Origin of the sequence: Rhizobium mongolense subsp. loessense, assembly GCF_900099775.1 — a bacterium.
In the GTDB taxonomy this organism is placed as follows: domain Bacteria; phylum Pseudomonadota; class Alphaproteobacteria; order Rhizobiales; family Rhizobiaceae; genus Rhizobium; species Rhizobium loessense.
In genome coordinates this window covers 328,059-385,729 of the sequence record NZ_FMTM01000003.1, presented here as the reverse complement: position 1 = coordinate 385,729, position 57,671 = coordinate 328,059, and the positions used below count along the sequence as shown (strand labels likewise).

The following is a 57,671-nucleotide window of genomic DNA, read 5'->3' as shown; positions in this document are numbered from 1 at the left end:
CGCGGCTTCCATTGGAAACGCCGGCAAGCGTCAGCGCAAGCCCATCGCCCTCGTCGCCGCCAAGCGTCAGCGCACCGCGCAGCGCCGTGTTGGTATACCAGGCGGCATTGCGCACCAGTCGGTCCATCACCGGATGCTGGGGCAGATGCTCCTTCAGCATCGTGAAGAAAGGTCCCGGATCGGCGGACTTCAAGGTGATCTCCCCCGAGCCCTTGTAATCGAGCAAGGAGCCTTCGGCCCGGCCAGTGGCGGTGATTTCGGCGCCCGCCAGATTTTTGGCGACCAGCTTGTCGACCGCAAGCGCCCCGTCAGCGATCGTAAAGCTGGTCTCGACATTCTCTGCCTCGACGCCGAAGGCGCTGAACTTATCCGCCTTCAGCTGCGCCGTAATCTTGTGGTCGAGCACATTTTCGCCTGCGTCCTGCCCCGTGAACAGACCCGTCAGCGCCCTCAGCGCATCGAGGTCGATCGCATCGCCGGTCAGGTCGACGTTCAGCAGGGGCGGCTGGTTCTCCAGCGCCTGCCGTTCCAGTTTGCCCTTCAGCGTAGCGGGGCCGATGGCAATCTCCAGATTGTTGAAGAGCTGCTGCTGATGCGTCAGGCTGACATCGGCAGAAAAGCCCGCCTGCTTCAATTGACGGATCGCGGGGTCGACCGAACCCGCAAGCCAGGAGGCAAGCCCCGAGGGCTGATTGGAGGCAACGGTAATCTGCCCGTTGAAGGAAGGGTCGCCCCTTAGCGTCAGCTGGCCCTGGCCTTCCACCTGGGTGCGGCCCGGCAGCGTCCCGACGGCATTGTCGATCGTCCAGCCGTTGCCGGCCGGCTGCAGATCGAGCTGAACGTCGCGGATGGTCGTGTCCCCGGCAACGATCGCCGGCAGCTTGACGCTCGCCTTGCCCTGCACCTGTGGCACAGGAATCTGGGCGATGATGTCGATCAGTGAATTGAGCCGCTGCCGCGCGGACAGGCCGGGATCGCGCGCGGTCTTGCCGCCTGCGCCCTGATTGCCGATCCTGTTCACATCGATCTGCTGGCCATCGGCGATCAGCAGGAACTCGGGCGCGTTGCCTGTATCGAGCGTCGCCTCGCCGGTGATCACATAAGGATCGTCCACTGAGCCGATTTCCATCCGGTACTCGGAAAGCCGGATGCGCTCGTTGGTCAGTTCGAAGCGGCCTTTGACGCGCGGCGGCAGTGCATTCTTGTCGTCGGATTTGGCCGCGCCGCGGTTCTCGACCGCAGCCGACATGAGGCCCTGATAATTCGGTTTTCTGTCTGCCAGCTTCAGCTGACCATCGAGATCGATTTTGACCGGACGCTGATCGGGTATCAGCTGCGTCCTGACCTGCAGCGCGCCGGTTTCGTCGGGCTGTCCGCTGGAAATCAAAAAGCTGCCATGCTCGCCGTCGAGCGCCGCATCGCCTTCGATCCGCCAGGGGCCTGCCAGCGACCGGGCCGACATTTCCGCGTTCAGCCCCGTAATACTGCGGGCGCGGCCGGACTGATCGTCGATGAACTGCACGTCGCCGCCGGTGACATGCACACTTTCCAGAACGACGGTCTTTGCAGGAATCTCTGGCCGGCTGCCGCGCATCCAATCGAGCGTGCCGTCCTTCAACAGGCGCAGGCGCAGCTTCGGATTGACGACGCGCATATCGAAAATCAGCGCTTCGCCGGAAAGGAACGGCGCAAGTTCGGCATCCATGGCGAATTGCTCGATCTGCACGATCGGCTGGCCGTTGGTTTCCTGCCCGACACGCACGTCATGCATCGTTACCGACGGAAAAGGCAAAAGGCGCGCATCGACCGTGCCGTGCACCGTCACCTTCTTGCCGATGATGCGGCTTGCCTGATCTTCGAAATTCCTGCGAAAGTCAGTCCAGTCGATGAAAAGCGGCGCGAGCAGTGCCACAAAGAGCACTACGACGATCACTCCCCCCAAAAAGACGAGGAACCGGCCTATCAAATCAAGCATTCTCCATTCGGGATTCCGTTGCCGACACTACTGTCATTCATGCCGGGAGCAAAGCCGAAGATCATGGGATTGTTCCGTTTTCAGACAAGATGAAAAATCTTGCCCGGATTGAAGATATTGTCAGGATCGAGCGCCTGCTTCACCTGCCGCATAAGATCGACGGCACCGCCGAGTTCCTGCTCGAGAAACGCCATCTTTCCCTGTCCTATTCCATGCTCTCCGGTGCACGTTCCATCCATCGCGAGGGCCCGCTGGTTGAGCCGCACCACGAAATTCTCCGCAACTGCGACACCTTCCGCCGTCTTGTCGTCGAACAGGAGAAGCACGTGAAAATTGCCATCTCCCGCATGGCCAACAATCGGCGCCAGCAAACCATGTTCCTGGATATCGGCCTGCGTCTCGGCAACGCAATCGGCAAGCCGCGATATCGGAACACAAACATCGGTCGAAAGTGCGGCAAGTCCGGGCGCCAGCGCGCGGCAGGCCCAATAAGCATCGTGCCGTGCCTTCCAGAGCTTGTTACGCTCCTCGGCGTTTGCCGTCCAAAGGAATTCGCCGCCACCGCATTCGGCCGCGATCTCGGCGAACTGCGCCGATTGAAGCTCGACGGTCTCGTCGCTTCCGTGGAATTCCAGGAAGAGCGTCGGGCTCTCGGCGTAAGTCAGGCCCGAATAGGCGTTGCATGCCCGCATCTGCACGTCATCGAGCAATTCGATGCGAGCGACTGGAATGCCCATCTGGATTGTCATGATGACCGCGTCGCAGGCGGCTTTGATTGTCGGGAAGGAGCAAGCCCCGCCTGCGATTTTCTGGGGAATTCCCTGCAGCCGCAGCGTCACCGAGGTCAAAATCCCGAGCGTGCCTTCGGCGCCGACGAAAAGGCGCGTCAGGTCGTAACCCGCAGAGGATTTGCGCGCCCGGCGCGCGGTGCGGATTTCCTTGCCATTCGCAGTCACGGCCGTGACCGAGAGCACATTGTCCTTCATCGTGCCATAGCGCACGGCGTTGGTTCCGGACGCCCGCGTCGAAGCCATGCCGCCGATCGAGGCATTCGCGCCGGGGTCGATGGGAAAAAAGAGGCCAGTATCGCGGAGATAAACATTCAGTTCCTCGCGTGTGATACCCGGCTCGACGGTACAATCGAGGTCTTCGGCATTCACTTCGAGAACCCGGTTCATCCGGCTGAAATCGATCGAAATCCCGCCGTTCGGGGCATTCACCTGCCCCTCCAGCGAAGAACCGGTGCCAAAGCCGATTACCGGCACCTGGTGTTCGGCGCAGACCTTAACGGCCGCCTTCACGTCATCGGCCGTCTCGGCAAACAGCACACCGTCGGGCAATTGCGCCGGAATGTAGGTGGTCGTATGCGCATGCTGGGCGCGGAAGGATTCGCCGGTCTGGAAGCGCTCGCCGAAGCGCTGTTTCAAGATGCCGACGACCGCCGAAATGCCCTCCTCGTTGCGTTTTCCAGCCTTTGCATCGCTGAGCGCCATCCTGTTGATCTCCCATACTATCCGCCGTCACGGGCAGGTTGGTATGGGACAACGAATGGCGCCTGTCCAGTCAAGAGTCTCGTGAGATGGCTCAAACGAGCGGAGGATTGAGCCGAGCGAAGCCTTCCTGCCGCCTGTACGGGAAATACGGATAAGGCGCCGACACCGCACTGACCTTTTCAAGCCTTTCGACCTGCTCCTTCGTCAGCGACCAACCGACGGCACCGAGGTTCTGGCGCAGCTGCTCTTCGTTGCGCGCCCCGATGATGACACTGGACACGGTTGGCCTCGCGGTCAGCCAGTTGATGGCGATCTGCGGCACGGTCTTGCCCGTCTCCGCGGCAATCTCATCGAGAATGTCGACAATGTTGAAGAGCATTTCGTCATCGACCGGCGGGCCATACTCCGCCGTCTGGTGCAGCCGGCTTCCTTCCGGGAGTGGCTGGCCGCGGCGGATCCGGCCGGTCAACCTTCCCCAGGCAAGTGGACTCCAGACAAGCGCACCCACGCCTTGGTCGGCAGCGAGCGGCATTAGTTCCCATTCGTAGTCCCGGCCCGCCAGCGAATAATAGACCTGATGGGCCACGTATCGCGCGTAGCCATGCCGCTCCGAGACGGCGAGCGATTTCATCAGCTCCCAGCCGGCGAAATTCGACGCGCCGATATAGCGGAGCTTTCCGGCAGCAATGAGTCGATCGAGCGTCGAAAGCACCTCCTCGACGGGCGTCGAGGCATCAAAGGCATGCAGTTGCAGCAAATCGATATAGTCTGTGCCGAGGCGGCGAAGCGCGTCGTCGACGGATTTGATCAGCCGCAAGCGCGAGGTTCCCCAATCTGCCGGCCCCTCACCCATCGGCAAGGCCATCTTCGTGGAGATGAGCACAGCGTCGCGCTTGCCGCTGATCGCCTGCCCCAGAACCTTCTCCGATGCGCCCGCCGAATAGACGTCGGCGGTATCGAAGAGATTGACGCCTGCCTCAAGGCAAATATCGACCAGACGCCGCGCCTGCGCCGCGTCGGTATTGCCCCATGCGCCGAACAATGGACCGCTGCCGCCGAAGGTGCCCGCGCCGAAACTCAAGACCGGCACCCTGAGGCCGGATACACCGAGACTTCTGTATTCCATGGACTGTCTCCTGTTGTCTTGAGGAGAGATAGACACTCACTAAGGCGCGATATAGATTGCCAGCGAGAAAGTCATTTGTGATTTGAATTCATCATGAGCCGTCAGGACATCAATCGCTCCGGCGAAATGGACGTCTTCGTGCGCGCCGTCGAACTCGGCGGCTTTACCGCCGCGGCGACCGCCTGCCGGATGACGCCGTCGGCCGTCAGCAAGCTCATCGCCCGCCTCGAAGCCCGGCTTGGCACACGTCTCATCAACCGCTCGACGCGGCGCCTGCAACTGACGCCGGAAGGCTGCGCATTCTACGAAAGAAGCGTCTCCATCCTCGCCGATATCGCCGAGGCCGAGCGCTATGCTTCAGCAGGCGAACAGGCGGCCGGGCCGATCCGTATCAATACAAGCGCGTCCTTCGGCAATCATGTGCTCGCCCCGCTCATACCATCCTTCATGGCGCTTCATCCGGCCGTGACGCTCGACATTTCCTACACGGACAAGATCGTCGATCTCATGGAGGAGCGCGCCGACGTCGCAATCCGCGCCGGACCGCTGAAGAATTCCAGCCTGATCGCCCGCAAGCTCGGCGCGGTCCGCAAGTTCATTGTCGCCTCGCCGGACTATCTTCGCCGCCATGGTGAACCGAAGTCGATTGCCGATCTCCAACGGCACTGCCGCGTCGGCTTTTCTTATTCCCGCGCCATCGGCGGCTGGCCGCTACTTGATCAAGACGACACGGTGCTTGTGCCGCTGACGCCGGGCATTCAGGTCGGCGACGGCGAAGGGATGCGCCACCTGGCACTTTCCGGCGCCGGCCTCGCGCGCCTTGCCGTCTTCACTGTTCGAGCCGATATCGCCGCAGGAAGACTGGTATCTGTCCTTGAAGATCTGAACCCCGGCGACCTTGAGGAATTCTATGCCGTCTATATCGGCCAAGGCGGTCCGCTGCCCGCCCGCGTCCGCGTACTGCTCGATTTTCTCGCAGCCAACGTTCGCCTCTAGGCCGAGCCTTGCGCCTGCCGCAATGCTGCTATTCGGCTGGCGCGCGCCAGGCGGAATTTTCGCCAAGCAAGACATATTTCGCAATTGCGGCCGGCTGAACCTGCCCATATACCGGCAATAGATTTCCGGCTGCTCCCGCCGGTCCTTATGTTGTTGCCGATGAATTTCTCTGCCGTTCACCGCGGCCCATCGGTCGGAAAAGACAGGCGTTCGATGCCGTTTGAAGCCGCAAGCCGAGCCATACGAGAAGCCTGCCTGCCGAGATGGGTTCTGCTGCTTAGCCTCTCCACCGCTCTCGTTGTCGTTCTTGAACTTTTCGCCCTTCCGGCATCGCTGCTCGTTGGGCCGATGATCGCAGCGATCTTTCTCGCCTTGGTGATCGGCAAGGGCCAGATGCGCGTACCCTACTGGCCCTTGCAATGCGGGCAGGCTCTGGTCGGCCTGATGATGGCTCGCGCCATCACGCCGGACATTCTCGCCACGATGGCCAAGGATGCACCACTCTTCATGCTGGTCATCGTCTCGGTGATCGCCATCGCCGGCGTGCTCGGCTATCTCTTGACCCGGCTGCAGGTGCTGCCCGGCACCACCGCCGTCTGGGGCTCCTCCCCCGGCGGCGCCTCGGCCATGGTCATCATGTCGGAGGCCTATGGCGCTGATGCCCGCCTTGTCGCCTTCATGCAGTATCTGCGCGTCGTCCTCGTCTGCGTTGCCGCTTCCGGCGTCTCGCGTCTCTGGGTCGGCGCCGACGGCGAGCTGCCACCGCTCGTTCTCTTCCCGCCGATCGACTGGTCGGCATTTGCCGCTACTGTGCTGCTTGCCTGTTGTTGCGTCTATGCTACCTTCCGTTTCCGCATCCAGGGTGGCACCATCATCCTGCCGCTTCTCGCAGGCTCTCTGTTGCAGGGTTTCGACCTCCTGACGATCGAGCTGCCGATGTGGCTGCTCGCGATCAGCTATGCCCTGATCGGCTGGAGCATCGGACTGCGCTTCACCCGTTCGATCCTGAAGCATGCCGCCCGCGCTTTGCCGCGCGTCTCCGCCTCCATCCTGCTTTTGATGTCGATCTGCGGGCTGATGGCCGTGGCCTTGCACATATTCGCGGGCATCGACCCGCTGACAGCCTATCTCGCGACCAGTCCTGGCGGTGCGGATTCGGTTGCCATCATCGCCGCCTCTAGCGATGTCGACTTGCCCTTCGTCATGGCGATGCAGGTGGGGCGGTTTGTGGTGATCCTGTTTACCGGGCCGATGCTCGCGCGCTTCATCGCGCGAAGGAGCGGCCTGGCTGAAAGCCCCGCCTGAGCGCAGCCCACTGGCCAGGCGTCATGCCGTAGGCTTTCTTGAAATGCCGGTTCAGGTGGCTCTGATCCGCAAAGCCGGTGGCAAAGGCGACGTCCGATAGCTCGCCGCCCTCGCCGATCATGGTCCGTGCCTGCTGCAGCCGCCGCATCAGAAGATAGCGATGCGGACTGGTCGCGAATGCGGCCCGGAAATGCCGCGACAATGTAAAGCGGTCGAGTCCTGTTACCGATTCAAGCTCGCCGGAACGCACCGTTCGCGTCGCATGTGCTTCAAGGTAGTCGCGGGCGCAACGGGCCTGATTCCAGGCTAGGCTGGCGGGCAGCCTGCGCAATGCCTTCGCGTGCCTTACAAGCCCGTCGGCTATGCGTATCAGGAAATCGTCGACGAAAAGCTCGTCGAGCTCTCCATCGAGATCGGTCAGTGCGCCAAGCAGGACGTCGGCAAGAACCGCATCGCTGATGACAGGCTGATCGACAAAAGGCAGCCCGAGTTTCTCGGCTTCCAGGCATTCGGCAAGCAGCGAGGGCTCCAGGTAGAGAATGCGGTATCGCAGCCCGTCATCGGTGCCCGCGCCGCCGTCATGCACTTCATCTGGATGCAACACGATCACCTGACCGGGCATGCTGAAGCGCCTTTCGCCGCGATACGAGAAGGTCTGCACGCCCTTCAGCGTCACTCCGAGCGCATAGGTGTCGTGTCTGTGCGGCTCGAAGGCATTTCCGCTGAATTTCGCCTCGATGCGTTCGATGCCGGGAAAGGCTGGCGCTGCGACAATGCCGTCGCCGCCCTTTGGCACGCACAAACGTTCAAGACCTTCGAAAACCTGCGGCGTTACATCCTGGCTCAACGCGACCTCGAAACCGCACGAAAGAGACTGGAATGTTTGATACCAAAATTGCGATCGTTCTGCGAAACAATCTTGAGTCATGGCAGAAGCTGAATGTAACCGCCTTTTTGATGAGCGGCATCGCCGGGCAAAATCCGGCGCTCATCGGCGAAGCCTACAAGGACCGCGCCGGCAACACCTACAATGCCATGTCAGTTCAGCCGATCATCGTGCTATCGGCCGATGAGGCGACGATTTCAGCGATACATCGCCGCGTGCTGGAGCGCGAGATTCCATCCTCGCTGTTCATCGAGGAGATGTTTGCGACCGGCCATGACGCCGCCAATCGCGCCGTCTTTGCCGAATACGCGCCGGAAGATGCCAGGGTCGTGGGGGTCGGTCTGCGCGCCGGCAAGAAGATCGTCGACAAAATCACTAAGGGCGCGAAAATGCATGCCTGAAATGAAAAACGGCCGGCGATGACCGGCCGTTTTTGATAAATGTGGCGCAGCTCAGCTCTGCGTGATTGGCGCGATCTGGATCTCGACGCGGCGGTTCTGGGCGCGGCCAGCCTCCGTCGCGTTCGACGCGACCGGTTGCGACGGACCAAAGCCGACGGCAGAGACGCGACGCTGGTCGATACCCTGTCCGCCGAGATAACCGGCAACCGAAAGGGCGCGGCGCTGCGACAGATCCTGGTTATGCTGCAGGCTGCCGGTGGAATCCGTATGGCCGTTGACATCGATCAGTGTGCGGTTGAACTTCCTGAGCACGATCGCTACCGAGTTCAGCGTCGGATAGAAGCCCGGCTTCACGGCGTCCTGGTCGATGTCGAAGGTGATGTTCGAGGGCATGTTCAAGATGATGTTGTCGCCGTTACGCGTCACCGAAATGCCGGTGCCCTGGAGCTGGGCGCGGAGTTCCGCTTCCTGCTGGTCCATGTAGTTGCCGATCGCGCCGCCTGCGAGCGCGCCGAGGCCGGCGCCGATCAGCGCCGCATTGCGCGGGCCATGTCCGCGTCCACCAAGGGCGGCACCCGCAAGCGCTCCGCCGACAGCCCCGAGCATTGCCCCGCCTGCGGTATTCGACATTTTCTGCTCGCCCGTATAGGGGTCGGTCGTGGTGCAGGCGGTCAGGTAGCTGGCGGCCACCGCCAGAAGTACGAATTTCTTGATCATGGACAGAAAGCTCTCCGTTCGAAGCTGGCCCGAGCAAATATTATGGAATGCGGCAACAAGATGAACGCGTCCCCTCCGATAAAACAAAATCAGTGGAATGGACACGTCTCGCTTGCACAAATCACGAGGATATCGCCAATTTGCCACAGCAGTCTCGACAGGCCTATCGAGACAGGCGGAACCGGATGCGCGTTAGAAGTTCTGAAAGAGCTGCCTTACGGTGTCATAGCTGGCATTGGCGATCGAGAGCGCTTGCAGGCCAAGTTGCCGCTGCGTCTGCAACGCCGTAAGCTTGCTCGACTCCTCTTCCATATCGGCATCGACCAGACGCCCGATGCCTGAGCTGTAGGCGTCGAAAAGCGTTTTGGCGAACTCGTTCTGCAGCTCGATGCGTTTTTCCAGCGCACCAAAAGCCGAGCCCACAGTGGTCATCTGCCTGAGAATGCCGTCCACTACGCTGATCATCTCAGCGACCTGATCTTTTGTCGTCGAGGATGAAAGCCCGATCTCCACTTGTCCGGCGGTATTGCCCGCCTTGCTCAAAATCATGACGTAATTCTGCGAAGCGCCCATTTCCGTCGCGAAATAGGACGATGTCAAAGCGCCGTATTCGCCGCTCCCGCCGGAGCGGTCGTCGACGAGGTAGCGGGCATCCTTCGATGTGGTGACGCCCGTCGACGGCAGGTCGATATGATAGGTCAACGTGCCGACGGTGACAGTGCCGTCGGCATTGCGGATATAGGACGCCGGAATCTGCTTCGGTTCGGTGGGATTGTCTTCATCCGTCAGGACGACCCAGTTGTCGCTGTTGAAGGCTGCCGCTTCGGCGACGGAACGCAACTGTGCCTTCAGCTGCGTCAGCTCGTCATTGATCTTTTCCTTGTCGACGCCCTGTTCGGTCGCGGCGACAAGTTTCGCCTTGATTTCGGAAACGACGTCAACGGCGCTGGCAACGCCCGTATAGGCCGTACCCATGGTGGCGGCCGCCATACCGAGCGCATCCTGAATTGCAGCATGCGCCTTGTTGTCGGAGCGGGCCGTGGTCGCCACCGACCAGTAGGCGGCGTTGTCGCGGGCCTGTTCGACGCGAAAGCCAGACGAGACGCGGTTCTGCGTCCGCGTCAGGCTGTGGTTGATATCACGAAGCGTATGCAGCGCCGCATCGACAGATGTGCGTTGAAAAATACTCACGGGAACAGAACTCCGAACACAACTACATGCTACTTACAAACAGCGAACCGTGTCCCCGAAACGTCATGTTCGGGCGCTGAAATCAGCGGGTGGGCAAGCCTCCGAAACGCTGGAGGCATCTGATCGGTTACGGGTAGATCATTGCGATTTATGCTTAAGAAACATCTAACGTTCAGAAGAAATTTATTCTGTTTTGCAACCGTTCATTGACCACGAAAACGCCGCCACGATGGGAGGCGGCCGTTTAAAGCAGACGGAGTCTAATCTATTCCGCGGCCTGCAGATGCTTGGGATCGGGCACCGGTTTCGGCCGTGCCGCAATCGCCATCTCCTCGTGCAAACGGGCTTCCTCATGGGCATGTGGCTTGGCAAAGCGCGCCACAAGAAGATAGGCGACCGGCGTGATAAGGAGCGTGACCAGCGTTGCGAAACCCAGTCCGCCGACGATCACCCAGCCGAGCGCGATGCGCGCTTCCGCGCCTGCGCCATGCGCAAAGACCAGCGGAACGCCTCCGAGGATGGTGGCGATCATCGTCATCATGACCGGGCGCAGCCGCAGCGCACAGGCGCGTTCGATCGCCTCGCGCACTTCCACCCCGCGGTCGCGGAGCTGGTTGGCGAACTCGACGATTAAGATGCCGTTCTTCGCCATGACACCGACGAGCAGAACGAGGCCGATCTGGCTGTAGATGTTAAGGCTCGATCCCGTGATAATGAGCGCGAAGACGGCGCAGGCAAGCCCAAGCGGCACTGTCGACATGATGATCAGCGAGGACAGCACGCTTTCGAACTGCGCCGCCAGCACCAGGAAGATGATCACGATCGCAAAGCCGAAGGTAAGTGCCATGCCGCTGGAGTTCTCTTCGAGGGTTGCCGCTTCGGCAAGCGGAATTAGACGCGCCCCTGGCGGCAGGATCGGCTCGGCAAGTTCCGTCACCTGCTTGACGGCATCGCCGAGCGACATGCCCTCCTTGAGGCCCGCCGTGATCGCGACGGAAGCGAGTTGCGATTCACGGTTCAACTGCGGCGCAACCGCGCCTTCCTTCATCGAAGCGATGACGGACATGGGTACGATCTTGCCCTCGCCTGTCTTCAGGAAGACGTTTTCGAGGTCCGTCGGATCATCGATCGGCCGCATGGTCGAAGTGAGCAGAACCGGATAGGCATCACCATTGACGAAGACGTCGACGACGGAACGTCCCTCAAGCAGCGACTGCATCGCTGTCGAAAGCCCGGTGATATCGATGCCGAGATCGGAGGCCCGCTCGCGGTCGATCGTGACCGAAACCTGCGCCTGTGTCGGCTCGTTAGTGAGCCGCGGCGTATCATACTGACCGGTCGCATCCAGCGCCTGCACCAGCTTGACGGCGGCAGACGTCAGGAGGTCGTAGTCATTGCCGACGAGCGCCATCTGCAGGCCGCTGCCGGCGCCGCGAATGCGCAAGCTGTTCGAGGATATCGCATTGCCGCGAAGTGCAGGCACGCGCGATGCCGCCCGGTTGATATCCTGGACGATCTCCGCCTGCGTTCGGTCACGCTCGCCCCAGGGCGCCAGCGTCAGCACCATGAAGCCGCTATTGGCCGAGCCGCCCTGACCGGAGATCGAAAAGACGTTCCTGATGTCGCCGTTGTCGACCAGCGGCTGTAGATATTCTTCGACGAGCTGCAGCTTGTCGCGCGTATATTCGAGGCTCGATCCCTGCGGCGCGGTGAGCCGCATCATCACCATGGCGCGGTCCTCGCTGGGCGTAAGCTCGCTCTTGACCGTCGAGAAGGCGACAAGCGCCGCCCCGGCAAAGAAGACAGACGCGACAATGACGACCAAGGGCGCGTTGAGGCAACGCTGCAGGCTCCATTGATAGACACGCGCAAACGCCCCGCCGAAGTGGCCGAGCGCGCCATGATCCTCCAGCATTGGCCTCGTCAGCATGCGCGAGGCGAGCATCGGACAAAGCGTCAGGGCGACGATCGACGAGAGACCGACCGAGAAGGCCAGCACGAAGCCGAACTCCCGGAAGAGACCGCCCACCTGCCCCGGCAGGAATGACAGCGGAATGAAGACGGCGGCAAGCGTTGCCGTGGTCGCGATGACCGCGAAGAAGACCTCGCGCGTGCCGAGGACGGCCGCCGCCCGCGGACCCATGCCTTCGGCGCGCCGCCGCACGATGTTCTCGAGCACCACGATCGCATCATCGACGACGAGACCCGTCGCCAGCACGATGGCGAGCAGCGTCAGGATATTGATCGAAAAGCCCACGAGATAGATCGCAGCCAGCGTGCCGATCAATGCCACCGGCATGCTGACCGCCGGGATCAAGGTTGCCCGCCAGTCTCGCAGGAAGAGGTAGATGACGCCGGTGACGATGACGCCGGCAAGGATCAGCGCCAACACGACCTCGTGGATCGCTCCCTGGATGAACACGGCGTCGTCGCTGGTAATCGCGATCTTCGTGCCTTCCGGCAGCGTCTTCGAAAGCTGCTCGACCACCGTCTTGATGCCGCTCGAAATATTGAGCGTATTCGATTGCGCCTGGCGGATGACGCCGAGGCCGATGCCGCGCTTGCCATTGGAGCGCAGCGCTGTATCGCCGTCGCGCGGCCCGAGCGTCACCGTCGCGACGTCGCCGAGACGCACGCGGTCCTGAAGGATGACATTGGCGAAATCCTCCGGCTTCTGGAGGCTCGCCGTGGCGCGCACCACGATGTCCTGTGTCGTGCTCTTCAGCGATCCGGCAGGAACGTCGAGGGCTGAGTTGTCGAGCGCCTCCGTCAGATCGCCGACCGTCAGCCCGCGGCTTGCGAGAGCGCCCTGATCGACATCGACCCGGAAGATCTTTTCCTGGTCGCCATATTGCTCGACATCGGCAACGCCATCGACGGAGGCCAGCCGGTCGACGATCTCGTTTTCGACGAGGAGCGTCAGGTCATCCATGTTGAGCTTGGTCGAGGTGACCGCAAGACGCATGATCGGCTGTGAATCCGCGTCCGCCTTGACGATCTGCGGGGCGTCGGCATCGTCGGGAAGCTGCTCCATGATGCGCCCGATCGCATCGCGTACGTCGTTTGCGGCTACGGCGAGATCGACGGTATCGGAGAACTCCAGCGTCACGCGGCTTTGGCCGAATTGCGATTGCGAGGAGATCGATTTCAGGCCGCTGACGCGCGCAACTGCGCCTTCGATGACCTTCGTCACCTCTTGATCGATCGTCTGCGGTGCAGCGCCGTCGAACATGGTGCGCACGGTCACGACCGGGCGGTCGACATCCGGCAGTTCGCGCACTTCGACCCCGGCATAGGCAGCAAGACCCGCCACCACCATCAGCGTATTGAAAACCAGCGCCAGGATCGGTCGGCGCACGAAGAGCGCCGTAAAGGTCTGCTTGCCGGAGGCTCTCTCTGGAAGTTCGGTGACGGTCACGTTCATTGTGTCTTGGCCCCGTTGTTCGAGGCCAGTTCATTGCCGGTCCGCACCAGCCCGCCCTCGCGGACGCGCTGCAGGCCCTGCGTCACGATGGCGTCCCCATCCTTGATGCCGGCCTTTACGAGGACGAAATCCGGATTGCGTTGCACGATGCTGACGCGCACCTTGTGCGACTTGCCGTCGACCACCTGCCAGACGAAAGAGCCCTGTGAATCCCACTGAACGGAAACCGGATCGACCGCAGGATATTTGTCGCCGGCGAACTTCATGCTGACATTGAAGGACATGCCGGCGCGAAGCTCATCCGCGCGGTTGTCGATCTTGGCGCGGATGCGCAGGGTCCGGCTGGCCGCGTCGATGCGGTTGTCGACCGCCTGGACCTCTCCGGTGAACGCCTGTCCCGGCCGCGCGACCGACGTTACCTCAACCGGCTGGCCGACGGAAACCGTATTGGCGAAGCGCTCCGGCACCCAGTAGTCGACGAGGATTTCCGAGCGGTCGTCGAGCGTCACGATCGGCGTGCTGGTGGTCACGTTGTCGCCGATGTTGACTGGGACGATACCGACGATGCCGTCGATCGGCGCCACGATGTTGCGGCGGGTGAGATTGAGTTCGGCGGCCTGCAGCTGCAGCCGCGCGCCTTGCTCGGCGATCTCGGCATCGAATACGTCCATGCGCGCAACGCTGGATTTGATGTTGTGATAGAGATTGGATTTCTCGATCGCGCTCTTCAGCGCCACTTCGGCCTGCCCCTTGGCGATCACCTGCTCCTCGCTGTCGAGCTTGGCAAGCACCTGACCCTGCTTGACCTTATCGCCGGACTTGATGAGGATTTCGCGGATCGTGCCCATTGCCTGCGGCGTCACCGCCACCGAGCGGATCGCGTCGCCTGTGCCAATTGCGTTGAGCCGGTCGTTGACCACGCCCTGCACGACAGCCTGTGTCACGACCAGAACGGCGTTGTTGCGCCCGCCGCCATTGCGTCCTCCACCGCCCTGGGCGCCCTCGCCTTGCGCCGACGCACCCCCACCGGGCTCCACGGGAGGAGCCACCTTGGCGACAAGGTTTTCCGGGACCCCGGCACTTCTCAGAACATCAGCCGCACCCGGCACAAGGAAAATCCATCCGGCAAAGCCGGCTGCAATAACGATAAGAGAAAGAATAAACTGCTTCCAAAAAGCCATTCACGTCTCCGAAGGGACCCGGGGTCAGACCTGGGAGGATCGAAAGAGCGCCTTTAGACATATTCCCCACCTGACTGCGACAATATCGCCCCTTTACAAGCGGCCATCAAGCGCACGTGCCGGTCATTACAGAATTGTAATCTCCATCCTCACGAAAACAGGTCACTTTTGCTTGAGCGGAAGCGTATTTCCGGCCTGAATCACCAATCGCTACTTTAGGGGATTGGACAAGCATCTGCCGCCGCCCTCAATGCACCGCGTCGGCGACGGTCGGCTTTCGTCCTTGCAGGCGCTGGAATGAACCGAGAACATCTTTTCTGGCCTTTCCATCCCGAATCACTACATTACGCGCCATGAGCAATAGTTTCGACGATATCCCCTTCTTCGACGAAGAGCCGGGTGAAGCGCCACGCAAGCCGCAGGCGCCCGCCCCTACAGCCGGAGGGATCGCCGCCCGCGCCATGGCGGCCCGCGATGGCGGCAAGCAGCCGGACTACCTCGCAGGCCTGAACCCCGAACAGACCGAAGCGGTCGAGACGCTGGAAGGCCCGGTCCTCGTCCTGGCGGGCGCCGGCACAGGCAAGACCCGCGTGCTGACGACCCGCATCGCGCATATTTTGAGCACCGGCCGCGCCTTCCCCTCGCAGATCCTCGCCGTCACCTTCACCAACAAGGCGGCGCGCGAAATGAAGGAGCGCATCGCCCTGCTCGTCGGCGGCGCCGTCGAAGGCATGCCCTGGCTCGGCACCTTCCACTCGATCGGCGTCAGGCTGCTTCGCCGCCACGCCGAGCTCGTTAACCTGCGGTCCGATTTCACCATCCTTGATACCGACGACGTCGTGCGCCTGGTCAAGCAGCTGATCCAGGCCGAGGGCCTCGACGACAAGCGCTGGCCGGCCAAGCAATTCGCCGGCATGATCGATACGTGGAAAAACAAGGGCCTCGGCCCCGCCGACATTCCCGAAGGCGACGCCCGTGCCTTTGCCAACGGCAAGGGCCGGGAACTATACTTCGCCTATCAGGCGCGATTGATGACCTTGAACGCCTGCGACTTTGGCGATCTGCTCATGCACCCCATCGCCATCTTCCGCAAAAACCCGGACCTGCTCAAGGAATACCACCAGCGCTTCCGCTATATCCTCGTCGACGAATACCAGGATACCAACACTGCGCAGTACATGTGGCTGCGGCTGCTGGCACAGCGGCCGAGCCGCGTGGGAGAAATGCCCGGCAGGACAGAAGGGGATATCCCCTCGGGCACCGGCGCGAAATCACCCACCTCTGTCGGCTCCCCCGACATCTCCGCCACAAGGGGAGAGATCAGGGGCAGCACCATCAACATCTGCTGCGTCGGCGACGACGACCAGTCGATCTATGGCTGGCGCGGCGCGGAAGTGGACAATATCCTGCGCTTCGAGAAAGATTTCCCGGGCGCCAAGGTCATCAAGTTGGAGCGCAACTACCGCTCGACCGAACACATCCTCGGCGCCGCCGCGCATCTAATCGCGCACAACGAAGGCCGGCTCGGCAAGACGCTGTTCACCGACCGCGTCGATCCGGAAGACGTCAAGGTGCAGGTGCATGCCTCCTGGGACAGCGAAGAGGAAGCTCGCGCCATCGGCGAGGAGATTGAGGCCCTGCAGCGCAAGCAGCATAACCTCAACGACATGGCGATCCTGGTGCGCGCCTCCTTCCAGATGCGCGAATTCGAAGATCGCTTCGTGACGCTCGGCCTCAACTACCGCGTCATCGGCGGCCCGCGCTTTTACGAGCGCCTCGAAATCCGCGATGCCATGGCCTATTTCCGTCTCGTCGCACAGCCCGCCGACGACCTCGCCTTCGAGCGCATCATCAACACCCCAAAGCGCGGCCTTGGCGACACGACCGTGCGCTCGCTGCACGACTACGCCCGTGCCCGCGACATCCCGATGCTCGCCGCAGCCGCCGACATCATCGAAACAGACGAGCTGAAACCGAAGGCGCGAAAGGCGCTCTTCGACGTGGTGCATAGCTTCAGGAACTGGCAGCAAAGGCTTGAAACGACTCCGCATACCGAACTTGCCGAGCAGATCCTCGAGGAGTCCGGCTATACCGACATGTGGAAGGCCGACAAGACGGCCGAAGCGCCCGGCCGGTTGGAAAACCTCAAGGAACTCATCCGCTCGATGGAGAGCTTCGAGTCGTTACGTGGCTTTTTGGAGCACGTCGCGCTGGTCATGGATGCCGAGCAGAACGAAGACCTCGACGCCGTCTCGATCATGACGCTGCATTCGGCCAAAGGGTTGGAATTCGACACTGTCTTCCTGCCAGGCTGGGAAGAAGGCCTCTTCCCGCATCAGCGCTCGCTCGACGAAAGCGGCCGCGCCGGGCTTGAGGAGGAGCGCCGCCTCGCCTATGTCGGCATCACCCGCGCCAAGCGCCGCTGCCACATCTGGTTCGTCTCCAACCGCCGAATCCATGGCCTCTGGCAATCGACCATCCCCTCGCGCTTCCTCGACGAACTGCCGGAAACCCATGTCGAAGTCGCCGAAGTCGAGCAGAGCTACGGCGGTTACGGCCGCGGCGGCTACGGCCAGTCGCGCTTCGACAAGGCCGACCCCTTCGCCAATTCCTATTCCACCCCCGGCTGGAAACGCGCCCAAGCCAACAAGACCGACGCCACCCGCGACAATTGGGGCACCCGCTCGGGCCATGCGGTCGAACGTATAGGCTACGGCGAAAGCGGCCCCAAGGGCCGCACCATCGAAGGCGAACTCGTCGCCAAATCCACCTCCACCGAACCTTCCCGCTTCCAGATGGGCGACCGCGTCTTCCACCTGAAATTCGGAAATGGGAATATTACCGGGATCGAGGGCAACAAGCTGACGATCGATTTTGATCGGGCCGGGCAGAAGAGGGTGTTGGATGGGTTTGTGGAGCGGGTTTGACGAGCCCACCCGCGCGGCACGAGGCATCTCGTCCCAAGTCTGCCCCTGAAACATTAAGTACCGGCATTTTTCGCGTTTATGCCGCCCCATTGCTTGAAGCAAAAAGCCATCTTGGCTCCGCCGCGCGCAACCTTGATTTCATCATCCGTGCGACATTCGTTCATCGGTCAGAAATTTGCGCCGTTGAATACAAGCTCAGTCGTCGTATAGGGACTGCAATACAATGCTGGATTTAGGTTGAGTATCGGCATGAATGCCCGCTCACCCCATCATCGGCATCTTGCCCATCCCTAGAATATCGTTGACGAGCGCGATCGCGATGCCGATGGCGACGATGCCCAATCCGATCAGGAAGAGCCGCCGCGACCGGTCGTATTTGGCCGCAATCAGCGAATCCCGCGCCAAAAGGTCGGCGAAGACCTTCACCTGCAGAGCGATGCCAACGGTCAAGAGCAGCATCGGCAGGATGTCGATGCGGCTCCAGTCGTTCGGGTTGGAGACCCAGCGGCTGATGAAGCTCAGCGAAAAGCCGAGAATGATTCCCGCAGCCGTCAGCGAGCCGTTGCGGAAGGTGGCGTCGATCTTCTCTTCTGGCCCTGGCTCGGTCATGGCTTGCTCCCGGCTGCTATTATTGGCCAAGGAAGGCAGAAATAACCGGGATCGGCAAGAGAGCGCATCTGCCGATTAGGCGCTGGCCTTGGCCCTGAGCTGCGCGCCACGTTCCGCAAGAAGCCCGCGCAGCAGGCTGCGGTGGCAGCGGCTTTCGTTTTCGCAGTAGCAGCCGACGGCGAAGTTGGCGGTGTGCGAAAGCGCGGCTAGCGTGTCAATGACCCGGCTGGCGTCGGGTGCGGCCATTTCCTTGAGATAGGCGCGGGAAAAGGCCTTCCACTCGGCTTCGGTTTGCGCTGCCTTCGCCTCGGCCACCAGCTCCTGGCTCGGCGACAGCATCGGCAGCCAGACGTCGTAATAGTCGCGGCTCGCAAACTCCTCCTTCGGTACCCCGCGCGGCGGGCGGCGCACGGTGCCGATGCGCAGGCCCTCGTCCTTGCTCCGTGGCGAGCCCAGTTGCACGACGCTGATTGCCATTGTGGTCTCCTCGCCTGGCCGGACGAGATATCTAGCGCGATGGCCGAGTTTTCGCCAGCGGGCAAACACATCCCGTGGATGCATGAGCCGGTCGGCGTTCCAATCCGCTCGCGGGCCGGGCGTGCAGAGAAGTATTACAAAACCTTCATTTTAAAATCATGTTTTGTCCTTGCCAAGCCGCCGAGCGACGGTTAGACACAGGGACATATGCCGCCTCGCCTGACGCGGCACGTAGACGTTAACGTCAACCAACGCGCTGATCGACCCCGAGCCGGGTTGCGAGCGGCGCGGCATGGCCGCGTCCCGCGCCCCCGGTTCCGAACCAAGGAACCCCGATGACGGTAGATACCGCCTCCAAAACCACCGAACAACGCCACCGGATTGAGCGCGTCCGCCACGATGTCAAGCGGCGCGTGTTAGCGGTCCGCCGCGTTGCAAGACTGACGCCGCAGATGCTTCGCATCACGCTCGCCGGACCGGATCTTCACGATTTCGTCAGCCTCGGCCATGACGATCATGTCAAGATTCTCGTGCCGCGCGCCGGCGAAGAACCGGTCTTTCCGGACATGCGTTCCGAAGGCAGGATCGATCCGGCCAACAAGCCCGCGCTGCGCGATTATACGCCCCGGCGCTTCGACGCGGTGACGGGCGAGCTCGATCTCGACTTCGCGCTTCACGAAACGGGCCCCGCAACCGAATGGGCATTGCGTGCGCAACCTGGCGACATGCTCGGCGTCGGCGGCCCGCGCGGCTCCTTCGTGGTTGCGACCGACTTCGACTGGTATCTGCTTGTCGGCGACGAGACCGCCCTTCCCGCCATCGGCCGCCGCCTCGAGGAACTACCAGCTTCCGCCCATGCGCTCGTCGTTGCCGAAGTTGCAGATCCCGAAGAGGAGCAGGCGCTGGAAAGCAAGGCCAGGCTGACGACACTCTGGCTTCATCGCGGCGCGGCACCGGCCGGGACCACGGATCAGCTCGATCAGGCTTTGCGTGGCCTCACGCTTCCCGTCGGCGACGGCTATGTCTGGATCGCCTGCGAAACCCTCGTCGCCAAGCGCCTGCGCGCCATCATGGTCGATGAGCGCCAGCATCCGAAAGCCTGGATCAAAGCAGCAGGCTACTGGAAGCGCGGCCAGGCCGACTTCCACGAAACGCACGGCGAGTGAATTGCCGCTCGTGCCGCTGGGATAGGCTTGGGGCCCGCCTTCCCCGAATGAGGCGCCGGCAAGCCTCGTCGTGCCATCTCCCTCGCGGCACAATGCGCGCTTCCTCCAAAAAAAGCTTGCGCTTGACCACCTGCGAATCCACTAGTTGATAGCTGCATATCCGCTTGGCATGCTGCACCGCAAACGTATGGAGTCGCCTGATGAAAGCGTTATTGCTGGTCGATATTCAGAATGGTTTTTGCCCGGGCGGCAATCTGCCGGTGCCGGACGGCGATCAGGTGGTGCCGGTCGCAAACAAGCTCATCGACAGCGGCAAATACGATCTGATCGTCGCCTCGCAGGACTGGCATCCACCCGGCCACGGAAGCTTTGCCTCCTCCCATCCAGGCAAGAAGCCTTTCGAAATGGGCGAGCTTTCCGGCAAGGCGCAGATGATGTGGCCGGATCACTGCGTAAAGAACACCCTCGACGCCGAACTGCATCCGGCGCTGAAATCCGAAGAAATCGACCTCATCCAGCAAAAGGGCGAAAATCCGCTGGTGGACAGCTATTCCGCCTTCCGCGACAACGGCCAGGATGCCTCGACCGGGCTTTCCGATTTCCTCGAAGACCAGGGCGTGACAGAGCTCGACGTCTGCGGCCTGGCGACAGACTATTGCGTCAAATTCTCGGCGCTCGATGCGCTGGAGATGATGCCCGGCGTCAATGTACGCTTCATCGAGGATGCAAGCCGCGGCATCACGCCGGAAGGGGTGGCTGCCGCAATCGACGAGATGCGCACACGCGGCATCGAGATCATCGACAGCCAGACGGCTCTCGCCAGCTGAGGCTCAGTCCCGAGCCGCCTGCTCCAGCCCGTAGATATCGTCCGCAAGGTCGTCGGCACGCTTCAGAAACGCCGCATGTGCATCCTGCAGGCCTTGCTTGTAATAGGCGGCGCCGACCTCCTTGGCGAAGAAGTCGAGGACCAGGTCCGACTTGAGCAGGCCGACCGGCTGATCCAGTTCCTTGTCGAAGAAGTGCTGGATCCGCCCAATCAGTGCCGCCTTATCTTCCTTGGAAAAGTCTATCGGCTTCATCGTGTCGTCTCCTGCCATTGTCTGGGATTCCCACCGTTCAGCGAAATCGATCGATCGATCAAGGAAATTCGATTGCGGCAGAGACGCTGGGCACATAGAGCAGGTTCGTTTTGAAGGAGAACAGGTGCCGATGAGTCGCGCGGATTTCGTCGAGGGTTTGCGGGGCGGCTTCACCGTCGCCGTGGCGTCCGCGCCTTTCGCAGCGCTATTCGGCGCCCTGGCCGTTGATAACGGCATGTCGCTCGGCGAGCTGACGCTGATGAGCGCCACCGTCTATGCGGGTGCCAGCCAGATGGTCGGCATCGAGCTTTTCGGAAACAACGTCCAGGCCTGGCTCATCGTCGCCTCCATTCTCGCCGTCAACTTCCGCCATGTTCTCTATTCGGCGGCGATCGCGCGCTACCTCCGCCATTTCACGCCGCTGCAGAAGTTCTTCACCTTCTTCCTGCTCGTCGACCCGCAATTCGCCGAGATGGTGAAGCGCGGCGAGGAGGGCAAGCCGGTCACCTTCATCTGGTATCTCGGCTTCGGCATCATCATCTATGTGCCCTGGGTGCTGGTCAGCCTTCTCGGCGGACTGCTCGGCAGCTTCATCGGCGACCCGAAGGCGCTCGGTCTTGATATCCTGCTGCCCGCCTATTTCCTTGGTATCGTGCTCGGTTTCCGCAACCGCGACAACTTCCTGCCGGTCGCCCTCGTCAGCGCGGTCGCCTCTGCGATCGCCTACCACTATGTCGGCTCACCCTGGCATGTCAGCCTGGGTGCTGCGGCCGGCATCACCTTGGCTGCGCTGCTGCCATTGCCTGACGCGCTCAAGCCCGAAACCGAAAACGAACCGCACGAGGTCTGACATGGAATTCGATCTCCAGATGGTTCTTGTGATCCTCGCATCCGCTGTTGCGACCTATGCAACGCGCATTGGCGGCTATGTGCTCATCACCACGATGAAACGCATCCCGCCGCGCATGGAGGCAGCGCTCAACGCCGTCCCTGCCGCAGTGCTGACGACCATCGTCGCGCCGGCCTTCTTCGACGGCGGTTGGGATTCCAAGCTGGCGCTTGTCGTCGCCCTCATCGTCGGTCTCAAGGTGTCGCACAGCTGGATGCTCGTCGCGGCCTGGCTCGTCATCATGGCCTGGCGCCGCACGATCGGATTCTAGGGCCGGACGGCGCTTTAGACCTCAATATTCCAGCGGCAGGGTCGCATTCTCCAGCCATGCCTTGACGTCCTTGTCGTGGATCAGCGGCATCAGCGCCTCGCGGGTGCGGGCGTGATAATCGTTGAACCAGTGCAGCTCGTCATGCGTCAGCAGTTCGGGAATAACGATCGTGCGGTCGATCGGGCAGAAGGTCAGCGTCTCGAAACCCAGCATCGGCATGTCGCCGCCATCGATGTCCTCCGCCTCGCGCACATAGATCAGGTTTTCGATGCGGATGCCGAAGCTGCCCGGCCGGTAATAACCCGGCTCGTTGGAAAGGATCATGCCGGGCAGCAGTTCCTGCGTCGAAAGCCGCGATATGCGCTGCGGGCCCTCGTGCACGGAAAGATACGAGCCGACGCCGTGGCCGGTGCCGTGCCCGAAATCGACGCCCGCCCGCCAGAGGGCGATACGCGCCAGCGGATCTAGATCGCAGCCCCGCGTGCCCTTCGGAAAGCGCGCCGTACTGATCTGGATCATGCCCTTCAGCACGAGTGTGAAAAAGCGCTTCTGCTCTTCCGAAACCGCGCCGATGGCGACGGTGCGGGTGATGTCCGTGGTGCCATTGATGTATTGCGCGCCGGAATCGATCAGGAAAAGCTCCCCGGCATTGATCGTCCGGTCGGTGTCGACCGTCACGCGGTAGTGCATGATCGCGGCATGCTCGCCGGCGCCGGAAATCGTGTCGAAGGAAACATCCTTGAGCGGGTTCTGCATGTTCTGGCCGACGCTGGCGCGCACGGCCTCTAGCTTTTCGGCCGCGGCAATCTCCGTGACCGTGCCCGGCTTTTCCTGCGACAGCCAAAAGAGGAACTCGACCATCGCCGCGCCGTCCTGCAGGTGGGCCGCCGCCGAGCCGTTTAGTTCGACGCTGTTCTTCACCGCCCGCGGCAGCTTGGCAGGATCTGCACCCTCCACCACTTCGCCGCCAGCCTTGCGGATGATGTCGGCAAGCGCATAGGAGGCGATGTCCGGATCGATCATAACCCGGCGGCCATCCTTCGACACGGCCGCCAGCCGCTCGTCGAGCGAAGACGGCGGCAGTTGCACGCATATCTGCGCAAGATAGGCTTCCGGCTCGATGCTGGTCTTGCGCTTATCAAGGAACAGCTCGGCTTTGCCGTCGGCATGGATGATGGCCCGGGCAAGGGGATGCGGCGTATGTGGAACGTCGGCACCGCGGATATTGAAGATCCACGCAATCGACGATGGATCGGCGATCAGCACGGCTGCCGCATTCTTCTTGGCGAGATCGGCGGCAATCGTTGCGATCTTGTCCTTTGCCAGCGTGCCGGCCTGGGCGACATTCTGGATGACGACGGCGCCGAGCGGTTCGGCCGGCCGATCGGTCCAGAGCCTGTCGAGCGGATTGTGCGGCAGGATCACCAGCGTGCCGCCGATCTCGGCAAGTGCCTTTTCGAGACGCCGCACGTCGGCGCCGGAATGCAGCCAGGGATCGATGCCGAGACGCATGCCCTGCTTGCCGTTCTTGGGAATCCAGACATGCGGCGGCTCGTTGACGAGGTCGCCGCCGGTAAAGACTGAACTATCAACCTGCTCGGCAAGCTGCGTAACGTAGCGGCCGTCGACGAAAATGATCGCCTGGCTATGGGTGATGAGCGCAATGCCCGCAGACCCGGTGAAGCCGGTCAGCCACGCCAGGCGCTCCGCGCACGCCGGCACATATTCGCCGTTGTACTCATCGGCACGCGGCACGAGAAAGGCATCGACGCCCAGCGCCTCGAAACTCGCGCGCATTTGCCCGACCCGATCGCGGCCGAATTGTGGCGTGGAGGTAACCTCAAAAGACTGGAACATGCTGAAAACCCAATAGCTATATCCGAATCCGCCGAAAAGCGGGCGGCCCATGTTATCGAAAAATCAGGGCAATGGGAGAAAAAGCAGCCACTTTGCCCATGCCAGGCCGCTCAATATTTTGGCAGAAATGTGACGAGAAAACCAAAACTGGCATGCTTTATGCATTAAACGCATGGCTCCCATGAACGAAACCCTCTGCCTAAGGATTTGGGAATAGCTATATACGGCGCATCAAACGGGTTCGGAAACCGAGCCTGCAACGAAAAGGAAATGAAAATGACTGCCTCTCTGTCGCGCTTCGCTTACAGCAGCCCGGTGCAGGCTGGCGAACGCCAGACTGTGCATCACGTCATCGGTGCCCGCCGCCCGCTCAATGGGGATAGCCTCAAGATGCTCGGCACGGGCCACAAGGTTACGCACCACAAGGGTGTATCCAGCTACGCGTTCTGAGCCATTTGCCGCTTCGTTTCTCCTCCTCCCTCAACGGACCGGCAATCAGAACTGTAGAGCCCGCTCGAGCGCTCCTCCTCCTTCGAGCTCGCGGGCATGGCCGTTTAACGGTCGAAGGCGGTGCCATTGGCACCGCCTTCTTTTTTTTGCCGATAGCTTACGGACGGTCGAGATGGATCGTCACCCAGCCGTTTCGCCAGATGGTGCGGACGTGGCGGAGCTTCGCGCCGTTATAGGCCGAAAGTACCTTCCAGCGCTGTTCTGCGAGGATGCCGGACAGGATCACCGAACCGGAAGGCGCCAGGTGCTCGGCCAGCTTCGGCGCCATCTTGATCAGCGGCCGCGCCAGAATATTGGCGATGATCAGGTCGAACGGCCCGTGTTGGGCAAAGGCCGTCGAATGAAAGCCTGGCGCAGTCTTCGCGACGATCCCCGAAGCAATGCCGTTCCGCCGCACGTTTTCGGCCGCGACACGCGTGGCGATCGGATCGATGTCGGTTGCGAGAACCGGGATATTCTTGAGCTTGCGCACCGCGATCGCCAAGACGCCGCTGCCCGTGCCGAGGTCCAGCGCATTGCCGACCGGGCGCGAACGCAACACGCTGTCGATCACCTCCAGGCAGCCGGCCGTCGTGCCATGATGGCCGGTGCCAAAAGCCTGCCCCGCATCGATCTCGATACCGATATCGCCGGGTCGGACCTTGGCGCGGTCATGCGAGCCATGCACGAGGAAGCGCCCTGCCCGGACAGGCTTTAGGCCCTCAAGGGATTTCGCCACCCAGTCGATATCGGGAATGACTTCGCGCTCGACCTTCAGGTCGGGGAACGGCGCCTTCAGCGCCTCTTCGACGCGAAGGCGAACCTCATCCTCGTCCTCCCTCATCATATAGACGGAGGCTTCCCAGATATCCTTCTTCTCGTCGATCTCGGTCGTCGCAATCGCGAAGTCCTCTTCACCGAAAACTTCGGTCAGAAGATCGAGAACCTGCCCGGCCTTCTTTTCGGCCGTCGTCACATACAGGCGAATTTCACTCACTCGAACTTTTCCTATTTCTATTGCGCGCCGTCGATCCAGACCGGCGGCGGTGTGTCATAACCGGCAACGCTGCGAACAAACCGCCTGGCAATGCCCGGAACGCGGATCAGCAGCGGTGCGAAAAAATTGCGAAGGCCGGTCGCAACCGGATGGTGCATGGTCACCAGCCTCGTTAGCCCATAGGTCTGCTTCAAGACGATTTTGACCGCTGGCATTCGAAGGTCCGCATAGTCCTGTTCTCTGCCTTCCGATATCAGATAGGCGAGCCAGCAGGCATCCTCGATGCCGAGATTCATGCCACGGGCGCCCGCCGGCGAATGGATATGCGCCGCGTCACCAGCAAGGAAGACGTTACCCTTCGACATGCGCTCGACATGCCGGAAATGGATGCGGAAATTCGCAGCCCACACCAATTCGCCGCCAGGCACCGGATGGGCGATGCGGCTCTCGAAATCCGGAAGCGTCGAGAGGTAACGCACCGAATCGTCGCAAACCGGAATCCGGCCGACCATGCCGGGATTGAACAGGCTGATCTCGACGTAATGCGGATCGATCGGCTGTGGATAACGGTAGTCCGCAAGATAGAAAGCCTTTTCGATCGCCTCGCCGGGGAAGCCGAGGCCTGCAGTCTTGCGCACCGTGGAATGTGCGCCATCGGCACCGATCAGGATATCAAGGTCGATTTCCTCCCGGGAACCGTCTACGCGGCGCAGCGTCACATGCGGCCGGTCCTTCGTGCCGGTGACGCTTTCAAGCACCGTCTGCCATTCGGGCTCGACTTCATAGTCGGAGAGCTTGCCGAGCAGCAGCCGTTCCGTATGGCCCTGCGCAAGCACCTGGATTGCCGGAAAGCGGCCGTCGATTTTGGAAGGATCGATCTCGAAAAGCACTTTCTTGCCCGACCGTACCCGAAAGCGATCGATCCGGTAGGCCTCCTGCTGGATTGCTTCAGCGGCCCGGGACGGCGAAAGCAAGGTCAGCGTGCGCGCATTGATGCCGAGCGCCCGGCTTTCCAAAAGCGGCACTGGGCCTGCATCGCTGTCGATGATGCGCGGGCGAAAGCCTCGCCGGGCAAGCTCGATTGCTGCCGCAAGACCCGTCGCGCCGGCACCGGCGATCAGGATGCTGCGATGCCCGGCCCCCATGGTTTCATCCCTTGCTGATCAAATTCTCCAGCTTCTTTACCGCCGTGTCCGGGTTTTCGCCATAGGCGATCGTGCCGGCGAAACGGCCCTCGGCATCAAGGAGGAAGACGGATGCCGTATGATCCATCGTATATTCACCACTCGGATCCTTCTCATCGACCGGCACCTTTTTGGCGTAGACGCGGAAGCCCTTGATGACGTCGGCGACCTTCTCCGGCGTACCAGAGATGCCGGTGATGCGCTTCGAAACGTTCAAGACATACTGCTTCAAGATTTCCGGCGTATCGCGCTCCGGATCGACCGTGACGAAATAGGCCTGTATCTTGTCGCCCGCCGGATCGACTTTCTCCATCCAGCCATTGAGCTCGAAGAGCGTCGTCGGGCAAACCTCGGGGCAATGCGTGAAGCCGAAGAACACCGCAGTCGGCTTGCCTCGCAACGCCTGCTCGGTGATCGGCTCGCCGCTTTGCGAAACGAGCGTGAACGGAACGCCGAACGGGCCCTCGGCGAGCGGCATATCCCTCGTCTTCGTGATGTTCAGCGTCAGCCATCCGAGCACCGCCGCGACGATGATGACGGCCACCCAAACAGCAACACGGAAATTCTTCATGTCTGCGACCCCTGAAAGCAAGCGGACGGCGCGGCCCGCGACTGCCCGCCTGATAGCTCTTCGTCGTCACGCACGCAATTCAACATCCCGTTTTCCTGCCCGTGATTAATTGCCTCACCCTCCGCTTTGGCAGATGTTTGCGCATCGGCGGCGCACGTTAAATCAATCGTAACCTCTGCGAGCGAAAAATCCGTTGGACTGAACGTCATCAACACTGCCGTCAAGCACGGACGCCGAAATCGGGTCCGGCTGGGTAGGCAGTTCAAGACCGGCGAGGGCATGAACGCCCGTCACGCGCCGCGAGAAGCAACCGCCGCCTCGCATCCGAAACCTTCACCTGCGCGGAGCCCGATTGGCAAAGTCGCGGGCGCATTCAGTGGCGGCGCCGCCGCCAAAGCCGTGGCCGCTCCGGCCGGAGACAACTGGAAAGAATTCTGATCATGACAAGCGCCATCATTGCACAGGCCGGTTCCCATCTCGAAATCGTTTCCTTTCATCTCGCGGAACAGGAATTCTGCATCGACATCATGGCGATCCGCGAAATCCGCGGATGGGCGCCAGTGACGCCAATGCCGCATACCCCGCCCTACGTGCTCGGCCTCATCAACCTTCGCGGTGCAGTGATCCCGGTTATCGACATGGCGTGCCGTCTCGGCATGAAGATGACTGAACCGTCGGAGCGCTCCGCCATCATCGTTACCGACATCGCCGGCAAGCTCGTCGGCCTCCTCGTCGAGCAGGTTTCCGACATGATGACCATCAAGAGCGAAGACCTGCAGCCGCCGCCGGAAATCATCCCGGAAGCTCAGCGCGCCTTCTGCCGTGGCATCGTCGCGCTGGAAAAGACCATGGTCTGCTTCCTGAACCTCGACACCGTCATCGCCGACGAACTGGCACAGGCTGCGTAAGAAGCCTTCCCTTAAAACCAGGGGCCCGGCGAAAGCCGGGCCTTTTCGTTATTTCGGCTTGCCGTTCTTCCAGGTGACGTTCTGGCCATAGAGCGGGATCGTCGAGATCGACATCTTCGCCGAGCCATCTGTCAGCTCGCGCGAATGTGCGAGATAGATCAGCGTGTCGTTGGTCTTGTCATAGATGCGGTTGACGACAAGCTTCTTCCAGACGAGCGACATGCCCGCCTTGAACACCTCGTCACCATCTCTGGAGAGATTGATATCGCCGATTTCGATCGGTCCCGTCTGGCGGCAGGCGATCGAATTGTTCGAGGGATCCTCGAACCAGTTGCCGTTTTTCACCCGGTCGATCACGCTGCGGTCGAAATACGTGACGTGGCAGGTCACGCCCTTCACCTCCGGATCGGCGATGGCATCGACGATGATATCGTTGCCGATCCAATCGACGCCGACCTTGCCGACGACCTCGGCAGACGCGGCACCTGCGCCAAGCGCGGCAACCGATATGGCGGAAAGAACAAGCTTGCGCAAAGTGGACATGACGGCTCCGTGAATGATCCGCTTCACTAGATAAGTACGGTCACCGCCAAAACAAGAAAGCTGGCTATGCCTTGCGGCACGTGCAGGGCTCGTAGCCGCTTGCGGTGAGCCTGCCGGGTGTCATTCCGATCGCCGCGGGAATGGCATGCACCGCAGCGGCCTTGACGGCCCTTGCCATCTCGATCGCCGCATGCGCGCAGACGGCAGCATCCTCCGCGGCATTGTGATGGGAAAAGCGCAGGCCGAGATGCTCGGCGATCACGTTCAATCTGTGCGAGAAGAACTGCGGCCAGATGCGCTGCGCCATCTTGAGGCTGCAGAGATAAGTGAGTTCCGGATAGGACTGGCGATAAAGGTCGAGCGAGGCGCGCCAGACGCTGAAATCGAAGGCGGCATTGTGCGCGATCATCGTCGCGCCCCGGAAATCATCGTGGAACTCCTCCATGACTTCCGGAAATTCCGGCGCATCTTCCACATGCTCGGGCCGGATGCCGTGGATTGCGATGTTCATCCCGGAAAAACGCATATCCTTCGGCCGGATCAGCCGTTCCTCGACACGAGTGACCCTGCCCTCATCGATCCAGGCAAGCCCGACCGAACAGGCGCTGCCGCGCTGCTCATTGGCGGTTTCGAAATCGATGGCGATGGTCTTCAAGGCTGCTCCGCGATTCTGTCGTCAACGACAGGCTTATCGCGCGGCTTCAGCCAGGCAAATGCCTCAGGTTGACTTTCGCGAAAGGATCAACGACTTTTTGCTGATGATCAGATCGAACATCGTCCTCACGGCCATTCACATGACCACGACCCATGCAGGGTGCGGGGCAGCATTGGCACGTTAGCGGTCCGATCAGTCCCAAAGCCCTGCCGAGGCGAGCAGGGTTTTTGGAGTCTGCTCTCCTCTTTCAAATTCAAGGAGAGCATTTTGAAAGCATTAGGAAACAATCCATCCGAACGTCCGCCAGCGATGGCAGGCTTGATCATTCGGGCATTGCGCGCCTCCGATATAGAGGCGGTGACGGCGCTCATCAACCTACCAGGCTTCCGCTTCGGCACCCTGCGCCTGCCGTATCAGACCATCGACGAAACCCGCAAACGCTTCGAAAACACCGGCCCTGGCCAGGTCAACCTCGTGGCGGAATTGGACGACCGGATCGTCGGTGACGCAGGCATGATGCGCTATCTGGGGCGGCGCAGCCATGCAGCCAACATCGGCATGGGCGTCCACGACGATTTCACCGGCAAGGGCATCGGCAGCGCACTGCTCGCCGAACTCATCGACATGGCCGACAACTGGCTGAACATCAAACGACTGGAACTATCGGTGTACACCGACAACAAGGCGGCGATCGCCCTCTACAGAAGATTCGGCTTCGAAGAGGAGGGCCTGCTCAAGGCCTTCGCCTTCCGTGCCGGGGGGTATGTCGACGCTTATGCGATGGCAAGGGTGCGCCTCTAGTCTGATGATACCGCTCCTCAAGTGAGCTTATCCACGGATCAGCGCCAGCCACTCGTCCTCATCCATGGTCTGGACGCCAAGCTCGCGCGCCTTGTCGAGCTTCGAGCCCGCACCGGGTCCGGCAACGACGATATCGGTCTTCTTGGAGACCGATCCGGCAACCTTTGCACCAAGGCTCTCGGCTTTGGCTTTGGCCTCGTCGCGGGTGAACTTCTCGAGCGAGCCGGTGAAGACCACCGTCTTGCCGGAAACCGGGCTGTCGGACGTGACCGGCTGCTCTGCGTCCTGCGGTGTCACTTCCGAAAGCAGTGCCGAGATCACCTCGACATTGCGCGGCTCCTTGTAGAACTCCACGATCGCGCGGGCGACGATCTCACCGATGCCTTCGATGGCGTTCAGATCGTTCCAGGCATCGCCGGAGAGTGGCGCGGCCCCCTTCATCGCCGCGGCGAAGGCCTCATAGGTGCCGTAGGAGCGCGCCAGCAGCTTCGCGGTCGTCTCGCCGACATGGCGGATGCCCAGCGCGTAGATGAAGCGGTGAAGCGCGATGCTGCGCCGTTCGTTGATCGCCGCATAAAGCTTGCCGACGCTGACCTTGCCGAAGCCTTCGATATTCTCGAGCTTCGTCAACGAATTCTGCTGACGCCGCTCCAGCGTGAAGATATCCGGCGCCGTGCGGATCCTCAGTGCCTCCTCCTCGCTCTCGAAGAAGAAGTCGATCTGCTTCGATCCCAGGCCCTCGATATCGAAGGCATTGCGCGACACAAAATGCTTGAGATGCTCGGTTGCCTGCGCCCGGCACACGAAGCCGCCGGTGCAGCGCGTGACCGAATCGAGCTTTCCGGTCTTCTCGTTTCTTTCGCGCACCGCATGCGAACCGCAGACCGGGCAGCGCTTCGGAAACTCGTAGGGCACCGCGTCCGCCGGCCGCTTTTCCATGATGACATCGAGCACCTGCGGGATGACGTCGCCCGCCCGCTGCACGATCACGGTATCGCCGATCCGGATATCGTGTTCCTCGTCGCGAATGGGCTCGCCGGAATTGCCGAGACCCTTGATGTAATCCTCGTTGTGAAGCGTAGCGTTCGTCACTACCACACCGCCGACGGTGACGGGGGTAAGGCGCGCGACAGGCGTTAATGCACCGGTACGCCCCACCTGAATTTCGATCTTCTCGACCGTGGTAAAGGCCTGTTCCGCCGGGAATTTATGCGCCGTCGCCCAGCGGGGGCTGCGCGAGCGAAAGCCAAGGCGCTGTTGCAGTTCAAGGCTGTCTACCTTATAGACGACGCCGTCGATGTCGTAGTCGAGGTCGGGGCGCTTCAGGCCGATATCGTCGTAATGGGCGAGGATATCGGCAACAGAATTCAGCCGCTTCATCAGCGGATTGACCGGAAAGCCCCAGTCCCTGAAGAGCTGCACCATGTCGAATTGCGTCTCGGCCGGCATGTCGGATATTTCGCCCCAGGCATAGGCAAAAAATTTCAGCTTGCGGCTAGCCGTCACCTTCGCGTCGAGCTGGCGCAGCGATCCGGCTGCCGTGTTGCGCGGGTTGACGTAGGTCTGCTTTCCCTCGGCCTCCATCTGCTTGTTGAGCGCCATAAAGTCGCTCTTTGCCATGTAGACTTCACCGCGCACTTCCACGACGGCCGGCACCCCCTTCGGCAGTTCTGTCGGAATCTCCTTGATGGTTCGGATATTGGCCGTGACGTTCTCGCCCATCGTGCCGTCGCCGCGCGTTGCAGCCGTCACCAGCCTGCCATTCTCGTAACGGATCGACATGGAGAGCCCATCGATCTTCGGTTCGGCGGTAAAGGCGATCGACTGGTCCGGCAAGCGCCCGAGGAAGCGATAGACGCTGGCCACAAAATCCTGCACGTCCTCCTGCGAAAACGTATTGTCGAGCGACAGCATCGGACGCGCATGGACGACCGGCGCAAAGGTCACGGAAGGTGCAGCGCCGACGCGGCGCGACGGGCTGTCTTCGCGGATCAGCTCCGGAAACCGCGCCTCGATCGCGTCGTTGCGCCGCTTCAGCGCATCGTAATCGGCGTCCGAGATCTCCGGCTGATCCTTGCCATGATAGAGCGTGTCGTGATGGGCGACCTCTTTCGCCAGCCGCGCGAGCTCGGTGGCGGCATCATCGATCGTCAGGTCTTCAACTGCAACGGACTCGGTCGGCATACGGGATCACTCCAGAGAATCTGGAATCGTTTTAGAGCAAAAATCATGGATTGAAAGAGAGGCGGATGAGGCGGCCGTTCTTCCGCCTGCCGGCTCCTTCTCCCCGTTCTGTCGGGGTGAAGATATATGCGAGAGGGTCAGAGTGAAGATCAATCCGACGGCATGACCTTGTGCCTAACCATTTCCCGCCAACAGCCGAGCCGCAGCCGCCCTTGCCTCTTCGGTCACGGAGGCTCCAGCAAGCATGCGGGCGATTTCTTCCGTGCGGTCCTTATGCGCCATCGTCGCGACGCGCGTGGCAATCTTTTCAGAGCCGTCGGAAACCGGTCCCTTGGAGATAAGCAGGTGCGTTGCTGCACGCGCGGCGACCTGAGGGGCATGGGTGACCGAGAGAACCTGCACGCGGTCGGAGAGCCGCTTCAGTCGCTGGCCGATCGCATCGGCAACGGCACCACCGACACCGGTGTCGATTTCGTCAAAGACGAGCGTCGGCGCCGAACCGCGATCGGCAAGCGCCACCTTCAGAGCAAGCAGGAAGCGCGAAAGCTCGCCGCCCGATGCCACCTTCATGATCGAGCCCGGACGCGTCCCTGGGTTCGTCTGAACGTGAAACTCGACGACGTCGATGCCCTCGGCCGTTGCGTCTGCCGCGTCGGTCGTCATCTCGACCATGAAGCGCGCACGCTCCAGCTTGAGCGCCGGCAGTTCCGCCATGACGGCGGCGGCGAGCGCTTCGCCTGCGTGGTGACGCTTGTCCGAAAGCGAGCGGGCCGCGGCATCGTAATTCGCCTTGGCGACACCGACCTCGGCGTCGAGCTTCACCAACTTCTCCTCGCCGGCATCGAGATCGGCAAGGTCGGCGATCATCCGCACGGCAAGCGCTGGAAGCTCCGTCACAGGCACGGAATATTTGCGCGACGCGGCTCGCAGGGCAAAGAGTCGCTCCTCGACACGCTCCAGTTCCTTCGGATCGTATTCCGTCTTTCGGAGTGCTGCCTCCACTTCCATCTGCGCGTTGGAAAGCTGGTCCAGAGCCGCATCCAGCAGCGCCACCGTGTCTTCCAGCAGTCCGGGCGCCTCGTGACTCTTGCGCTCCAGGCGGCGCACCAGCGAGGCGATATGCGGTACCGGAGAGGCATTGCCGTTCAAAAACTCGGAGGCCTCGGCGATGTCGCCTGCAATGCGTTGCGCTTTCATCATCTTCTGGCGGCGCTCGGCAAGCTCCTCCTCCTCACCGTCCTGCGGCAAGAGCTTTTCCAACTCGTCGACGGAGGACCGGAGATAGTCGGCTTCGCGGGCCGCGTTCTCCACTTTTTCGCGATGCTTTTTCAGCGTTCGCTCCGCGTCGCGCCAAGTGCGGTAAAGCTCCGTGACCGCCGCCGCTTCCTCGTTGATGCCGGCGAAGGCATCGAGCAGAAGCCGGTGCGCATGCGTATCGACAAGCGCGCGGTCATCGTGCTGGCCGTGGATTTCGACAAGCATCTGCCCGGCCTGGCGCATCAGCTGCACGCTTACCGGCTGATCGTTGACATAGGCCTTGGTGCGGCCGTCGGCCGATTGCTGGCGCCGGAAGATGAGGTCGCCCTCGTCATCAATCCCGTTCTCGCGCAGAAGCTGGCGGACACCGTGATCCATTGGCACGTCGAAGACCGCCGTCACCTGCCCCTTGTCCTCGCCGTGGCGCACGAGGCCGCCATCGCCCCGCCCGCCAAGCGCCAGCGAAAGACTGTCAAGAAGAATGGATTTGCCGGCACCGGTTTCGCCCGTCAGAACCGAGAGCCCGGTTTCGAAGGCAAGATCCAGCCGCTCGATCAGAACGATATCGCGGATCGAAAGCTGGATTAGCATTGCGTGTCAGGCCTCACGAGCCGAGCAGCAGCTTCCTGCCGGCTGCGGAAATCCAGGAGCCCTTGTTCTCCCGGGGCTCCGCACCGCCTGACTGCAGCAGCTTGAAGGAATCGGCGTACCACTGGCTATCCGGATAGTTGTGACCGAGAACAGCGGCTGCCGTCTGGGCTTCTTCGACGATTCCCATCGCGTAATAGGCCTCGACGAGACGCGCCAGCGCTTCCTCGATCTGATTCGTGTTCGGATACTTCTCAACCACGATACGGAAGCGGGAGACGGCTGCAAGATATTCCTTGCGCTCGAGATAATAACGGCCGACCTGCATTTCCTTGCCGGCGAGCTGGTCGCGGGCGTAGCGGATCTTTGCTTGCGCGTCGTCGACATATTCGGAGTCCGGATAGTTGTCGATGACGGCCTGCATGGCTTCGATGGTCTTGGAGGAAGCCCGCTGATCCTGCGTCACGTCGGAAATCTGCTTCGAATAACTGAGGCCGATCAGGTACTGAACATATGCCGCATCTTCAGACTTCGGATATTGCGCCATATAGCGGTTGCCAGATGCGAGGGCGTCGTCGATCTTGCCCTGGCGGTACTTCACGAAGGTACTCATCACGAGAGCCTTGCGCGCCCATTCGGAAAACGGGTTTTCGCGGTCGATCGCGTCGAATTTGCGCGCGGCTTCGGCCATGTTGCCGGCCTTCATGTTGGCAAGCGCCTGATTGTAGAGGACGTCCGGCGGATCGTTGCTAAGGCCGAGCTTGGTGATGTCGATATCAGGGTCCGACTGGCAACCGGAAATCAAGGCGCCTGCACTCAAAATCACGAGCGATGCGAGCAAAGCGCGCGCTGTCTTCATCATACCTTCAGACCTTGCATAATCCATAGAAGAATCCCAACTGCCGCTACCCACCCTGCGGCAGCCACACCTCGCCGGCGTTTCTAGCCACAAATGTGTGGCGAGAGCAACGCAATGATGAGCCATTAACGCATTTTTGTGGCAGCAAGCGGCAGAATATCCCGGTTTTTGACTTTAATCGTACCTGTTGCTCCTAAGCATATGCTGGAGAACAGTTATCGGCCTGCGGAAGTACAAAAAAAAACCGCCTCCCGAAGGAGGCGGCCCTGGCCTGAAATTTGGTGTGGAGGTCATGCCGACCAGGGGGCGAATCCGGGAGCGTTAACGGCGACGAAATCGCGGGGTGTAACGCGCGGGCGCGCAGCGGAAGTCTCGACAACTTCATAGGCGGTCGTGTCGCTGAGCAGCGCCTTTAAAGCATTGGCATTCATCTTGTGACCACCGCGATAAGAGCGGTAGCAGCCGATGAAGGGAGCGCCGGCAAGCGCAAGGTCGCCGACGGCATCGAGCGCCTTGTGACGCACGAACTCATCCTTTGCGTAGCGCAGGCCTTCGACGTTGATGACCGTATTGTCGTCAGAGATGACGACGGAATTCTCAAGCGACGAACCGAGCGCATGGCCGGAGGCCCAGAGACGCTCCACGTCACGCATGAAGCCGAAGGTGCGTGCGCGCGACAGTTCGGACTTGAAGGTCGCTGCCGTCAGATTTCCTTCCCACTTCTGATGGCCGATCAGCGGGCAATCGAAATCGATCTCGACTTCGAAGCGCGTGCCGTCATACGGGCGGAACTCGCTCCACGAGCCGCCATGCTCGATGCGAACCGGCTTGGTGATGCGGATATAGCGGCGCTTCACGCCGAGCGAAACGAGGCCAACCTGCTCGATCGCCTCGATAAAGGGTGCCGAACTGCCGTCCATGATCGGCATTTCGGCGCCATGTACCTCGATCACGACGTTATCGAGACCGAGCGCGTAGAGCGCTGCCATGACATGTTCGATCGTCGCAACCGAATGCGCGGGGGAAAAGCCAAGGACGGTGCAGAGATCGGTGCTTCCGACCTGAGCGGACACGGCACGCAGTTCGGTAACGCTGCCGTCGTCATGCATGCGATGGAAAACGACGCCGGTATCGACTTCAGCCGGATTGAAAGTAATGGTGACTTCCGCGCCGGAATGGACGCCGGTGCCCGAAAGCGTCACCGGGCGCGAAACCGTCGTCTGGAAGCCAAGCATGCCAATAACCATAAAATTCTGCCTTTATTGCATTTACGGTCCGTAGCGCCAAAAGCACCGAAAACAAACCGCCAACCTATCTTGCCCACCGCCGAATTGTCGCCATGGCGGCGGCAAGGCACGGTCCCATGACGTCATACATACGTGCGGCCGGGCTCCAATCCAAATCACTGTTCGTTTCGCTTTGTTACGAAAGCATCCGCTTGAAATGGTTTAGGAATCATCAACTTATATGACGCTTTGAAACAGCTGCGCCCAGGACCGTGATCCCGGGCGCATGTGTGGCGATTCTGTGTCCGCTCAGTTCGATTGGCGGCGCAAGAAGGCAGGAATCTCGAGCTGGTCGTCTTCCTGCATCATGCGGGCCTGCGGAACACTGCGGCCCTGGTCGTCGAGATTGCCGCGGCGTGGAGCATAAAGGCTCGCCTCGGGCGAAAGCGGGCGGCGCTGCTGCGAAGCAGCGGCAGGCGCTGCCGTCATCTCGGGAGCGACTTCCTCTTCGCGGCGGCCGAGCGAATTGGTGATTCGCTTCAGCAGACCCATCGGGCCGCGCTCCTCATGCGCCTGTGCGGCAGCTGGCTGGGCGCGGTGATCGATCTCGGCCTGAACGACCGGCGGGAAGTCCTCGACCTTTGGCATGCGGACCGGCTGCTGCATGGCAGGTTCCTGGCGAATTGGCTGCTGCTGCATGACCTGCTGCGGCGCCGGCTGGCTCATAACGGGTGCCGGTGCGGACTGCACCGGAGCCGGACGTGCGGCCGGAGCTTCTTGAGCGGCTGCGAAGATGCGGCTCTGCGGACGGAACGCGTCCTGAGCAACAGGCTGCTGAACCGGAGCTGCAGGGCGCGGAGCCGGGATTTCGAGCTCGCGTTCCATCTCGGCTTCCGCCATGCGGATGGTCTGCGCGATCGGATCGGCCGGCTTCGGTGCCTGCATGACTGGCGCAGGCTGAACTGCGGCCGGTGCCGGAGCAACGGCCGCGGAAGGACGGATAGCCGGCTTTGCGGCAGGCTGGAAGTTCTTGGCAGCAGCTTCGTTCATCGCACGGTCGATACCGGTCGCAACGACGGAGACACGGATGATGCCTTCGAGCGATTCGTCGAAGGTCGCGCCGAGGATGATGTTGGCATCCGGATCGACTTCTTCGCGAATGCGGGTCGCAGCTTCGTCGACTTCAAAGAGCGTCAGGTCGCGGCCGCCGGTGATGGAGATCAGGAGGCCCTGAGCACCCTTCATCGAGGTTTCATCCAGCAGCGGGTTGGCGATTGCAGCTTCGGCAGCCTGCATCGCGCGGCCCTGGCCGGATGCTTCACCGGTGCCCATCATCGCGCGGCCCATTTCGCGCATGACCGAGCGGACGTCGGCGAAATCGAGGTTGATGAGACCTTCCTTCACCATCAGATCGGTGATGCAGGCAACGCCCGAATAAAGAACCTGGTCAGCCATGGCGAAAGCATCGGCGAAGGTCGTCTTGTCGTTTGCGATACGGAAGAGGTTCTGATTCGGAATGACGATCAGCGTATCGACTGACTTCTGCAGTTCCTCGATTCCGGATTCGGCAAGACGCATGCGGCGACCGCCTTCGAAGTGGAACGGCTTGGTGACGACGCCGACGGTCAGGATGCCCTTATTGCGGGCGGCCTGCGCGACGACCGGGGCCGCACCCGTGCCCGTGCCGCCGCCCATGCCGGCGGTGACAAAGCACATATGCGTGCCGCTGAGGTGATCGATGATCTCATCGATGCACTCTTCGGCGGCTGCGCGGCCGACTTCCGGCTGCGAACCGGCACCGAGACCCTCGGTGACGTTGGCGCCGAGCTGGATGATGCGTTCGGCCTTCGTCATGGTCAGCGCCTGGGCATCCGTATTGGCAACGACGAAGTCGACGCCTTGGAGACCGGCAGAGATCATGTTGTTGACAGCATTGCCGCCGCCGCCGCCGACACCGAACACGGTGATACGCGGCTTCAGCTCAGTGATATCCGGCTTTTGCAGCTTGATAGTCATGGTACCTGTTCCTTCTCTTTATGGCCGCATCGCCACGCCGGCCAATTCACTCAACTTCAGAAGCTTTCCTTCAACCACTGGCCCATCCGGGCGATGCGGCTGTTATTACCCCCAAGCGACATGAGCAGGCCGCTCTGTGACGCATGTGTTTCCATGTCCGCGACCTGCGGATAGATCATCAGTCCGACCGCCGTCGAAAACGCCGGTCCCTTGGCTGCCGTCGGCAAACCCGAGACGCCCATCGGACGGCCGATGCGGACATTGCGCGCCAGGATGCGCCGCGCCACTTCCGCAAGACCGGTCAACTGGCTTGCGCCGCCCGTCAGCACGACGCGCTTTCCGACGATCGGGCTGAACCCAGAGCGCTGGATCCGGTCGCGGATCAATTCCATCGTTTCCTCGATGCGTGCGCCGACGATGCGCGAAACGAGCGCGCGCGGCACCTGCGTCGGCTGATCGCGCTCGTCTTCCCCGATCGGTGGGATCGAGATGAGCTCGCGCTCGTCGGAGGAGTTCGAGAATGCCGAAGCGTGAACCACTTTCAGGCGCTCCGCGTCTTCGATGCGGGTCGAAAGGCCGCGCGCCAGATCGGTCGTGACGTGAAGGCCCCCAAGACCGACGGCATCCGTGTGGACAAGCTTGCCTTCGGCAAAGACCGAGATCGTCGTCGCACCGCCGCCCATATCGATCGCGCAGCAGCCCAGCTCGACCTCGTCGTCGACGAGAGCGGCCAGCCCGGAGGCGTAAGGTGTCGCAACGATGCCTTCGACGGAGAGATGCGCGCGATTGACACTGAGCTCGAGGTTCTTCAATGCGGCACGTTCGGCGGTCACGACATGCATGTCGACGCCAAGTACATCGCCATACATCGCCAGCGGGTCGCGGATACCGCGTTCGCCATCGAGCGAGAAGCCGGTTGCCAGAGAGTGCAGCACGGCGCGATCCTGGCGCAGCGACTGCTGGCAGGCGGCTGCAAGCACCTTCTTGAGATCGTTGAGTTCGACTTCCTGGCCGCCCAGATCAATCGTCGCCGTGTAGATGTCGCTGCCGAGACGGCCGGCCGTCAGATTGACAATCAGGCTTTCGACGGTAAGGCCCGCCATACGCTCGGCCGCATCGACGGCAAGTCGGATGACGCTTTCGAGCGCATCGAGATCGGCGATGACGCCGGTCTTGATGCCGCGGGAGCGCTGGTGGCCGATGCCGATGATTTCGATGTCGTGCGTGCGGCCGGGAAGAATCTCGCTCTCTTCGCGGGGCGTCAGGCGACCGATCATGCAAACGACCTTGGTCGATCCGATGTCGAGCACCGAAACGATATGCGACCGCTTCGACGAGAGCGGTTTCAGGCGCGGCAATCCGAAATGGGACGAACCGAACAAGCTCATATATTCTGCCCCGCCTTCTTCAAATCCTTGGTCCGCTGATCGAGAACGACCTGCCGGCGCGCCATTGCCTCCGGAGTCAGTTGGATCGCGGTCCTGTCCACCAGCCTGAGATCGACCGCTGCGATGTCGCGCGCCAGAAGATCCTGTTCCTTGTTGAATTTCGACAGCCTGGCGAGCGCCTGATCGACATTGTCGGACGGCAGCTTCACCACCACGCCGTTATCCATGTGCAGATCCCAGCGTCGACCGGATACCCAGACGTAAGCCTTCACGCGCGACGTGACGTCCGGCCACCGCGAAAACTCGCCTTCGAGCGAAGCCGCAGCACTTTCTGCATCTCGACCAACAACGAGCGGCAACGTCGAAAACTTGTTGTCGCGAAGCGGCGCAATGACGCTGCCATTCCTTTCGATCAGCGAAAGCTCCTGCCCGTGCTGCCAGATCGCATAGGCCTGGCGCTCCTTGAGCTTGACCTCGATCGTCTTCGGATAAATCTTCCTGACCTCGACGCTTTCGACCCACGGAAGCTTGACGATCTTCCGGCGCGCAGCATCGACATCGAGCGCCACCAGCGACGTCGTTCCGTCGAGACCAAGGAGTTCAAAGATTTCGATTTCGGAGGTTTCGGAATTGCCAGAAACCTTCACATCCTCGATGGCGAAACCGGCAGCCGTCGTCGCCGCTTGCGCGACCGTTTCCGTATGGCCGCCGAGCGACATGCCGTAGAGACCGGTCGCCGCGAAGAATGCGAGGGCAGAAATTGTCCCGGTATGCGCAGGAATGTGGATACGGCCAGTTCCGAGACTGACAAGAAAACGCACCACCCGGCGCAGCGGACGCGGGAGAACCATCCGCCCATCGCCCTCAGCAAGAGCGATGCTCGGTTGACGGCTTGGGCGCCCTATCCTTTTCACCGTCAACGAGAACAAGAGGCGTCCTCCACCATCCAACGCAAAAATTCACCAAAGGAATAACCGGCATGGCCGGCCATTTCGGGCACGAGGGAGGTTGGCGTCATGCCCGGCTGGGTATTCACTTCCAGCCAGATAACTTCACCATCTTCGGAGAACCGGTCGTCGTAACGAAAGTCGGACCGACTGACCCCACGACAACCAATTGCTTGATGCGCCCTTAACGCCAATGATTGTATTTTTTGGTAAATATTCGGTGAAATTTTCGCCGGGATGACGTGTTTTGAGCCGCCCGCAGCATACTTGGCATCATAGTCATAGAAGTTGTGACCCTGCGGCACCACTTCGGTCACACCGAGAGCCTTGTCGCCCATGACACCACATGTCAGTTCGCGGCCATAGACATACCGTTCGACGATGACCTCTTCGCCATAGCGCCACTCCGGCGAACTGATGATCTGCGGCGGATGAGCCTGACCCTCCTGAACGATCACGACACCGAAGCTGGAGCCCTCCCGGACAGGCTTCACGACATAGGGCGGCTTCATTGGATGCTCGGCCGGAAAGGCGAAACGATTGATGACTTCCGATTGCGCCACAGGGACGCCGGCCGCTGCCGCAACCCCCTTGGCCTTGCCCTTGTCCATCGCAAGCGCAGAGGCAAGAACGCCAGAATGCGTGTAGGGAATTTCGAGATATTCGAGGATGCCCTGGATGGTGCCATCCTCGCCGAAGGGGCCATGCAGCGCATTGAAGGCGACATCGGGACGAAGCGCCGCCAGCTTCGCGGAAATATCGCGATCGACATCGATCCGGGTAACCTGGAAGCCCTCGCCTTCGAGAGCATCCGCGCAAGCCGTTCCCGAAGACAGGCTCACCGGCCGCTCCGAGGAAAATCCGCCCATCAGGACAGCGACATGCTTGCGACTCATACGTACCCCCAAAATAAACCTCAGCCTGATTTTCGAGGCTTGCACCAAGCTTGCCCGCGAATCCGCTTCGCCTCAGACATGGGAGCGATATGACAACATTATGGTTAATGAAGTGTTTACTTTTATTAACCGGGTGCCTACGCGAGGCGTTTCCACCCCTCAGGAACCTCACTGAGGCTGCATGTTTCCGACTCGAAATCAGCGCGTTGCGGCAGCATGCTGAAGTTCGCTCACAGCATGAAAAAACCCGCACAGATGATCTATGCAGGTTCGCCCGGAGGGACAGCGAAAGTCGTCCTCAGTCGTCCTTGTCGAGCAATTTCCAGACAAGGCCGCCAAGCGCACCGCCGGCTATCGGCGCCAGCCAGAAGAGCCAAAGCTGCTGCAGGGCCCAACCGCCGACAAAGAGAGCCTGGCCTGTCGAGCGGGCGGGATTGACGGATGTGTTCGTCACCGGGATCGAGATCAGGTGGATCAGCGTCAGCGCCAGGCCGATCGCAAGCGGCGCAAAGCCAGTTGGTGCCCTACCATGTGTGGAGCCCAAGATGACGATCAGGAAGAACAGCGTGAGAGCGACTTCGATGACCAATGCCGAAGTCAGCGAATAGCCGCCGGGAGAATGCTCGCCATAGCCGTTGGAGGCAAAGCCCCCCAGTTCAAAGCCGGCCTTGCCGCTCGCAACGACATAGAGGAGCGCGGCGGCGGCAATGGCACCGATCACCTGCGCGACGATATAGGGAATGAGGCGTCCCACCGGGAATCGGCCGGCGACCGCAAGGCCGACGGAAACGGCCGGATTGAAATGGCCTCCCGAAACGCCGCCCACGGCGTAAGCCATTGTCAGCACGGTCAGGCCGAATGCCAGTGAAACACCGGCAAAGCCGATTCCAAGGTCCGGAATGGCTGCAGCAAGAACGGCACTGCCGCATCCGCCAAAGACCAGCAAGAACGTCCCCAAAAACTCTGCAATAAGGCTTTTCTGCATATTTTCTTCCTTCAATCTCAATCAGAGAGCGAACAAGGAAGTCGCTTGAAACTGATTCCCGTCAATCCCATCAATTTCAGGTGGCGCTTTCCACGCAATTGATCATAGGGCGCGAAAGAAATCATCGCGGTGCGGCTGCATCTAGTTTCATCACTTTCTTGCCCATTCGGCGTTTGCGCGGAATTAAAATTGCGTTAAGAGCCCTTCGATCCCTTTCCAAGGGCGCTCTTTATACATCCCGAATGGAATAAAAATGTCTGACGCGATATCTCCCGTATCGCCGACCTCCGCTTCATCGAACAGTGCGCAAGTCAATTCGCCGGCGCGCGTTCTAATCGCGAGCCTTGTCGGCACCACGATCGAATTCTTTGATTTTTATGTCTATGCGACGGCGGCCGTCCTGGTCTTTCCGACGCTGTTCTTCCCGAACAACGATCCGACCACCGCCCTTCTCGCTTCCTTTGCGACCTTCTCGATCGCCTTCTTCGCCCGTCCGCTCGGCGCCGTTGTCTTCGGTCATTTCGGCGACAGGATCGGCCGCAAGACGACTCTGGTCGCCGCTCTGCTGACCATGGGTATTTCTACGGTCATTATCGGTTTGCTGCCTTCCTACGGATCGATCGGCGTCGTGGCACCGCTGCTGCTTGCATTGTGCCGATTCGGCCAGGGCTTCGGCCTCGGTGGCGAATGGGGTGGCGCTGTTCTCCTCGCAACCGAGAATGCGCCGGAAGGCAAGCGCAGCTGGTACGGCATGTTCCCGCAGCTCGGCGCACCCGTCGGCCTCTTCCTCTCCTCAGGCGTCTTCTGGCTGTTGCTGCAGGTGATCTCGCAGGACGCGCTTTTGAGCTGGGGCTGGCGCGTTCCATTCATCGCCTCGATCGTCCTGATCGTCATCGGCCTTTGGGTTCGTCTTTCGATCACTGAAACGCCGGCCTTCCAGAAGGCAATTGACAAGCATGAGCGCGTTGCCGTGCCGGTTGCGGAACTGTTCCGCAAGCATAAGCGAAGCTTGTTCCTCGGCACCTTCGTGGCGCTCGCAACCTTCGTGCTCTTCTACATCGGCTCGGCCTATCTGCTGTCCTACAACGTCAAGGTTCTGAAAATTCCCTTCCTGGACGCGCTGGAAATCCAGATTGTGGGCTCGATCGCCTTCGGCATCTTCATCCCCGTCGCCGGCAGGCTCGCTGAAAGATTCGGACGCCGCGAAGTGCTGATCCTTACCACCGTCCTGATCGGTATCTTCTCGTTCTTCCTGCCCGGCCTGATGACCGGCAGCGAAGACAGCATCGTCGTCTTTGCGATTGTCGCCATGGCACTCATGGGCATGACATACGGCCTGATCGGAACGGCGCTAGCGGCCCCCTTCCCGACCGCAGTGCGCTACACCGGCTCGTCGATCACCTTCAATCTTGCCGGCATCTTCGGCGCTTCGCTAGCCCCCTATATCGCCACCTGGCTGCAGACGAACTACGGCATGCTTTATGTCGGCTATTATCTCGGTCTTGCTTCCGTGATCACGCTGATCTCAATCCTCGCATCCGGCCGCGAAGAAGTCTGATCAAGACTGCCTCCAGATCAATTAAAGGCCGCGGCGGTTTCCCGTCGCGGCCTTTTTCGTTATTGCCAATCAACTGGCCGTTCTGGATAGATAAAACGACTATTCGCTGGTCACACCCTGGAACGGGCGCACCTCGCGGCCCGGCATGAAAACGCCGAGACGCTTGATTTCCCATTCGAGCTTGACGCCGGAATTTTCGAAGACTTCACGGCGAACTTGCTCGCCGAGATATTCGAGATCGTAGCCGGTCGCCTGCCCCATATTGATCATGAAATTGCAATGAAGCGACGACATCTGCGCGCCGCCGATGACGAGACCCCGGCAGCCTGCTTCGTCGATCAACTTCCAGGCCGAATGACCTTCGGGATTCTTGAAGGTCGAACCGCCGGTCCTCTCGCGGATCGGCTGCACCGTCTCGCGGTGATTGCGCACCGCATCCATGTCGGCGCGGATCTTCGCCCGTTCCTCCGGATAGCCCTCGAAAAGCACGGAGGTGAATATGAGATCAGATGAGGCCGTGGAATGACGGTAGGAATATCCCATATCTGCGTTCGACAGCACGAGCTTGTTGCCCGTGCGGTCCGTGGCATTGACCTCGACCAAACGATCGCGGGTCTCGCTGCCATTGGCGCCGGCGTTCATACGCGCCGCACCGCCGATGCTGCCCGGGATGCCATAGAAGAAATGGAGGCCGCCGATGCCGTTGTCCATCGCCATCGCTGCCACATGCTTGTCCGGGCAAATGGCACCGGCGAGAATTCGGTTGTCGCCTGCAAGCTCGACCGAACCGAAGCCCTTGGCAGAAAGGCGCAAGACGACGCCCGGAATGCCGCCGTCGCGCACGAGGATGTTCGAACCGACGCCCACGACCGTCAGCGGCACCTCTTCCGGCAGGATTTTCAGGAATGCGATAAGGTCCGCCTCATCGTGCGGCTGGAACATCAGCTCGGCAAGACCGCCAGCATGGAACCAAGTGACACGGTCCATGGGGGCATCCGGCGTGAGGCGGCCGCGGATATCCTTCACACCTTCTCCGAGAGACTTGAGAAGCTTTTCCCCATTCACCTGTTTCATGCAGATTTTCCCGAAAGACCTTCCAGTTGCTTGGGCAGCGCGACTGCCCAGTAAGTTATATTCCCAGCCCCTAAGAGAACCACAAAATCGCCGGGCTTTGCAATCTCCGCGACCATCTCAGGCAAAAGCTCCTGGTTAGCAAGGAAGCGCGCGTCGCGGTGGCCACCCGCTTTGATGCGCGAAACGAGTGCCTCGGAATCCACGCCTTCGATCGGATCTTCGCCCGCGGCATAGACCGGAGCAAGAAAAATGCTGTCGGCATCGTTGAAACAGGCGGCAAACTCTTCGAACAGGCTGGAAAGGCGCGTGTAGCGATGCGGCTGATGGACAGTGATGACGCGACCCTTGCAGGCTTCGCGCGCGGCCTTCAGCACGGCCTTTATCTCGACTGGATGATGGCCGTAGTCATCAAAGATCTGCACGCCGTTCCATGAGCCGGTCAGCGTAAAGCGGCGCTTGACGCCGCCGAATGAGGCGAGGCCCGTTGCGATATCGGCGCTTGAAATGCCGAGGCGGTTGGCGACCGCAATCGCTGCTGTCGCATTCGAAATGTTATGTCGGCCGGGCATCGGCATTACGAGATTGTCGAGCCTGATGACCTGTCCCGTGCGGCGGCGGCGGATTTCGACGTCGAAGATCGACCGTGCACCGTCGATACGAACATTCATGAAGCGCACGTCGGCCTGCGGATTTTCACCATAGGTAATGACCTTACGGTCTTCGATGCGGCCGACGAGAGCCTGGACCTCTGGATGATCGAGGCACATGACGCCGAAGCCGTAGAAGGGCACGTTCTCGACGAACTGCCGGAAGGCGGCGCGCACGGCGTCGAAATTGCCGTAGTGGTCGAGATGTTCCGGATCGATGTTGGTCACCACCGCGACGTCAGCCGGCAGCTTCAGAAATGTGCCGTCCGACTCGTCGGCCTCGACCACCATCCACTCGCCCTCGCCCATGCGTGCATTCGTGCCGTAGGCATTGATAATGCCGCCGTTGATGACGGTCGGATCGAGACCGCCCGCTTCGAGCAGCGTGGCGACGAGCGATGTCGTCGTCGTCTTTCCATGCGTGCCACCGATGGCGATTGCATTGCGGAAACGCATCAGTTCGGCGAGCATTTCGGCACGGCGCACGACCGGCAGCAGCTTCTCGCGCGCGGCGACAAGCTCCGGATTGTCCTTCTTGATGGCGGTCGAGACGACCACAACTTCAGCATCACCCAGGTTTTCCGCCTTGTGACCGACGAAGACTTCGATGCCCTTGTCACGCAGACGCTGCACGTTGGCGCTGTCAGCCTGGTCCGATCCCTGAACGCGGTGGCCGAGATTATGCAGCACCTCGGCGATACCGCTCATGCCGATCCCGCCGATGCCAATGAAATGGACAAGGCCGATCGCCTTCGGCATTTTCATGACTGTGTCCCCCTGAACTCTGCAATTGTACGTCCGGCGGCAATAGCCTCAACCATGCCTGCAAGCAAGTTCGCAGCGTCCGGTTTCCCGGCCTGCTTTGCGGCAGCCGCCATTCGGGCGAGCTTTTCCGGGTCGTTCATCACATGAGTCAGGATCGAAGCGATCTTCTCCGACGAGAGCTCCGATTGTGCGATGACCTTCGCGCCACCGGTCGCAGCAAGGGCTGCCGCGTTCGCCGCCTGATCGTGATCAAGCGCATGCGGATAAGGCACAAGCACGGCAGGACGGCCAATGACCGAAATTTCCGAAACGGTCGAGGCGCCCGAGCGGCAGATCACCAGATGCGCATTTGCAAGGCGGTCCGCCATATCGGTGAAGAACGGCGCGATATCCGCCCCCATTTCAAGCCTGGCCACACAGCCGCTCACCATTTCCATGTCTTCGGGGCGCACCTGCTGAGTAATGCGCAACCGCGAACGCAACTCGTCGTCAAGCAGGCTGATCGCCGTCGGCATCGCCTTGGAGAAATATTGCGCGCCCTGGCTGCCGCCGAAGACGACGAGATTGAAGGGTTCTCCGGCATGGGAAGGCTTGTACGGCACCTTCGCCGCTTCGATGATCGCCGGACGCACCGGATTGCCGGTCGTCACGGTCTTCTCGGAATAAGCGCCGCCATTCTCCGGCAGGAAACCGCCGGCGATCGCCTGCACGCGTTGCGCCAGCGCCTTGTTGGCGCGGCCCATCACGGCGTTCTGTTCGTGGATCATCGATGGCACGCCGAGGCGCGTGGCGGCAAGCAGCGGCGGCACGGTCGGATAGCCGCCGAAACCAACGACGACCGCAGGCCTCAGCTGCTGGATCAGTTTCTTGGCGGCACGCATTCCCGTCCACAGCGTCCACAGCGAACGCGCGACTGCGATCGGGTTCTTCGAGCCGATCGTCGCCGACGGCACGACGTGGATTTCATCCGCGGGGAATTTGCCGGCAAAGCGCTCGGCACGGCTGTCCGTCACGAGATGCACGGAATAACCGCGCGCCTTCAGCTCGTATGCCAAAGCCTCTGCTGGAAACACGTGGCCGCCGGTGCCCCCGGCGGCGAGCAGGATGATACCTTTGCTCATCGGTAGGTTCGCCTTTCAACCAGGCAGCCGCCCCTCATCCGCCTGCCGGAACCTTCTCCCCGTTTTGACGGGGAGAAGAACCCATACCGCAAATTCTTAGTACCCCTGCCCGTCTCACGGGGCACGGACCCTCTCCCGGCCAGCAGGTCGAGGGCAAGCGTTGGGGGCAATTTAGACGGCACGAGCATATTTTACTCCGCCGGCAATCCGTGCGGCACGCGGAAGAGGCTCCGCTCCTGTGCACGTTTTTCCGGACGATGGCGCGTCAGCGCGAGAATAAAACCGGCGGTCACGCAGATCGCGACCATGGACGAACCGCCGTAGGAAATCAGCGGCAGCGTCATGCCTTTTGCCGGAAGCAGCTCGAGATTGACGCCGATATTGATGATCGACTGGATGCCCATCTGGAGCACGAGCCCCGCGACGGCAAACCGGTTGAAGTCGTTCTTCTCCTTATATGCGTGCGATAGCCCCCTCAAAACAAGAACCGTGAAGAGCAGAACGAGCGCGATGCAGAAGATGATGCCGAATTCCTCGGCGGCGACCGAGAAAATGAAGTCGGTATGCGCGTCCGGGATGATGCGCTTGACGATGCCCTCGCCCGGTCCTTTGCCAAACCAGTCGCCGCGGATGATGGCCTCACGCGCAGTGTCGATCTGGAACGTATCGCCCTCGCCGGTCATGAATTTGTCTATGCGCCCCGCCACGTGCGGGAAAACGTAGTAGGCGCTGAGCAGCCCGCCCGCACCGCCGGCGCCGAGCAGGATGATCCAAATCCAGGGCATGCCCGCCATGAAGAACATGCCACCCCACACGGCCGTCGTCAGGATCGTCTGGCCAAGGTCAGGTTGGGCGACGAGAAGCGCCGCGACCATCCCGAAGAGGATGATCGCAAAGAGATTGCCCGGGATTTCCGGCTGACGCGCATGCTCTGCAAAGAGCCAAGCACAGACGACGACGAAGGCGGGCTTCATGAATTCCGACGGCTGGACCGAGATGCCAGCAAGCGTCACCCAGCGCCTTGAGCCTTTGACCTCGATACCGAAGAAAAGTGCCAGAACCATCATAGCGAGCGAGATGACAAGCAGTAGGATGGCGGTCCGTCGCACCTGCCGCGGCGTCAGAAAAGAAAGCCCGATCATGACGGCGATCGAGGGAATCATGAACGCCGCGTGACGCTTCACAAAATGGAACGGCTCTAGCCCGATGCGCTCGGCAACCGCGGGCGAGGCCGCAAAGGAGAGCATGAAGCCGACGCCCATCAGGAAGATGAACATCGCCAGAAAAAAGCGGTCGATGGTCCAAAACCAATCGGCCAAAGGCCCACGTTCCGCACGGCTCACCATGTCATCTATCTCCTGTTGCCGAACCGACCAGCATCCTCACTCCGTCGAGCGCTGCCACATGGCTGACAAATGCATCGCCCCTGACTTCGAAGTTCTTGTACTGGTCGAAGCTTGCGCAAGCCGGGGATAACATCACCGCGGATGGACCAGTGTCATCTTTTTCCGCATCGGCCGCGGCATGGGCAACCGCGCGTTCCAGCGTACCCGAAATCTCGTAGGGCACCGCCTCGCCGAGCGTCGCGGCAAATTCCGCCGCCGCTTCGCCGATCAGATAGGCCTTGGCGATGCGCGGGAAGAACGGTGCAAGCGTCGTGATGCCCCCCGCCTTCGAAAGACCGCCGGCGATCCAGTAGATGCGATCGTAGCTCGAAAGCGCGGGCGCTGCGGCGTCTGCGTTAGTCGCCTTCGAATCGTTGACGAAGACGACGTTGCCGCGCGTCCCGACCGGCTGCATGCGGTGTTTGAGGCCGGGGAAGGAGGCAAGCCCGGTGCGAATCTCTTCGGCCGAAACGCCGACGGCAAGGCAGGCGGCGACCGCCGCAGCGGCATTCTGCGCATTGTGGCCGCCACGTAGCGTCTGGATGGCGTCGAGATCGGCAAGCGGCAAAGCCGCAGCGGAAGAAGCCTGCATGAGCTTCGTACCTTCGGCATAGACTCCATCGGCCAGCGGATGGCGGCGCGAAATGCGGACCACCTTCGTTCCTGCCCGCTCGACGCGATCAGCGATCATTTCGCAATGACTGTCATCGACGCCAACGATAGCGGTGCCGCTGCCGGCAACCAGGCGCTCCTTGATGCCGGCATAGTGCTGCATCGTGCCGTGACGATCGAGATGATCAGGCGTGAGGTTGAGCAGGATGCCCGCAGAGGGATTCAGCGTCGGCGCGAGGTCAATCTGGTAGGAGGAGCACTCGACGACATAGTAGCGTCCAGCTTTCGGCGGATCGAGCGTCAGCACGGCCGTTCCGATGTTGCCACCAAGCTGCGTGTCGCGGCCGCTGGATTTCAGGATATGGGCAATCAGCGCGGTCGTCGTCGACTTGCCGTTCGTGCCTGTGATGGCGATGAAGGGGCAATCCGGCGCATGCGCTCGGCGCTCGCGCACGAAGAGTTCGACATCGCCAACGATATCGACACCGGCGGCGTGGGCGAGATCGACCGTCCAGTGCGGTTTCGGATGCGTGAGCGGCACACCCGGCGACAGAACGAAGAGCGACTGAACGCTCCAATCGATGCTTCGCAGGTCCGCGGTATGGATTCCCTCGGCGGCAGCCTTCGTCACACTGTCCGGATTATCGTCCCAGGCCGTGAGATGGGCGCCGCCCAGAATGAGCGCGCGGGCCGTTGCAAATCCGGACCCGCCAAGCCCGAACAGCGCGACCTTCTTTCCTGCAAGCGTCGTGACAGGAATCATGTCTGCCTCACCGCAGCTTGAGGGTGGAAAGGCCGAGCATCGCAAGGCCGACGGCGATAATCCAGAAGCGGATCACGACTTGGCTTTCGGTCCAGCCCTTCTTCTCGAAATGGTGGTGGATCGGCGCCATCAAGAAGACGCGGCGCCCGGTCATCTTGAAGAAGCCGACCTGGATGATGACCGAGAGCGTTTCTGCAACAAAGAGACCGCCGATGATCGCCATGACGATCTCGTGCTTGGTCGCGACCGCAACGGTGCCGATCGTGCCGCCGAGCGCCAGCGAACCCGTATCGCCCATGAAGATTGCGGCGGGCGGCGCGTTGAACCAGAGGAAGCCGAGGCCCGCACCGATGACTGCGCCGAGTACCACGGCGAGTTCGCCCGTGCCGGGCACGAAGTTGATCTGCAGGTAGTTCGCAAAGACCGCATTGCCGGCAAGATAGGCGATGACACCGAAGGAGGCGGCGGCAATCATCACGGGAACGATCGCAAGACCATCGAGACCGTCCGTCAGGTTGACGGCGTTGCCCGCCGAAACGATGACGAAGCCACCGAAGGCCACAAACACGATGCCGAGATTGATCAGGAAATCCTTGAAGAACGGGAATGCGACCGAGGAGCCGAAGGTCGAGCCTGCCGTACCGGAGGCAAGCGCGGTGCGCATCATGAAATAGACGGCGATGCCGGCAATCACGAACTCTATGCCGAGACGTGCTTTGCCCGAGAACCCCTTATCGCTCTGCTTCGTGACCTTGAGATAGTCGTCGTAAAAGCCGATCGCGCCGAAGCCGAGGGTGACGAGCAGGGTCGCGACCACATAGACGTTGGAAAGGTCGGCCCACAGAAGCGAGGCCCCGACGATGCCTGCTAGGATCATCAGCCCACCCATGGTCGGCGTGCCGGCCTTCTTGAAATGCGTCTGCGGCCCGTCGGCGCGGATCGGCTGGCCCTTTCCCTGTCGGATTCGGAGCGAGTTGATGATCATCGGCCCGAAGAGGAAGACGATCAGTGCGGACGTGAAGAGAGAGGCGCCTGTACGGAAGGTAATGTATCTGAACAAGTTCAGAAACTTCAGTTGGTCCGACAGTTCGACTAGCCAAATCAGCATTCGAGGCCCCTTGTTTACCCGGTCAAAGTTCGCGTTGCGTGTCTACAAATGGCGCAAACCTGTCAAGGATCGCGGCGACAATCTTGCCGAAGCCTATCCCCAAAGACGATTTCACCATCAACACGTCGCCAGGCGCGACCGAGTTCAATACATATTCCGTGAGTTCTTCCGTCTTCTCGCGGTATTCGACCTCCACGCTGTCGGGAAGCGATTCCTTCAGGGCCAGCATGTCCTTGCCCGCAAGCCAGACATGTTCGATGCCGGCCGCAAGCAGCGGCCCGGAAAGGTCAGAATGGACCTTTTGCGCGTATTCGCCCATTTCCAGCATGTCGCCGAGCACGGCGATGCGGCGCCCGCGGTCTGCCGGACCGGCTGTGGCAAGCAGCGCGATCGCCGCGCGCATCGAGGCGGGATTGGCGTTGTAGCTTTCGTCGATCAGCGTGAAGCTGCCGGTTCCGATCGACAATTTGTGGCGGCGGCCCCTGCCCTTTTCGGGCTGCAGCGTGGCCAGCGCTGCGATTGCCTTGTCGAGGTCCGCGTTGACGAGCGTGACGATGCCGAGAGCGGCCAGGGCATTTTCCGCAATATGCCGTCCGGGCGCGCCGAGCGCCACTTCGAACGTATCGCCGTCGATCGTCAGCCAGAGCGCCGAGCTTTCATCCGAGCCGTTGAATTCCGCAAGGCGGAACTCGGCCTTCGCGTGCTGGCCGAAGGAATGGATATTCTCGATGCCGAGCGACTGCGCCGTCCGTTCGAGAAAATTGAACTGGTCGCTGTCGCGGTTGAGCACCACATGCCCGCCGTGGACCAAGCCTTCGAAAACCTCCGCCTTCGCCGCGGCGATTTCCTTGATGCTCTTGAAATTGCCGAGATGCGCGGGAGCGATCGTCGTGACGACGGCGACATGCGGCCGGATCATCTTCACCAGCGGCCGGATTTCGCCCGGGTGATTCATGCCGACTTCGAAGACGCCGAAGTGCGTGTCGAGCGGCATGCGTGCCAGTGTCAGCGGCACGCCCCAATGGTTATTGAAGGAGGCGACGGAAGCGTGCACCTTTCCGGACGGCGAAAGCACGTGGCGAAGCATCTCCTTGGTCGTCGTCTTACCGACAGAGCCCGTCACCGCTATGATCTGCGCCCTCGAGCGCTGACGCGACGCGACGGCGAGCCGACCGAGCGCTGCGAGCACATCATCGACGACGATCATCGGAACGGTCAAGCGGCCAAGCCCCGGAAGGCGGGCTTCGCTGACGACGAGAAGTGCAGCACCGTTCGCCATCGCCATCGAGGCGAAGTCATGGCCGTCGACCCTGTCGCCCTTGATGGCGAAGAAGGCTTCGCCGGTACCGATCGAGCGGCTGTCTATGGAAATGCCGGTGATGCCTTCAGGGAGCGTGCCGAACGGGCGGCCCGCCATGGCGGCTATCATATCATCGGTGGTCCAAAGCCAGTTCACGATTTCAGCTCCTCCAAAGCTTCGCGCACTTCGGCGTGGTCCGAGAACGGCAGCGTCACACTCCCGATCGTCTGCCCTTCTTCATGCCCCTTGCCTGCAACGATGAGTGTGTCGCCGGATTTCAGCATACCGACGGCCTGGTAGATCGCCTCCGAACGGTCGCCGATCTCGGTGGCGCACGGCGCCGCAGCCATGATCTCCGATCGGATCGAGGCCGGCTCCTCGGAACGCGGATTGTCGTCCGTGACGATCACCACATCGGCCAGGCGGCAGGCGATCTCGCCCATGATCGGACGCTTGCCCCGGTCGCGGTCGCCGCCGCAACCGAAGACCAGGATCACGCGCCCGGTCGTAAAGGGACGCACGGAATTCAGTACATTTTCCAGCGCATCCGGCTTGTGGGCATAATCGACATAAGCAAGCGCGCCATCCTTTGTATGGCCGACGAGTTCGAGACGCCCCGAGGCGCCCTGCAGCTTTTCAAGAGCGGCCATCGCGATCTTGGCCGGAACGCCGGTAGACATGGCAAGCGCCGCGGCAACCAGCCCATTGGCGACCTGAAAATCGCCGGCGAGCGGAATATCCACCTCAAAAATCTCATCACCACAATGAACTTCGGCGATCTGCTTGTGACGGAAGTGCTCGACCCGCTTAAGCGCCAGATAATCCCCTTTGCGGCCGACGGTGCGGACATCGTGGCCTGCATCCTTTGCCGCCTTGATCGCTTGCTCGGACCAGGCATCGTCGGCGAAGATGACGGCAGGCGAACCCTTCGGCAGCAACGTATCGAAAAGCCGCATCTTGGCGGCCAGATAGCTTTCCACGGTCGGATGATAATCCATGTGATCACGGCCTAGATTGGTGAAGGCGGCAGCCGAAAGCTTCACGCCATCCAGACGACACTGGTCGAGACCGTGACTTGATGCCTCCATCGAAGCGTGCGTCACGCCCTCGTCAGCGAGATCGGCCAGCAGCTTGTGCAGGGAAACCGGATCGGGCGTCGTCAGCGAGCCGTATTCGTTGCGCATCGGCGAAACGACGCCCGTCGTGCCGATCATGGCCGCTGGATGTCCGGCATAGGCCCAAATCTGGCGCGTGAAGGAAGCGACGGAGGTCTTGCCAGCCGTGCCGGTTACGGCAACCATCGTCTGAGGTTGCCTGCCGTAGAAATGCGATGCGGCGACGGAGAGAAAGCGACGCGGTTCCTTCACCGCCAGGACAGGAATGGGAGCCTCGACGGCTTGAGCCGACACGGCAAGGGTCGCGCCATGTTTTGCGGCATCGGCGATATAGAGCGCGCCATCGGCCTTCGAGCCGGCCACCGCAATGAACGCCATTCCGGCTTCGATCTTGCGGCTATCGGCTGAAAGCCCGGAAATCTCCAGCCCGCCCACCGGCCCTTCGAGTTGCTCCTTGATTTCCGGAAATGCGCTTCCGGCTATGTCCCGCAGTTTCATCGAATGTCTTTTCTCTCTCACGCCGCCCACCCCACGCGAATCGGCGCTGATATTCATTCACACTCAATAAGACACCAGCAAGGCCGATCCGTCTTGGCCAAATTGCGGTTCGATACCGAGGATGGGTGCGGCACGGCGGATGATGTTCTTGACCATCGGCGCAGCCGTGTAGGCAGCGATGTTCTGGCCCTTTTCGCCGTTATGTGGCTCGTCGCAGAAGGTCAGCACGACATATTGGGGATTATCGATCGGGAACGCCGCGATGAAAGCGTTGAAATTCAAATCATTCGCGTAGCGGCCGTTGACGACCTTGTCGGCCGTGCCCGTCTTGCCGCCAACGTTGAAGCCCGGCACGTCGGCGTTGCGTCCCGAACCTTTGAGGCCGTTCAGCTTGAACAGGTAGCGGATTTCGTCGCTGGTGCTCTTCTTGACGACGACCTCGGCCGTCTCGTCTGCCTGGTCCCGGGTGCGCGGCAGGAAGGTCGGCTCGATGAGCTTACCGCCATTGACGAGGGCTGCGCCGGCAACGGCCGTCTGCAGGGGTGTCGTCGAGACGCCATGGCCGAACGAGATCGTGATCGAGTTGATCTTCTTCCAAACCTTCGGCTGGCTCGGCATCTTCACTTCGGGCAGCTCCGTCCGCATCTTCGTCAGCAGCCCAAAGCGCGTCAGATAGTCCTTCTGCAGGTCCATGCCGACGATATCGATCATCTTCGCGGTGCCGATGTTCGACGAGTATTCAAAGATTTCCGGCACTGTCAGCCAGCGGCGCTGACCGTGGAAGTCGTTGATCGTAAAACCGCCGATGCGGATGGGACGGCTAGCATCGAAGCTGTCGTTAATGCTGACCTTGCCGCTGTCGAGCGCCATGGCCGTACTGAAGGTCTTGAAGGTCGAGCCCATTTCGAACGTGCCGTTCGACATGCGGTTCAGCCAGCCTTCCTTGGCGCCTTCTTCCGGATTGTTGGGGTCGAAGTCCGGCGCTGAGGCCATGCCGAGCACTTCGCCGGTATGAATATCAAGGACGACCGCGCCCGCGCCCTTGGCTTCGTAGTTGGTGACCGCGTTTATCACGACGTCGCGCACGATGTTCTGGACGCGCAGGTCGATCGAGAGCTTGACCGGCTCGAGCGGCTGATCGCTGGTCATTCCTACCGATGCCAGGTCGGCAAGGCCCTGGTCGTCGATGTATTTTTCCATGCCCGCGACGCCGCGGTTGTCGATATTCACATAACCGAGAATATGCGAGGCGGTTGGACCACCCGGGTAGAAGCGGCGCTTTTCCGGACGAAAACCGATACCGGGAATGCCGAGCGCCAGAATCTGGCTCTGCTGCTTCGGGGTCAGCTGGCGGCGGAGCCACGCGAAATGCGAACTCTTGACCGAGAGCTTCTTGTAAGTGCCCTTCACATCGAGATCGGGCAGGACAGTCGCAAGCTTCTCGATCGCCTCATCGGCATCGACGATCTTGTTCGGTTCGGCAAAGAGGGAAACCGTGCGGATGTCGGTCGCCAGCACTTCGCCGTTGCGATCGAGGATGTCGGGCCGCGACGCCATCAGGCGGTCCGGTGGCAGGATGCTGGAAACGACTTCCGGATCCTTCATCCCATATTCGACCAGGCGGCCACCGATGACGCCGTAAAGCGCTGTGAACCCGAGGATCAGCAGACCGACCCGGCTTTTGGCCTGACCGGACTTCTTCTTGCGCGAACCCTCAAGCGGCAAGCTGCCCGACGGGCCACCGAAGCGGTTATAGACGCCGGAGGAGAAATGCGCCTGGCTCTTGAGGACCATGATGCGAGAGAGAAACGACATGGCTACTCCACAGATCCCGTTGACATCAGATCCTCTTCTTCCGCCCGCGGCGCCGGAGTGGGAACCGGCTGCGCCTTGGCAGCAACGGCCGTACCTGCGCTTGCACCAGGCTTCTGGCCGTTCTTCGCCTCGGTGATTTCCGGAACCGGGACCTGCGATTTCAACATCGGCAATTCGCGCATATGGACGAGCGCGGTGGAGTCCGTCGGCTGCAACTTCAGTTCGCCATTATAGGTGTTCACCAGACGCTCCAGCCGGTTCGGCTGCGATTGCAGCGCCCAGTCGGCCTTGAGCAGATCGATCGTATCCTTTTCGAGCTTGATCTCGGCTTCGAGGCGATGAACCTCTTCGAGCTTCAGTTCTGCTCGGTGCTTGATTGTATAGGTCACGGTGGCCGCTGCCGTCATGACGCCAATGAGCACAAAGTCCAATGTTCTCAGCATATCAACCTCCAAGCTTTCCGAGGCTGGCAAGACTAGGCAATCCGAAGATCGACATATCCGCAGATTCGGCCGGCGCATTGGTACGCATGCCGGCCCGCAGCTTGGCGGAACGCGCCCGCGGATTGGCCTCGGCTTCAGCCTTACCTGCAGCAATCATGGATCTACCGATTGGTTCGAAGGTCGCCGCGCGCTCATGGGCGATCGGCAGATGGCGCGAGCCTGAAGCTTTGCCGGCGCGGTCGGAGAAGAATTTCTTGACGATACGGTCTTCCAGCGAATGGAAGGTGACGACCACGAGACGACCGCCGGGCCTCAAGACGCGCTCGGCGGCAAAGAGCGCCTGCCCGAGTTCGCCAAGCTCGTCATTAACGAAGATGCGAAGCGCCTGGAAAACGCGGGTCGCCGGATGGATCTTGTCCTTCATCTTGCGCGGCGTCACGACCTCGATGAGCCCGGCGAGATCACGCGTCGTTTCGAACGGCTTTTCGGCCCGGCGCTTTTCGATGGCATGCGCGATACGCGGCGCCTGATCTTCTTCGCCCAGGAAGTGGAAGATGCGGATGAGTTCGGCGACCTTTGCACGATTGACGACGTCGGCGGCAGAAACACCGGAAGCAGACATGCGCATGTCCAGCGGCCCGTTCTTCTGGAAGGAGAAACCGCGCTCAGCCTCATCGATCTGCATCGAGGAAACACCGATGTCGAGCACGACGCCGTCGAGTCCACTCTCAGGCGCATGATCGGCCAGGCTGGAAAACTGCGAATGGGAGAGCTTGAGGCGGCCGCCAGAGGCTGCGACCAAATCCTGGCCGGCCGCAATTGCCGTCGGATCCCGATCCAGCGCAATCACATCGGCGCCGGCGTCGAGAATGGCCGATGTGTAGCCGCCAGCACCAAAGGTTCCATCGAGAATGATTTTGCCGTAGGCCGGCTGAAGTGCCGAAAGCACTTCGGCAAGAAGAACCGGAATGTGGCGAACCGGTCCGCCACCGGCATCAGTTGA

At 61.2% G+C, this 57,671-nt stretch carries 48 protein-coding genes and 3 pseudogenes (2 of these 51 cut by a window edge); 14 read left to right on the top strand and 37 right to left on the bottom strand.

The window, feature by feature from the left end:
* From BLP23_RS13050 to BLP23_RS13040, 3 genes are all read right to left on the bottom strand, one after another.
* A protein-coding gene (locus BLP23_RS13050; protein WP_092585265.1) for an AsmA family protein crosses the window boundary here: on the bottom strand, positions 1-1,966 show its 5' portion. Its footprint begins 1,760 nt before the window's first position; only the first 1,966 of its 3,726 coding nucleotides appear in the window; it begins with the start codon at positions 1,964-1,966; its stop codon lies off the left edge, out of view.
* A gap of 89 nt (positions 1,967-2,055) precedes the next feature.
* Positions 2,056-3,468, bottom strand: a complete 1,413-nt coding sequence (locus BLP23_RS13045) for an FAD-binding oxidoreductase (protein ID WP_092585264.1) — start codon at positions 3,466-3,468, stop codon at positions 2,056-2,058.
* A gap of 91 nt (positions 3,469-3,559) precedes the next feature.
* Positions 3,560-4,594 carry an aldo/keto reductase gene (locus BLP23_RS13040; protein WP_092585263.1) on the bottom strand — a complete coding sequence of 345 codons (1,035 nt, stop codon included), beginning with the start codon at positions 4,592-4,594 and terminating at the stop codon, positions 3,560-3,562.
* Between the two features lie 93 nt (positions 4,595-4,687).
* On the opposite strand from BLP23_RS13040, the gene BLP23_RS13035 reads away from it, so the two are divergent.
* Both BLP23_RS13035 and BLP23_RS13030 read left to right on the top strand, forming a co-directional pair.
* A complete protein-coding gene (locus tag BLP23_RS13035; RefSeq protein WP_092585262.1) occupies positions 4,688-5,590 on the top strand; it encodes a LysR family transcriptional regulator in 903 nt (300 codons plus the stop codon).
* Positions 5,591-5,803: 213 nt separating this feature from the next.
* Positions 5,804-6,895: an AbrB family transcriptional regulator gene (locus BLP23_RS13030; protein ID WP_092585261.1), complete on the top strand. Its 1,092-nt coding sequence runs from the start codon at positions 5,804-5,806 to the stop codon at positions 6,893-6,895.
* Here BLP23_RS13030 and BLP23_RS13025 read toward each other — a convergent pair.
* Complete coding sequence (locus BLP23_RS13025; protein WP_092585260.1) at positions 6,855-7,742, bottom strand: AraC family transcriptional regulator; 888 nt, start codon at positions 7,740-7,742, stop codon at positions 6,855-6,857. The two genes, BLP23_RS13030 and BLP23_RS13025, sit on opposite strands and share 41 nt — an antisense overlap.
* 32 nt (positions 7,743-7,774) lie before the next feature.
* Here BLP23_RS13025 and BLP23_RS13020 point away from each other — a divergent pair, with 32 nt between their 5' ends.
* On the top strand, positions 7,775-8,182 hold the full coding sequence (locus BLP23_RS13020) for a DUF2000 family protein (protein ID WP_092585259.1): 408 nt from the start codon (positions 7,775-7,777) through the stop codon (positions 8,180-8,182).
* Positions 8,183-8,233: 51 nt separating this feature from the next.
* On the opposite strand, the gene BLP23_RS13015 is transcribed toward BLP23_RS13020, so the two are convergent.
* The 4 genes from BLP23_RS13015 to BLP23_RS13000 all read right to left on the bottom strand — a co-directional run bounded on the left by BLP23_RS13015 (position 8,234) and on the right by BLP23_RS13000 (position 14,695).
* A complete protein-coding gene (locus tag BLP23_RS13015; protein WP_092585258.1) occupies positions 8,234-8,899 on the bottom strand; it encodes a YiaD family glycine zipper/OmpA-like lipoprotein in 666 nt (221 codons plus the stop codon).
* A gap of 192 nt (positions 8,900-9,091) precedes the next feature.
* On the bottom strand, positions 9,092-10,090 hold the full coding sequence (locus tag BLP23_RS13010; protein WP_092585257.1) for a flagellin N-terminal helical domain-containing protein: 999 nt from the start codon (positions 10,088-10,090) through the stop codon (positions 9,092-9,094).
* Between the two features lie 265 nt (positions 10,091-10,355).
* Positions 10,356-13,508, bottom strand: a complete 3,153-nt coding sequence (locus BLP23_RS13005; protein WP_092585571.1) for an efflux RND transporter permease subunit — start codon at positions 13,506-13,508, stop codon at positions 10,356-10,358.
* Between the two features lie 2 nt (positions 13,509-13,510).
* Positions 13,511-14,695 (bottom strand): efflux RND transporter periplasmic adaptor subunit, encoded by a 1,185-nt coding sequence (locus BLP23_RS13000; protein ID WP_092585256.1) that lies wholly within the window; start codon positions 14,693-14,695, stop codon positions 13,511-13,513.
* Positions 14,696-15,048: 353 nt separating this feature from the next.
* Here BLP23_RS13000 and BLP23_RS35100 point away from each other — a divergent pair.
* Positions 15,049-15,903 (top strand): annotated as a pseudogene (locus tag BLP23_RS35100) (ATP-dependent helicase); the annotation flags it as partial.
* 126 nt (positions 15,904-16,029) lie between these two features.
* Positions 16,030-17,622, top strand: a pseudogene (locus tag BLP23_RS35095) (ATP-dependent helicase); the annotation flags it as partial.
* Positions 17,623-17,883: 261 nt separating this feature from the next.
* Here BLP23_RS35095 and BLP23_RS12985 read toward each other — a convergent pair.
* A complete protein-coding gene (locus tag BLP23_RS12985; protein WP_092585255.1) occupies positions 17,884-18,231 on the bottom strand; it encodes a hypothetical protein in 348 nt (115 codons plus the stop codon).
* Between the two features lie 75 nt (positions 18,232-18,306).
* Positions 18,307-18,708 (bottom strand): DUF488 domain-containing protein, encoded by a 402-nt coding sequence (locus BLP23_RS12980; protein ID WP_092585254.1) that lies wholly within the window; start codon positions 18,706-18,708, stop codon positions 18,307-18,309.
* Between the two features lie 335 nt (positions 18,709-19,043).
* Here BLP23_RS12980 and BLP23_RS12975 point away from each other — a divergent pair, with 335 nt between their 5' ends.
* Together BLP23_RS12975 and pncA are read left to right on the top strand one after the other, a co-directional pair.
* Positions 19,044-19,874, top strand: coding sequence for a siderophore-interacting protein (locus BLP23_RS12975; protein WP_092585253.1), 831 nt, complete (start codon positions 19,044-19,046; stop codon positions 19,872-19,874).
* A gap of 200 nt (positions 19,875-20,074) precedes the next feature.
* Positions 20,075-20,701 (top strand): bifunctional nicotinamidase/pyrazinamidase, encoded by a 627-nt coding sequence (pncA, locus tag BLP23_RS12970; protein WP_092585252.1) that lies wholly within the window; start codon positions 20,075-20,077, stop codon positions 20,699-20,701.
* A gap of 3 nt (positions 20,702-20,704) precedes the next feature.
* On the opposite strand, the gene BLP23_RS12965 is transcribed toward pncA, so the two are convergent.
* Positions 20,705-20,953, bottom strand: a complete 249-nt coding sequence (locus tag BLP23_RS12965) for a DUF2164 domain-containing protein (RefSeq protein WP_092585251.1) — start codon at positions 20,951-20,953, stop codon at positions 20,705-20,707.
* A 130-nt stretch (positions 20,954-21,083) separates the two neighbouring features.
* Between BLP23_RS12965 and BLP23_RS12960 the strand changes: the two genes are divergently transcribed.
* Positions 21,084-21,803: an AzlC family ABC transporter permease gene (locus BLP23_RS12960; protein ID WP_092585250.1), complete on the top strand. Its 720-nt coding sequence runs from the start codon at positions 21,084-21,086 to the stop codon at positions 21,801-21,803.
* A 1-nt stretch (position 21,804) separates the two neighbouring features.
* On the top strand, positions 21,805-22,113 hold the full coding sequence (locus BLP23_RS12955) for an AzlD family protein (RefSeq protein ID WP_092585249.1): 309 nt from the start codon (positions 21,805-21,807) through the stop codon (positions 22,111-22,113).
* A gap of 21 nt (positions 22,114-22,134) precedes the next feature.
* Here BLP23_RS12955 and BLP23_RS12950 read toward each other — a convergent pair whose 3' ends face one another.
* On the bottom strand, positions 22,135-23,970 hold the full coding sequence (locus BLP23_RS12950; protein ID WP_092585570.1) for an aminopeptidase P family protein: 1,836 nt from the start codon (positions 23,968-23,970) through the stop codon (positions 22,135-22,137).
* 276 nt (positions 23,971-24,246) lie between these two features.
* Between BLP23_RS12950 and BLP23_RS33675 the strand changes: the two genes are divergently transcribed.
* Entirely contained in the window at positions 24,247-24,420 is a 174-nt protein-coding gene (locus BLP23_RS33675; RefSeq protein ID WP_167363881.1) for a hypothetical protein, read from the top strand.
* 157 nt (positions 24,421-24,577) lie between these two features.
* Here the strand turns inward: BLP23_RS33675 and BLP23_RS12940 are convergent, their stop codons facing one another.
* Genes BLP23_RS12940 through BLP23_RS12930 form a run of 3 tightly spaced genes read right to left on the bottom strand, consistent with a single transcriptional unit; the run spans position 24,578 to position 27,211 of the window.
* Entirely contained in the window at positions 24,578-25,456 is an 879-nt protein-coding gene (locus tag BLP23_RS12940) for a 50S ribosomal protein L11 methyltransferase (protein WP_092585247.1), read from the bottom strand.
* A 17-nt stretch (positions 25,457-25,473) separates the two neighbouring features.
* Positions 25,474-26,601: an FAD-dependent oxidoreductase gene (locus BLP23_RS12935; protein ID WP_092585246.1), complete on the bottom strand. Its 1,128-nt coding sequence runs from the start codon at positions 26,599-26,601 to the stop codon at positions 25,474-25,476.
* Positions 26,602-26,605: 4 nt separating this feature from the next.
* Entirely contained in the window at positions 26,606-27,211 is a 606-nt protein-coding gene (locus BLP23_RS12930) for an SCO family protein (RefSeq protein WP_092585245.1), read from the bottom strand.
* A 132-nt stretch (positions 27,212-27,343) separates the two neighbouring features.
* On the opposite strand from BLP23_RS12930, the pseudogene BLP23_RS34485 reads away from it, so the two are divergent.
* Positions 27,344-27,649, top strand: a pseudogene (locus BLP23_RS34485) (methyl-accepting chemotaxis protein); the annotation flags it as partial.
* A gap of 2 nt (positions 27,650-27,651) precedes the next feature.
* Complete coding sequence (locus tag BLP23_RS12920) at positions 27,652-28,119, top strand: chemotaxis protein CheW (RefSeq protein ID WP_092585244.1); 468 nt, start codon at positions 27,652-27,654, stop codon at positions 28,117-28,119.
* Positions 28,120-28,167: 48 nt separating this feature from the next.
* Here BLP23_RS12920 and BLP23_RS12915 read toward each other — a convergent pair whose 3' ends face one another.
* Positions 28,168-28,662 carry a CreA family protein gene (locus BLP23_RS12915; protein ID WP_092585243.1) on the bottom strand — a complete coding sequence of 165 codons (495 nt, stop codon included), beginning with the start codon at positions 28,660-28,662 and terminating at the stop codon, positions 28,168-28,170.
* 64 nt (positions 28,663-28,726) lie between these two features.
* Complete coding sequence (locus tag BLP23_RS12910; RefSeq protein ID WP_022714383.1) at positions 28,727-29,317, bottom strand: 3'-5' exonuclease; 591 nt, start codon at positions 29,315-29,317, stop codon at positions 28,727-28,729.
* Positions 29,318-29,626: 309 nt separating this feature from the next.
* On the opposite strand from BLP23_RS12910, the gene BLP23_RS12905 reads away from it, so the two are divergent.
* Positions 29,627-30,118 carry a GNAT family N-acetyltransferase gene (locus BLP23_RS12905; RefSeq protein WP_092585242.1) on the top strand — a complete coding sequence of 164 codons (492 nt, stop codon included), beginning with the start codon at positions 29,627-29,629 and terminating at the stop codon, positions 30,116-30,118.
* A 27-nt stretch (positions 30,119-30,145) separates the two neighbouring features.
* Here BLP23_RS12905 and ligA read toward each other — a convergent pair whose 3' ends face one another.
* The 9 genes from ligA to aqpZ all read right to left on the bottom strand — a co-directional run bounded on the left by ligA (position 30,146) and on the right by aqpZ (position 42,464).
* Positions 30,146-32,302, bottom strand: a complete 2,157-nt coding sequence (ligA, locus tag BLP23_RS12900) for an NAD-dependent DNA ligase LigA (protein WP_092585241.1) — start codon at positions 32,300-32,302, stop codon at positions 30,146-30,148.
* Positions 32,303-32,476: 174 nt separating this feature from the next.
* On the bottom strand, positions 32,477-34,150 hold the full coding sequence (gene recN, locus BLP23_RS12895; protein ID WP_092585240.1) for a DNA repair protein RecN: 1,674 nt from the start codon (positions 34,148-34,150) through the stop codon (positions 32,477-32,479).
* Between the two features lie 13 nt (positions 34,151-34,163).
* Entirely contained in the window at positions 34,164-35,033 is an 870-nt protein-coding gene (locus BLP23_RS12890; protein ID WP_208603145.1) for an outer membrane protein assembly factor BamD, read from the bottom strand.
* Positions 35,034-35,296: 263 nt separating this feature from the next.
* A complete protein-coding gene (gene lpxC, locus BLP23_RS12885) occupies positions 35,297-36,253 on the bottom strand; it encodes a UDP-3-O-acyl-N-acetylglucosamine deacetylase (protein ID WP_092585238.1) in 957 nt (318 codons plus the stop codon).
* 288 nt (positions 36,254-36,541) lie between these two features.
* Positions 36,542-38,248, bottom strand: a complete 1,707-nt coding sequence (gene ftsZ, locus BLP23_RS12880; protein ID WP_092585237.1) for a cell division protein FtsZ — start codon at positions 38,246-38,248, stop codon at positions 36,542-36,544.
* Between the two features lie 56 nt (positions 38,249-38,304).
* The gene (gene ftsA / locus BLP23_RS12875) at positions 38,305-39,636 is read right to left on the bottom strand and encodes a cell division protein FtsA (RefSeq protein ID WP_092585236.1); all 1,332 of its coding nucleotides are present in this window, start codon (positions 39,634-39,636) and stop codon (positions 38,305-38,307) included.
* Positions 39,633-40,565 carry a cell division protein FtsQ/DivIB gene (locus BLP23_RS12870; RefSeq protein WP_092585235.1) on the bottom strand — a complete coding sequence of 311 codons (933 nt, stop codon included), beginning with the start codon at positions 40,563-40,565 and terminating at the stop codon, positions 39,633-39,635. Before BLP23_RS12870 ends, ftsA begins: the two co-directional genes overlap by 4 nt.
* Positions 40,553-41,479 carry a D-alanine--D-alanine ligase gene (locus BLP23_RS12865; protein ID WP_092585234.1) on the bottom strand — a complete coding sequence of 309 codons (927 nt, stop codon included), beginning with the start codon at positions 41,477-41,479 and terminating at the stop codon, positions 40,553-40,555. Before BLP23_RS12865 ends, BLP23_RS12870 begins: the two co-directional genes overlap by 13 nt.
* A 298-nt stretch (positions 41,480-41,777) precedes the next feature.
* On the bottom strand, positions 41,778-42,464 hold the full coding sequence (gene aqpZ, locus BLP23_RS12860) for an aquaporin Z (RefSeq protein ID WP_092585233.1): 687 nt from the start codon (positions 42,462-42,464) through the stop codon (positions 41,778-41,780).
* A gap of 253 nt (positions 42,465-42,717) precedes the next feature.
* On the opposite strand from aqpZ, the gene BLP23_RS12855 reads away from it, so the two are divergent.
* Positions 42,718-44,022 carry an MFS transporter gene (locus tag BLP23_RS12855; RefSeq protein ID WP_092585232.1) on the top strand — a complete coding sequence of 435 codons (1,305 nt, stop codon included), beginning with the start codon at positions 42,718-42,720 and terminating at the stop codon, positions 44,020-44,022.
* Between the two features lie 99 nt (positions 44,023-44,121).
* Here the strand turns inward: BLP23_RS12855 and murB are convergent, their stop codons facing one another.
* The 11 genes from murB to rsmH form a co-directional block, all read right to left on the bottom strand.
* Positions 44,122-45,096, bottom strand: a complete 975-nt coding sequence (gene murB / locus BLP23_RS12850; RefSeq protein WP_092585231.1) for a UDP-N-acetylmuramate dehydrogenase — start codon at positions 45,094-45,096, stop codon at positions 44,122-44,124.
* Complete coding sequence (gene murC, locus BLP23_RS12845; protein WP_092585230.1) at positions 45,093-46,508, bottom strand: UDP-N-acetylmuramate--L-alanine ligase; 1,416 nt, start codon at positions 46,506-46,508, stop codon at positions 45,093-45,095. Before murC ends, murB begins: the two co-directional genes overlap by 4 nt.
* Positions 46,505-47,629: an undecaprenyldiphospho-muramoylpentapeptide beta-N-acetylglucosaminyltransferase gene (murG, locus tag BLP23_RS12840; RefSeq protein WP_092585229.1), complete on the bottom strand. Its 1,125-nt coding sequence runs from the start codon at positions 47,627-47,629 to the stop codon at positions 46,505-46,507. Before murG ends, murC begins: the two co-directional genes overlap by 4 nt.
* Before the next feature lie 191 nt (positions 47,630-47,820).
* Positions 47,821-48,975 carry a putative lipid II flippase FtsW gene (gene ftsW, locus BLP23_RS12835; protein ID WP_092585228.1) on the bottom strand — a complete coding sequence of 385 codons (1,155 nt, stop codon included), beginning with the start codon at positions 48,973-48,975 and terminating at the stop codon, positions 47,821-47,823.
* 1 nt (position 48,976) lies between these two features.
* The gene (gene murD, locus BLP23_RS12830) at positions 48,977-50,389 is read right to left on the bottom strand and encodes a UDP-N-acetylmuramoyl-L-alanine--D-glutamate ligase (protein WP_092585227.1); all 1,413 of its coding nucleotides are present in this window, start codon (positions 50,387-50,389) and stop codon (positions 48,977-48,979) included.
* A 7-nt stretch (positions 50,390-50,396) separates the two neighbouring features.
* Positions 50,397-51,497 carry a phospho-N-acetylmuramoyl-pentapeptide-transferase gene (gene mraY / locus BLP23_RS12825; RefSeq protein WP_092585226.1) on the bottom strand — a complete coding sequence of 367 codons (1,101 nt, stop codon included), beginning with the start codon at positions 51,495-51,497 and terminating at the stop codon, positions 50,397-50,399.
* 22 nt (positions 51,498-51,519) lie between these two features.
* Positions 51,520-52,953: a UDP-N-acetylmuramoylalanyl-D-glutamyl-2,6-diaminopimelate--D-alanyl-D-alanine ligase gene (locus BLP23_RS12820; RefSeq protein WP_092585225.1), complete on the bottom strand. Its 1,434-nt coding sequence runs from the start codon at positions 52,951-52,953 to the stop codon at positions 51,520-51,522.
* Complete coding sequence (locus BLP23_RS12815) at positions 52,950-54,467, bottom strand: UDP-N-acetylmuramoyl-L-alanyl-D-glutamate--2,6-diaminopimelate ligase (protein WP_208603144.1); 1,518 nt, start codon at positions 54,465-54,467, stop codon at positions 52,950-52,952. The genes BLP23_RS12820 and BLP23_RS12815 overlap by 4 nt, the downstream gene beginning before the upstream one ends.
* A 6-nt stretch (positions 54,468-54,473) precedes the next feature.
* On the bottom strand, positions 54,474-56,225 hold the full coding sequence (locus BLP23_RS12810) for a peptidoglycan D,D-transpeptidase FtsI family protein (protein ID WP_092585223.1): 1,752 nt from the start codon (positions 56,223-56,225) through the stop codon (positions 54,474-54,476).
* 2 nt (positions 56,226-56,227) lie between these two features.
* Positions 56,228-56,668, bottom strand: coding sequence for a cell division protein FtsL (ftsL, locus tag BLP23_RS12805; RefSeq protein WP_092585222.1), 441 nt, complete (start codon positions 56,666-56,668; stop codon positions 56,228-56,230).
* A 1-nt stretch (position 56,669) separates the two neighbouring features.
* Positions 56,670-57,671, bottom strand: partial view of a 16S rRNA (cytosine(1402)-N(4))-methyltransferase RsmH gene (gene rsmH / locus BLP23_RS12800; protein ID WP_092585221.1) — the 3' portion only. The gene runs 24 nt beyond the window's last position; the window shows 1,002 of its 1,026 coding nt (coding positions 25-1,026); the start codon falls outside the window, past its right edge — the gene reads right to left on this strand; its stop codon occupies positions 56,670-56,672.

Excerpts from the sequence above, each read along its gene's own strand:
- BLP23_RS12905 (WP_092585242.1), top strand. The coding sequence starts at position 29,627 with ATGGCAGGCTTGATCATTCGGGCATTGCGCGCCTCCGATATAGAGGCG.
- BLP23_RS12985 (WP_092585255.1), bottom strand. The coding sequence starts at position 18,231 with ATGACCGAGCCAGGGCCAGAAGAGAAGATCGACGCCACCTTCCGCAAC.
- recN (WP_092585240.1), bottom strand. The coding sequence starts at position 34,150 with ATGCTAATCCAGCTTTCGATCCGCGATATCGTTCTGATCGAGCGGCTG.
- BLP23_RS12855 (WP_092585232.1), top strand. The coding sequence starts at position 42,718 with ATGTCTGACGCGATATCTCCCGTATCGCCGACCTCCGCTTCATCGAAC.
- BLP23_RS12955 (WP_092585249.1), top strand. The coding sequence starts at position 21,805 with ATGGAATTCGATCTCCAGATGGTTCTTGTGATCCTCGCATCCGCTGTT.
- murD (WP_092585227.1), bottom strand. The coding sequence starts at position 50,389 with ATGATTCCTGTCACGACGCTTGCAGGAAAGAAGGTCGCGCTGTTCGGG.
- BLP23_RS13020 (WP_092585259.1), top strand. The coding sequence starts at position 7,775 with ATGTTTGATACCAAAATTGCGATCGTTCTGCGAAACAATCTTGAGTCA.
- BLP23_RS12980 (WP_092585254.1), bottom strand. The coding sequence starts at position 18,708 with ATGGCAATCAGCGTCGTGCAACTGGGCTCGCCACGGAGCAAGGACGAG.
- ftsA (WP_092585236.1), bottom strand. The coding sequence starts at position 39,636 with ATGAGCTTGTTCGGTTCGTCCCATTTCGGATTGCCGCGCCTGAAACCG.
- murB (WP_092585231.1), bottom strand. The coding sequence starts at position 45,096 with ATGAAACAGGTGAATGGGGAAAAGCTTCTCAAGTCTCTCGGAGAAGGT.
- BLP23_RS12890 (WP_208603145.1), bottom strand. The coding sequence starts at position 35,033 with ATGGATTATGCAAGGTCTGAAGGTATGATGAAGACAGCGCGCGCTTTG.
- murC (WP_092585230.1), bottom strand. The coding sequence starts at position 46,508 with ATGAAAATGCCGAAGGCGATCGGCCTTGTCCATTTCATTGGCATCGGC.
- BLP23_RS12975 (WP_092585253.1), top strand. The coding sequence starts at position 19,044 with ATGACGGTAGATACCGCCTCCAAAACCACCGAACAACGCCACCGGATT.
- murG (WP_092585229.1), bottom strand. The coding sequence starts at position 47,629 with ATGAGCAAAGGTATCATCCTGCTCGCCGCCGGGGGCACCGGCGGCCAC.
- BLP23_RS33675 (WP_167363881.1), top strand. The coding sequence starts at position 24,247 with ATGACTGCCTCTCTGTCGCGCTTCGCTTACAGCAGCCCGGTGCAGGCT.
- BLP23_RS13035 (WP_092585262.1), top strand. The coding sequence starts at position 4,688 with ATGAGCCGTCAGGACATCAATCGCTCCGGCGAAATGGACGTCTTCGTG.
- BLP23_RS12815 (WP_208603144.1), bottom strand. The coding sequence starts at position 54,467 with ATGAATATCAGCGCCGATTCGCGTGGGGTGGGCGGCGTGAGAGAGAAA.
- BLP23_RS13045 (WP_092585264.1), bottom strand. The coding sequence starts at position 3,468 with ATGGCGCTCAGCGATGCAAAGGCTGGAAAACGCAACGAGGAGGGCATT.
- BLP23_RS12930 (WP_092585245.1), bottom strand. The coding sequence starts at position 27,211 with ATGAAGAATTTCCGTGTTGCTGTTTGGGTGGCCGTCATCATCGTCGCG.
- BLP23_RS12920 (WP_092585244.1), top strand. The coding sequence starts at position 27,652 with ATGACAAGCGCCATCATTGCACAGGCCGGTTCCCATCTCGAAATCGTT.
- BLP23_RS12865 (WP_092585234.1), bottom strand. The coding sequence starts at position 41,479 with ATGAGTCGCAAGCATGTCGCTGTCCTGATGGGCGGATTTTCCTCGGAG.
- BLP23_RS13040 (WP_092585263.1), bottom strand. The coding sequence starts at position 4,594 with ATGGAATACAGAAGTCTCGGTGTATCCGGCCTCAGGGTGCCGGTCTTG.
- BLP23_RS12935 (WP_092585246.1), bottom strand. The coding sequence starts at position 26,601 with ATGGGGGCCGGGCATCGCAGCATCCTGATCGCCGGTGCCGGCGCGACG.
- BLP23_RS12950 (WP_092585570.1), bottom strand. The coding sequence starts at position 23,970 with ATGTTCCAGTCTTTTGAGGTTACCTCCACGCCACAATTCGGCCGCGAT.
- pncA (WP_092585252.1), top strand. The coding sequence starts at position 20,075 with ATGAAAGCGTTATTGCTGGTCGATATTCAGAATGGTTTTTGCCCGGGC.
- ligA (WP_092585241.1), bottom strand. The coding sequence starts at position 32,302 with ATGCCGACCGAGTCCGTTGCAGTTGAAGACCTGACGATCGATGATGCC.
- BLP23_RS12810 (WP_092585223.1), bottom strand. The coding sequence starts at position 56,225 with ATGTCGTTTCTCTCTCGCATCATGGTCCTCAAGAGCCAGGCGCATTTC.
- BLP23_RS13030 (WP_092585261.1), top strand. The coding sequence starts at position 5,804 with ATGCCGTTTGAAGCCGCAAGCCGAGCCATACGAGAAGCCTGCCTGCCG.
- ftsZ (WP_092585237.1), bottom strand. The coding sequence starts at position 38,248 with ATGACTATCAAGCTGCAAAAGCCGGATATCACTGAGCTGAAGCCGCGT.
- BLP23_RS12960 (WP_092585250.1), top strand. The coding sequence starts at position 21,084 with ATGAGTCGCGCGGATTTCGTCGAGGGTTTGCGGGGCGGCTTCACCGTC.
- aqpZ (WP_092585233.1), bottom strand. The coding sequence starts at position 42,464 with ATGCAGAAAAGCCTTATTGCAGAGTTTTTGGGGACGTTCTTGCTGGTC.
- BLP23_RS13015 (WP_092585258.1), bottom strand. The coding sequence starts at position 8,899 with ATGATCAAGAAATTCGTACTTCTGGCGGTGGCCGCCAGCTACCTGACC.
- mraY (WP_092585226.1), bottom strand. The coding sequence starts at position 51,497 with ATGCTGATTTGGCTAGTCGAACTGTCGGACCAACTGAAGTTTCTGAAC.
- BLP23_RS12965 (WP_092585251.1), bottom strand. The coding sequence starts at position 20,953 with ATGAAGCCGATAGACTTTTCCAAGGAAGATAAGGCGGCACTGATTGGG.
- ftsW (WP_092585228.1), bottom strand. The coding sequence starts at position 48,975 with ATGGTGAGCCGTGCGGAACGTGGGCCTTTGGCCGATTGGTTTTGGACC.
- BLP23_RS13000 (WP_092585256.1), bottom strand. The coding sequence starts at position 14,695 with ATGGCTTTTTGGAAGCAGTTTATTCTTTCTCTTATCGTTATTGCAGCC.
- lpxC (WP_092585238.1), bottom strand. The coding sequence starts at position 36,253 with ATGGTTATTGGCATGCTTGGCTTCCAGACGACGGTTTCGCGCCCGGTG.
- BLP23_RS12915 (WP_092585243.1), bottom strand. The coding sequence starts at position 28,662 with ATGTCCACTTTGCGCAAGCTTGTTCTTTCCGCCATATCGGTTGCCGCG.
- ftsL (WP_092585222.1), bottom strand. The coding sequence starts at position 56,668 with ATGCTGAGAACATTGGACTTTGTGCTCATTGGCGTCATGACGGCAGCG.